The sequence below is a fragment of the Streptomyces sp. WM6372 genome, assembly GCF_001279655.1.
Classification (GTDB): domain Bacteria; phylum Actinomycetota; class Actinomycetes; order Streptomycetales; family Streptomycetaceae; genus Streptomyces.
In genome coordinates, this window is record NZ_LGDB01000025.1 from 55,375 (window position 1) to 111,883 (window position 56,509).

Sequence of the window (56,509 nt, forward strand, 5' to 3'; positions counted from 1 at the left end):
GACCTGTCCGAGGACCCGCGCTCGGCGGGGTTCCCGCCGGGCCATCCCGTCATGCACAGCTTCCTGGGCGTCCCCATCCGGGTCCACACGGAGGTCTTCGGCAACCTCTACCTCACCGAGAAGCGGGGCGGCGGCCCGTTCACGGACGAGGACCTCGCGCTGGCACGGGTCCTGGCCTCCCAGGCGGGGATAGCGATCGGCAACGCCCGGCTGTACGAGACGGCGCGCCGCCGGGAGCGCTGGATCGAGGGCGCCGCCGCGGTCACCACGACCCTGCTGGCCGGCCGCCCGGCCGCCGACGCGCTGATGTGCGTGGCCGAACGGGCCCGGCTGCTCGCGGACGCGGCGGCCGGGGTGGTCCTCCAGCCGACCCCGGAGGGCGGCATGGAGATCGTGGCGGCCTCCACGCACGGGGACCCCGGCGACCTGGTCGGGACGGCGATCGCCCCCGGCTCACCGGTCCTGGTCCAGCTCCTGGGCGGCGAACCGGTCTTCATAGAGGACTCGGCGACGGACCCCCGGATGACCACGCACGTGCGGGAACGATTCGGCCCGAGCATGATGCTGCCGCTCCAGAGCGGCGGCCAGCTGATCGGCACCCTGGCCCTGCCGCGCGCCCGCGGCGGGCGCCCGTACGACGCCGTGGACCGGCTGCTGGCCTCGCAGTTCGCCTCCCAGGCCGCGCTGGCCCTCGTACTCGCGGACGCGCAGCACGACCGCGAGCAGCTGGCGATCTACGAGGACCGCGACCGGATCGCACGGGACCTGCACGATCTGGTGGTCCAGCGGCTGTTCGCGACGGAGATGATGCTGGAGAGCACGAAGAAGCGGTCGGCGGCCGCGCCGGCCGGGGACACCGTCGGCGACGAACTCGGCCGGGCGGTGGACGAGCTCGACTCCACCATCCAGGAGGTCCGCACCGCCATCTTCGCCCTCCAGCAGCCGCCGAGCGACGCCCCGACGACGTTCCGCGGCCGGGTCCTGCGGGAGACGGGCGGGGCGGCGGTCCTGCTGGGCTTCCAGCCGTCGGTCCACTTCACGGGCGCGGTGGACGCACTGCTCCCCGAGCCGGTGGCGGGCGACCTCCTCTCCGCCCTGCGCGGAGCCCTGGCCGCGGCCCACCGCCGCTCGCAGACCACGTCGATCGAGGTCACGGTGGCCGCGACCCCGACCCGCGTCCGCCTGGCGGTCACGGACGACGGCCGCACGGAGTCGGGGACCCGGGGCACGACGCTGAACTGGGAGTCGGCGCTCTAGCCCGGCCCAGCCCCCGGCCCAGCCCTACGTCGTCGCCGGCCCGTGGGCGCCCTTGAGGGCGATCCGCGTACTGGACTGCGCCACGCCGGCCTCGCGCTTGAGCCGGCGCAGCAGCGCGTCGAGCGCGGCGGGATCGGCGGCCCGGGCCCGTACGAGGTAGTCGTACTCCCCCGTCACGTGCACGACCTCGGTGATCCCGGGAAGCGTGACGACCCGCTCCTCGAACTCCTCGTTGGTGGTGTCCTGCCGCAGGCTCAGGTCGATGAAGACCACCAGCCCGCCGCGGGTGTCGGCGGCCGGATCCACGATGACGGTGAACCCGCGGATCACCCCGTCCCGCCGCATCCGGCGCACCCGGTCGGCGGTGGCGTTGGCACTGAGCCCGACGCGGACGCCGAGGTCGCGGTACGAGATCCGCGCATCCTGCTGCAAGATGCCGAGGATTTCCCTGTCGAGGCGGTCCATGCCGCGATTCTCGCAGCCGGGTCCGATAAGCGCCGCTGCACCCGATGCCCTTGCGTCCACCCTCGTCGCCATGAACGGATTTCTCTCCCCGGCGCTGTCGGGGGCGGTCGCGGGCCTGGGCGTGGCGATGCCGATGGGTGCCATGAGCGTGCTGCTGCTCCAGGAGGCGATACGCCACCGCCGCACGGCGATGGCCGCGGCGGCGGGCATCGCGACGGTGGACCTCGCCTACGCGGCCCTGGCCACGGCCCTGGGCCCCTGGGTGGCCTCCCACGTGACCCCGATGGAGGCGTGGATCCGCCTGCTGTCGGCGACCGTGCTGCTGTCGATAGCCGCCCACGCCCTCTACCGCAGCCGCGCACTTCCGGCGCCCGAGCCGTCGCCGTCGCCGTCGCCGTTGTCGGCGTCGGCGTCGGCGGCGGCGGCGAAGCCGGGACACGGCCCCGCCGTCTCGGCTCCGCCGGCGGACCTTCCGGCCCCTCCCGCGTCCGGAGCGCGGGGGTCCGGGGGCGGAGCCGGCTCCGGGCACGCGGCAGCCGGCCCGAGCGTCGGGGACGTCCCCGCGGGCGGGGCCCGGCACCCGGCCACGGCCCGCGCGGCCTTCGGGCGGTACGTCGCCCTCACCGCCGTGAACCCCACCACCGCCCTCTACTTCGCCGCGCTCACCACCGCCCAGGCCTCCACCCTCACCACCCCCACCACCGCCGCCGCCTTCCTGGCCGGCGTCGCCGCCGCGTCCCTCCTCTGGCAGCAGACCCTCGTCGCGATCGGCGCCGCCGCCGGCCGCCGGATCTCCCCCGGCGCCCGCACCTGGACCTTCCGCCTCGGCTACGGCCTCGTCGCCGCCTACGCCCTCAAGCTCGCCTTTCCGTTGCCCTAGACGGCCCATAGGGTGATGCCGTGACGACGACCCGCCTCTCGGCCCGCGCGGCCATCGCCTCCGTGACCGACCCCGGCAGCTTCGCCGAACTCCCCGTCCCGCAGCGGGCGTCCGCCCCGGACGGGCCCCTCACCTGGGCCGGCTACGACGACTCCCGCGCCCGCGCCACCGCACGGACCGGCGAACAGGAGTCCGTCGTCACCGGAACCGCCCTCGTCGGCGGCCGCCAAGCCGCCGTGATCTCCTTCGAGTTCGGCTTCCTCGGCGGTTCCCTCGGCGAGCGCACCGGAGACCGGCTCGAAGCCGCGTACACGTACGCTCGCGAACACCGCCTCCCCCTCGTCTCGCTGATCGCCACCGGCGGCTCCCGCATGCAGGAGGGCATGCTCGCACTGACCCAGCTCCAGCGCGTGGCCCGCCAGTCCGTCCTGACCCGGGCCGCCGGGCTCCCGCAGATCGCCGTGCTCCGCGATCCCACCACCGGCGGCGGCTGGGCCACCCTCGGCGCCGGGGCGGACGTCGTGCTCGCGCTCCCGGGTGCGCAGGTCGGCTTCGCGGGCTCCCGGGTGCGGCCGGCGGACGCGGACCCGGCGGCGTACACCGCCGAGGGCCAGTACGCCGCCGGGCACGTGGACGCCGTCGTCCCGCCCGCCGAACTGCCCGCGGCCCTCGCCGACTGGCTGCGCGTCCTGGCCGCGCCCCGCTCCCCCGAACCCGTCGAGCCCCCGGCCGCACTGGGCGGCGTACCCGGCGGTCTGCCCCCGCGGACCGGCTGGGACGCCGTACGGCAGGCCCGCCACCCCGGCCGGCCGCGCGCCGAGGCGTACCTGGACGCGTACTTCGCGCTCCGCCTGCCCCTCTCCGGGGACCGGGCGGGCGGCACGGATCCCGGGATGCTGTGCGGGTTCGGGCTGCGTCAGGGAAGGGCCGTCGCGTACGCCGCCCAGTGCGGCACCGCCACCCGCCCGGCCGGATACCGTACGGCGGCCCGCGTGATCCGCCTCGCGGACCGCCTCGGGATCCCCGTGCTCACCCTGGTGGACACACCCGGCGCGGCCAACGACGCCGCCGCGGAACACGCCGGAGCGGGAGCCGCCATCGCGGACACCTTCGCGGCGGTCGCGGCGGCCGCGGTCCCGGTGACCACCCTCCTGATCGGCGAGGGGGGTTCGGGCGGAGCCCTCGCGCTGGCCGCGCCGGGCAACACCTGGGTCACCCCGGACAGCTACTTCTCGGTGATCGCCCCCGAACTGGCGGCCGCCATCCTCAAGCGCCCCGCCTCCGAGGCCCCGTCGACGGCGGACCAACTCCGCATCCGACCGCAGGACCTGGTCGCCCTGGGCGTCGCGCGGGGCGTGGTCGGCCCCGCCTGACCCGGATCCCCGGCGTTGTCACAGGCTCCGGCCAGAATGTCCGTCATGACGGACGGAATAACCTGGCTGGCGGAACCCCGGTCGATCGCCTTCGGCGGCTACAGCGTGGTCATGGCGCGCGGGCTCACCCCGGAGGAGCTCGTCGGACGGCTCACGGAGACCGTGTACGGCCCCGAGCACACGGCCGTACCGGTCGGGAACCTCACCGGAGACGAGCTCGTCGAGCTCATCACCGACTCGTTCGGGAGCCAGTACGAAGGCATCGGCCTGCGCCACGGCCGGTGCGGCGACTGGTCGTACACGGTCGCGTACGGGGGCTGGATGGGCGAGTTCGAGGACGAGTCGCCGATCTCCCGCGGCGGCGTGGACGTCTGCCGCCTGGAGTTCGAGGAGGAGAACGGCAAGCCGGTCCCGCCGCAGTTCGCGTACACCCGCGACGGGGTCCGCCTCAGTTCCTTCAACCTGCACCTGGACGGTTCCTGGGGCTATGACGGCGTCGACGGCGACCCCGAGACGGCCTCGCGCGTGCAGGCCGAGCTGACCGCCGCGGGCCTCCCGGCGGACGAGGGCGCGGACGGGGAAGCGGACGACCGGGACGTCCACCGCACCGCCCTCGGCGTGCTGGAGCGCCACTTCGGCCTCTCGCTGCCCCGGGAGGAGATCGTGGGCGGCACGCTCCCGGCGGTACTCCTGGAACCGGCGTAGAACCCGGACGGGCGGACTCCGCGCGGCGGCGGCCGGGCCGGACGCGTCGGACCGACCGGACCGGACCTACCGTCGCCGCTGCCGCAGGCGCACGTCCACCGCGTACAGCCGCGTCACCTGCCGCGCCGGCTTGGACGGCGCGCCCGGCGCCGGGCGGGCCGCCGGCCGCGGGCCACGGATCACGCCTGCGGCGACCTCGCGTCGTAGCGGGCGAACCCGCGCCAGCGCAGGGCCAGCAGGAGCAGCACCAGCACGCACCCGAGCCCGCCGCCCGTGATCGCCACGGCCGGGGAGGTCAGGTCCGCGGTGGTCCCGGCGAGGAAGTCACCGAGCCGGGGCCCGCCCGCGACGACCACGATGAACACGCCTTGCAGGCGCCCGCGCATCTCGTCCGGCGTCGCGGCCTGCATCATCGTGGAGCGGAACACCATGGAGATGGTGTCGGCGCAGCCCGCCAGGGCCAGGAAGAACAGCCCGAGCCACAGGTTCCGGGTGAGCCCGAAGACGGCGATGGCCAGCCCCCAGGCAGCCACGGAGATCAGGATCGCCAGCCCGTGCCGGCGGATCCGGCCCTGCCAGCCGGAGAACAGCCCGCCCAGCAGCGCCCCGACGGCGGGCGCGGCCACCAGCAGGCCGACGGTCTTGGCGTCTCCGCCGTACCAGAGCACGGCGATGGCCGGGAACAGCGCCTTCGGCTGGGCCAGCACCATGGCGGCCATGTCGGAGAAGAAGGTCATCCGGATGTTCGGCCGGGTGCCGAGGAAGCGCAGTCCGTCCAGTACGGAGGCCCGCCCCCGCTTGCCGCCCTCCCGCTCGGGCAGCATCGCGGGCAGCCGCCACACCGCGTAGAGCGCGGCGCAGAAGGTGACGGCGTCGATCAGGTACGCGGCCTGGTAGCCCCACCAGCCGACGATGAGCCCGCCGAGCACCGGGCCGATCATCGTCCCGGAGGTCATCGTCACCGAGTTCAGCGCGTTGGCGGCGGGCAGCTGTTCGGTGGGCAGCAGCCTCGGGATCATCGCGGAGCGGGCGGGTCCGTTGAGGGCGCCGCAGACCGCCTGGAGCGCGACGACCGTGTACAGCAGCCAGACCCGGTGGTAGTCGAGGAGTGCGGCGCCGGCCAGCGCGATCGACAGGGCGGTCAGGCCGAGGGAGCTGTACAGGCCGAGCTTGCGCCGGTCGACGGTGTCGGCGATGGCCCCGCCGTAGAGGCCGAAGACGACGAGCGGGACGAGGGAGAAGAGTCCGACGAGCCCGACCGAGAAGCTGGAGCCGGTGATGTCGTAGACCTGGAGCGAGATCGCGAGGGCGGTCATCGCCTGGCCCATCCAGGAGATGGTGCCGCCGACCCACAGCCGCCGGTAGTCCGGGGACGTGCGCAGCGGGGTCAGGTCCGCGAATATTCGCGTCGGGCGTCGGGCGGGGGTGGGCGTGGGGGTGCTCGTACCGGTCACAGCGGATGATAACCAGCGGGCGTTCGGCGGCCCCAGGCATTAACGGGCCGGAGGCCCTCGGCGTTCCGGCCCGTCCGTCTCCCGGCTCGTCCGTCTCCCGGCCCCTCCGCGTTCCGGCCCCTCGGCGTTCCGGCTCTTCCGCGTTACGGCCCCTCGGCGTCCCGGCCCGTTCCCGCACGCGCACCAGTCGCCCCACCCGGATCCGCGGCCTCAGACCGGGTCGGTCCTTGCCGGTAACCCGCCACCATCACCCGACATTTGACTGAATCGACGTGCGCTCCTCCCCTGCCGTTCAGCTCATGATGAAAAGACTCGTATGTCCAGGGAGGCGTAGTGATCGAACCTGGCAACAGCACCACGAGCACCGGCAGCGCGGACAACGGAGTCCACGCGACCCCTCTCACAGCCCCGCTGACCGTAGGTGTCGAGGAGGAGTTCCTCCTCGTCGACTCCCGTACCTTCCGGGTGGTCCCGGCCGCCCCGCTCGTCCTGGCCACCGCCGCGGGCCTGCCCCACGAAGTGCACCCCGAGGGCACCCGCTACCAGGTGGAGATCTCCACCCCCGTCGCCGATTCGGCGACCGCGCTGCGCGCGGAGCTCGCCACGCTGCGGCGCACCCTCGCCCGGGCGGCCCGCGCCCACGGCTGCCGGCTGCTGGCCGCGCCCACGCCGGTCGTGGCCGTGGAGGGGCCGCTGCACCTGACCGACGACGAGCCGCGCCAGCGCGAGCAGCACCGCCGCTTCGGCGCGCTGACCGACACCCTGGTCAGCTGCGGCCGGCACATCCACATCGGCACCCTCGACGTGGACACGGCGGTGGCCGTGTCGAACCGGGTCAGACCATGGCTGCCCACGCTGATCGCGCTGGCCGCCAACTCGCCGTTCTGGGGCGGCCGTGACACGGGTCACGCCAGCTGGCGGGCGATGGCCTGGTCGGGCTGGCCCTCGGCCGGGCTGCCCCCGCACTTCACGTCCACGGCCCACTTCCGGCGCTCGGTGCAGACCCTGCTCGGCTCGGGAGCGGCCCTGGACACGAAGATGGTCTATTGGGACCTGCGCCCGTCCGGGCACTGGCCGACGCTCGAGATCCGGGCGCCCGACATGTCCCCGGACATCGACACGGCGATCCTCCAGGCCGAGCTGGTCCGCGCCCTGGTGGCGACGGTCCTGCGGGACATCGCGGAACAGCGTCCCGAACCGGCGCTGCGGGAGGACGTACTGCACCTCTCGCGCTGGCGGGCGGCCCACGACGGACTGGAGGGCTTCGGCCTCGACCCTTACACGGGAGTGGAGATCCCGGCGGCGGACCTGGCGGAGGCGCTGCTGGACCTGGTCGCCCCGGAACTCGCGGCGTCGGGCGAACTCGACCACGCGGCCAAGACCCTGGGAGGCCTTTTGCGCGACGGTTCCGGCGCCCACCGCCAACGCGCGGCCTTCGCCCGCCGCCAGGACCTGAACGACGTACTGCGCCACTTGGCGGACGAGACGGAGAACTTCTAGCCGGCGGGCCGGCGGCGGAGGTCCCCCGCGCGGACGCCGACGCCGACGCCGACGCCGCAGGTGCAGTCGCTTGGGCGCTGCACCTGCGGCCCGCAGGAGGACCGGTGGGACGGCCGCCGGTCCGGTACGGTGCCCGCCCGGGCGCCGCCCCCATCCGGCTGACGGCGCGGCGGGTCGGCCCGGGCGGCCCACGGGCGGCTGGAAGCATGCGTCCATGTCATCCCGGGCAGGCACGGCCGAGAGTTCGGCGAAGTCGCGAACCGTCCTGGTGACGCTCGCGTCCGGTCAGTTCCTGATGGCGCTCGACAGCTCCGTCATGAACGTCTCCATCGCCACCGTCGCCGAGGACGTCGGTACGACCGTGACGGGCATCCAGGGTGCGATCACGGCCTACACCCTCGTCATGGCGATGTTCATGATCCCGGGCGGCAAGGTCGGGGCGCTGATCGGCCGCAGACGCGCGTTCATGATCGGCTGCTGCATCTACGGGGCCGGCTCCCTCACCACGGCGCTCGCACCGAACCTGCCCGTGCTGCTGCTGGGCTGGGCGTTCCTGGAGGGGATCGGGGCGTCCCTCATCCTGCCCGCGATCGTCGCGCTCGTCGCCGGCAACTTCGCCGTCGAACGCCGCCCCGCCGCCTACGGACTCGTCGTCGCGGCAGGGGCGATCGCGATCGCGGTCGGGCCGCTCATCGGCGGCATCGCGACGACGTACTTCTCCTGGCGGTGGGTCTTCGCCGGGGAGGTCGTGGTGGTGCTCGCGATCCTCCTGCTCGCGCGCCGCGTCGCGGACGCCCCGCCCGGGGAGCGCCGGAGCATCGACTTCACGGGCGCCGTCCTCTCCGCGCTCGGGCTCGGGACCTTCGTCTACGGCGTGCTCCGGTCCGACGAATGGGGCTGGTTCCGCCCGAAGCCCGACGCGCCCGCGTGGCTCGGTGTGTCCCTGACGACGTGGCTGATGCTGGCGGGCCTGGCGCTGCTCTGGCTCTTCCTCCGCTGGGAGGCCAAGGTCGTCAAGCGGGGCCGGGATCCCCTCGTCGATCCCGGCATGCTGCAGAACAAGCAGCTCACCGGCGGCCTGACGATGTTCTTCTTCCAGTACCTCGTGCAGATGGGCGTGTTCTTCGTCGTCCCGCTCTACCTGTCCGTCGCCCTGGGCCTGTCGGCGCTGGAGACCGGTGTCCGCCTCCTGCCGCTCTCGGTGAGCCTGCTGGCGGCCGCGACCCTGATCCCGCGCTTCCTCCCGGACGTCTCGCCCCGGCGGGTGGTGCGGCTCGGGATCTTCGCTCTGCTCGCGGGAGCGGTGGTGCTGATGGCCGCGCTCGACGCGGACGCCGGCGCCGAAGTCGTCACCGTCCCCCTCCTGCTGATCGGGCTCGGCATGGGAGCGCTGGCGTCCCAGCTCGGATCGGTCACCGTGTCCGCGGTGCCGCAGGCGCAGAGTGCGGAAGTCGGCGGCGTACAGAACGCCGTCACCAACCTCGGCGCCTCGATCGGTACCGCCCTCGCCGGATCGATCATGATCGCCGCGCTCACGTCGTCCTTCCTGACCAGCGTCGAGGCGAATCCGGCGGTTCCGGACAGCGTCACGAGCCAGGCGACCGTCCGGCTCCAGAGCGGCGCGCCGTTCCTGTCCGACGCCCAGCTGGGGACGGCCCTCGACGAAGCCGGCGTGAGCCCGGAGCTGTCCCAGGCGGCAATGGACGCGAACGCGGACGCCAGGCTCGACGGCCTGCGCGCGGCGCTGGCCATCCTGGCCCTGGCCGCGCTCATCGCCCTGTTCTTCACCCAGCGGATCCCGTCGGTCCAGCCGCGCTCGCCGGAGCCGTAGCCGCTGCCCGCGTGCGGGGGCGGCCGCGCGCGTGCGGGGGCCGGGCCGGGCGCGCAGCATGGAAGCACGGCCGCCGGGACCGGGGCGATCACCGGGCTCCGTGCCCGTCGGACCCCGGACCCCGGGCCCGGACCCCGGGCCCGTACGCCCGTACGCCTGGAGGCCCGTACGCCTGGAGGCCCGTATGCCCCACCGCCCGCCGCCCGGCCCGCCCCGGACCGCCTCCGTAGCCGTCGCGGCCGTCCTGGCGGCCGCCCTCGCCGCCGTGCCGAGCGGCTCCGCCCATGCCTTCACCGGTGACAACCACGAGGGCATCACCCGGGCCGCACTGCCGTGGGAGCCGATCACGCTGACGGCGATGGCCGACGCCCGCGACGGGGCGATCAACGCCAACGACCACCGCCCCTACTTCGACGTCGGCCCCCTGCACTGCGACAACGCCGACTACCTCGGCCCCCACTACGCCCCCGACTACCCCCGCACCCGGGACGAGGCCACCACCGAGCTCCTCGCTTGCATCCGCACCTCCGTCACCCGCTTCCGCAACGCGGTCCGGGCAGCGGACGGCCTCGTCGGCGCCGACGGCAAGGTGCGCGCCGACCAGAGCGACCTGTCCTCCCCCTGCGCGTGGGACGGGAAGCCCGGGCGGGCCAAATGCACCGTGCTCGAACAGCTCGGCCGCGGCTGGCACCAGATCGAGGACTTCTACGCGCACTCCAACTGGAGCGACCGGGCCGCCCCCGGCCCGATCGGCCTCGGCAACCCGCCCGGCCTGCAACGCACGGGCCCCGCTCCGTTCCTCGAGATCCGCCGCTACAGCGCCATGAAGGACGCCGCCTGGACCCAGGAGGCGCGCGAGCACGTCCCCGCGGACCTCGCCACCGGCTGCTACACCGACATCGATTCCACCGGCGTCAAACCGGCCGACTGCGCCGGCCGCGTCGCCCACAACCGGGTCCTGAACAAGGACACCGCCGCGTCCGACCGCTCCAAGACGGGCGACAACTTCGGCCACGCGACGGCGGGGGCGACCGCCGAGATCACCCGCCAGTGGAACGACTTCAAGGCCGAGCTGCTCACGGCGTACCCCGATCACGGGCGCGGCGCGCAGATGGTCTGCGCGCTCGTCCACGACGACCCGGCCGCCGCCTGCCCCGGCCCCGGCCCCGGCCCCAGCCCCAGCCCCAGCCCCTGACGGTGGAGCGGGCGTACGGCGGCCGGCGCAACCGCCGTACGCCCGCTCCGCCGCTCCCGCTTACGGCGCCAGGACCTTGGCCTTGGCCTGCTCGAACTCGGCGGCCGAGATGTCGCCCCGGTCCCTCAGCTCGGCGAGCCGGGCCAGTTCCTCCGACTGGCTCGCGCCCGCGGCGCTCTGTACGTAGGAGCGGAACTCCTCCTCGTTGCGCTGGGCCCGCCGCAGCTCGCGTTCGCCCATCCCGCGCCCGCGGGCGATCACGTACACGAACACGCCCAGGAAGGGCACGATGATGACGAAGATCATCCATCCCGTCTTCGCCCAGCCGCTCAAGTCGTCGTCGCGGAAGATGTCGCCGATGATCCGGAAGAGCAGCATGAACCAGAGCACCCAGATGAAGATCAGCATCATGGTCCAGAACATGTTCAGCAGTGGGTAGTCCACTGCCAGGTTGAACAACGACTCCTTCATGGCCGGTCTCCTATCGACTGCGGGCACAGGCGTCGGTCGTGGCGTCAGGTCGTGGCGTCAGGCCGCTTGTGGGACGAAGGGGAACATCGCGTCCGCTCCCGGCCGCACGACGCCGTAGCTGCTCTCGGGCACCTCGTTCCAGGCGCCGGGCAAGTCGCCGAGGGGTTCGGACACGATGAGGCGGGTCTCGTCGGACACCTCCTGCAAGAACTCCATGTCGGGGTGCAGTGTGCGCAGGGTGTCCACACGGCTGCTGTAGAACAACGACCGGGATTCGCTCTTGCTGGAGTAGCGGAAGGCCCAGACGCTCACGCCGTCGGTCACGGCGACCGTCATCTGGAGCGGGAACTCGACCCCGTGCTCCCGGCCGACGCGTTCCACGACCCCCGCCATCCGCGCGACGGCGCCGGGCGCGTCCTGGTCCAGGCCGAAGGTGACCGCGAGGTAGAACATCATCTCGGAGTCCGTCGTGCCTTCGATGTCGTTGAACAGCGCGGGGTCGACGAGCAGGGCGAGTTCGCGCCGTATGAGGTGGAAGTCGGCGATGGACCCGTTGTGCATCCACAGCCAGCGGCCGTGCCGGAAGGGGTGGCAGTTCGTCTGCTGCACCGCCGTTCCGGTCGACGCCCGGATATGGGCGAAGAACAGGGGGGAGCGGACGTGGTCCGCGATTTCCCGCAGGTTGCGGTTGTTCCAGGCGGGTCCCACGTCCCGGAGGACCGCGGGAGCGCCGCCGTCCTCCGTGTACCACCCGACGCCGAAGCCGTCGCCGTTCGTCGTCTCCACACCCAGTTTGGAGTGCAGGCTCTGGTCGATCAGCGAGTGCGCGGGCTTGTAGAGGATGGTGTCGAGCAGGAGAGGCGTTCCCGAGTACGCGAGCCATCGGCACATGAGTGATCACCTGTTCTCGTTCTCCAGCGCGGTCCGGGACTTGCTCGCGCGTCTGGCGGAGGCAGGTGCTCGCCTCGTCTCCTGGGCCGTTCCCCGGCAGAGCCGCGGATGACGCCGACCGGACCTACCGGCAGTCCCATGATCTGCCCTTCCCGTGGTGATCGCCACGCGTACGCGACCGGGCACTGGGCGCACCACAAGGAGACGGCCACCGGGCTGGAAGAGAAAGGGTGCGGCGCTGCCGGAACACCGGAACGAGATCGGCTCGCCTGCGGCCACGACAGGCCCCGAACACGCCAAAGCCGCAAGCGAGAACGTTTCTTCGCCTGCGGCTCGCGGTGGGGCGGGTGGGACTCGAACCCACGGCCGACGGATTATGAGTCCGCTGCTCTAACCGGCTGAGCTACCGCCCCTTCACGGCGTGGCGCGTACATGTGTGCGCGCCGTCTGCCGCAGCATAGCCGCTCATACGATCTCCTGCCTCGGATGCCTCGCATGATCGGCTTCGCCTGCTCAGGGAGACCGTTCTGAGGGCTGCCCGGTTCCAGAACCAGGGCAAAAAGAAAGAGGACCCCGCGTGAGGTCCTCTTCTTTCACGCTCCCCCGACTGGACTCGAACCAGTAACCTGCCGGTTAACAGCCGGCTGCTCTGCCAATTGAGCTACAGGGGACTGCGCTCCCCCGACTGGACTCGAACCAGTAACCTGCCGGTTAACAGCCGGCTGCTCTGCCAATTGAGCTACAGGGGATTGCTGCGGTGCACCGAACAGCCCACCTCCGGCCTTGCTGGAGGGGCGAGCGCCCGTTGCGAGTCATAGATTAGCGCAAGCAGGGGGGTGCTCCGCCAATCGGTATCGCCAGCAGGCCGGGCACCACACGACGAAGGGTGGCAGGCATGCGGTACAAGGTCACGTTCGTGGTCGGACTGGCCCTCGGATACGTCCTCGGAACCCGCGCGGGGCGCGAGCGTTACGAGCAGTTGAAGAAGTCCGCGCGCGAGCTCGCGCAGAACCCGGCGGTGCGCAACGCCGCCGAGACCGCCGGTCAGACGGGCCGGGAGTACGCCGGGAAGGCCTACGCCGCCGTGAGCCACAAGGTCGGCGACGCGATGCCGTCCTCCCTGGCCGGGCGGGTACGGGGACTGCGCGACCGGGCCGGCGGCGGCTCCGAGGATGAATGGGGCACCAGCAACACCTGAACCGCTGGAACCGGGCGGGATCCGGCGCCTCCGGGCGGCGGATCCCGCCCCGGCGTGCGGCAGAATTCTCCGCATGGGGATAGTCGCCGGGCTGGACAGCTCTTCCGCCTTCACTCGCATCGTCGTCTGTGACACCGACACGGGTGCCGTGCTGCGCCAGGGGTACGCCCCGCATCCGCAGCCGGCGGGCGATCCCGAGGGCGTCCACCCCCACGAGACCGACCCGCAGGCCTGGCTGCTCTCCCTCGGCGAGGCCGCCGGCGGCGGGCTCCTCGAAGGCGTGCAGGCCATCGGCGTCTCCGCGCAGCAGCACGGGCTGCTGCCCCTGGACCAGCAGGGCGCCCTCGTACGCCCGGCCCTGATCGGCAACGACAAGCGCGGGCAGGTGGCCGCCGCCGACCTGATCGAGGCGCTCGGCGGCCGGCAGGCCTGGGCCGAGGCCGTCGGGTCCGTCCCGCACTCCGCGCAGCCGGTGGCGAAGCTGGCCTGGCTGGCCCGCACCGAGCCGGACGCGGCCCGCCGGGTGGCCGTGCTGATGTCCGCGCACGACTGGCTGGTCTGGCAGCTGCTGGGCCGGCCGGCCCGGCGGACCACCGACCGGGGCGGCGCCTCGGGCACCGGGTACTGGTCGCCGGCCACCGGCTCGTACCGCCCCGACCTGGTCGAGCTGGCGCTCGGCCACATGGCGCTGCTGCCCGAGGTGCTCGGTCCGGCCGAGGCCGCCGGGATGACACCGGAGGGGCTGCTGATCTCCGCCGGCACCGGGGAGACCATGGCCGCCGCGCTCGGGCTGGGCCTCGGCCCCGGCGACGCGGTGGTCTCGCTGGGCGCCTCCGGCTCGGTGATGGCCGTGCACCGCGAGGCGCTGTCGGAGCCGGGCGGGCTGATCACCTCGCTGGCCGACGCGAGCGGCATGCACCTGCCGGTGGTGAACACCTCCAATGCCGTACGGGCGCTGCGCGGCACCGCCGAGCTGCTGGGCACCGATCTGGAGGGGCTGTCCGCGCTCGCGCTGAAGTCGACGCCGGGTGCGCACGGCCTCGTGCTCTTGCCGTACCTGGAGGGTGAGCGGACGCCGAACCTGCCGCACAGCGCCGGGACCCTGTCCGGGCTGCGGCGGGACTCGATGAAGCCGGAGCACCTGGCGCGGGCCGCGTTCGAGGGCATGCTGTGCGGGCTGGTCGACGCGCTCGACGTGCTGCGTTCGCGCGGGGTGGAGATCCGCCGGGTGTTCCTGCTGGGCGCGGCGGCCGAGCTGCCCGCCGTACAGGCCGCGGCTCCGGGGCTGTTCGGGACGCAGGTCGTCGTACCGGCGCCGGCCGACTACGCGGCGCTGGGCGCCGCGCGCCAGGCCGCCTGGGCGCTCGGGGTGCAGCAGGGCACGCTGGCCCCGCACACCCCGCCGGTGTGGCCGGGTCCGGCGGCGCAGGTCTTCGAGCCGGGCGAGGAGTACCCGGCGTGGCAGGCGGTGCGCCAGCAGTACATCGCGACGCGGGAGCAGATCCACCCCGGGGCGTTCCAGGGCTGAGCGGCCGGGGGTCCGGCGAGGCCGGGCGGCCGGGGTGCCCCGACGCCCCCGGCACTCCGCTCGGGCGCGGGGCGTACTGCCGCCGGAGTAGGCCCGGCGGCCGGTCTACTCCTTTTGACCTGCCTTTGCGAAAACCGGTGGGGATCGGCCGCGCGGTGGCCGAAGATGGAGTGAACCCCCTCGATCTTGCCGACCGGAGCCTGCGCGTGCTCATACGACTCTTGCGGACCCATCTGGGTCCGTACCGGAAACCGATTGCCCTCCTGGTCCTGCTGCAACTGCTGCAGACCAGTGCGAGCCTCTACCTGCCCACGCTCAACGCGGACATCATCGACAACGGTGTCGTCAGCGGGGACACCGGCTACATCCTGCGCTTCGGCGCGCTGATGCTCGGCGTCTCGCTCGTCCAGCTCGTGTGCAACTGCGGCGCCGTGTACTTCGGCGCCCGTACCGCGGCCGCCGTCGGCCGCGACATCCGCGCCTCGGTCTTCGACCGGGTGCAGAGCTTCTCCGCGCGCGAGCTCGGACAGTTCGGCGCGCCCTCGCTGATCACGCGTACGACGAACGACGTGCAGCAGATCCAGATGCTGGTCCTGATGACCTTCACGCTGATGGTCTCGGCGCCGATCATGTGCATCGGCGGCATCGCCATGGCGCTCTCGCTCGACGTGAAGCTGTCCGGCATCCTGCTGGCCGTGGTCCCCGTCCTCGGCCTGTCGGTCGGCGCGATCGTCTTCCGGACGCGGCCGCTGTTCCGGAAGATGCAGGTCCGCCTGGACACCGTGAACCGGGTGCTGCGCGAGCAGATCACCGGCAACCGCGTGATCCGCGCCTTCATCCGCGACGACTACGAGAAGGACCGCTTCCGGGAGGCCAACGCCGACCTGACCGGGGTCTCCCTCGCGGCCGGCAAGCTGCTCGCGCTGATGTTCCCGACCGTGATCGTGGTCGTGAACATCTCCAGCGTCGCCGTCATCTGGTTCGGCGCGATGCGCATCGACAGCGGCGGCATGGAGATCGGCCAGCTGACGGCCTTCCTCGCCTACCTGATGCAGATCGTCATGTCCGTGATGATGGCCACCTTCATGTTCATGATGGTGCCGCGCGCCGAGGTCTGCGCCGAGCGCGTCCAGGAGGTCCTGGACACCGAGTCCAGCGTGGTCCCGCCCGTCGACCCCGTGCGCAAGCTGCTCGCCCGCGGGCAGCTGGAGCTGCGCGCGGCCGACTTCCGCTACCCGGGCGCCGAGGCGCCGGTGCTGCGCGGGGTGGACCTGGTGGCCCGCCCCGGCGAGACCACCGCGGTCATCGGCTCCACCGGCAGCGGCAAGTCCACGCTGCTGGGCCTGGTCCCGCGGCTGTTCGACGCGACCGGCGGCGATGTGCTGGTCGACGGTGAGGACGTACGCCGCCTCGACCCGGAGCTGCTGGCCAAGACGGTCGGCATGGTCCCGCAGAAGCCGTACCTCTTCTCCGGAACCGTCGCCTCCAACCTGCGGTACGGGCGTCCCGACGCCACCGACGAGGAGCTGTGGCACGCGCTGGACGTGGCGCAGGCCAAGGGCTTCGTGTCGGAGTTGGAGGGCGGTCTGGACGCGCCCATCACCCAGGGCGGAACGAACGTCTCCGGCGGCCAGCGCCAGCGCCTGGCCATCGCGCGCACGCTGGTGCAGCGCCCGGAGATCTACCTCTTCGACGACTCCTTCTCGGCACTCGACTACGCGACGGACGCGGCGCTGCGCGCGGCGCTCGCCCGCGAGACGGAGGAGGCGACGGTGGTCATCGTCGCCCAGCGGGTCTCCACGATCCGTGACGCCGACCGGATCATCGTGCTGGACGAGGGCCAGGTCGTGGGCGAGGGACGCCACCACGAGCTGATGGCCGACAACGAGACCTACCGGGAGATCGTGCTCTCCCAGCTGACGGAGGCGGAGGCCGCATGAGCGGGCCCGGAGGACGGATGATGATGGGGCCGGCCGAGCGGTCCATGGATTTCAAGGGCTCGGGCAAGCGGCTGCTGAGCCAGATCGCGCACGACCGGGTCAAGTTGTGGGGCATGGTCGTCGCCGTCGTCGGCAGCGTCGGCTGCTCGGTCGTCGGTCCGAAGATCCTCGGCGAGGCGACCGACCTGGTGTTCGCGGGGATCGTCGGCCGGCAGATGCCGGCCGGGATCACCAAGGAGCAGGCGCTGGACGGTCTGCGCGCCAAGGGCGAGGGCGGGATGGCGGACATGCTGTCCGGCACCGACTTCACCCCCGGCGAGGGCATCGACTTCGGTGCCGTCGGGGTCGTGGCGATCTGGGCACTGGTGGTCTTCACCCTCGCCGGCCTGCTGATGCTGGTCGCGACGCGGCTGTCGAACCACATCATGAACGGCACCGTGTACCGGCTGCGCGAGGAGCTGCAGGCGAAGCTGTCGCGGCTGCCGCTGTCCTACTTCGACCGGCAGAAGCGCGGTGAGGTGCTCAGCCGGGCCACCAACGACATCGACAACATCGGGCAGACGCTCCAGCAGACGATGGGCCAGCTGCTCAACTCGCTGCTGACGATCGTCGGCGTGCTGGCGATGATGTTCTGGATCTCCCCGCTGCTGGCGCTGGTCGCGCTGGTGACCATCCCGGTGTCGGTCTTCGTCGCGGCGAAGATCGGCAAGAAGTCGCAGCCGCAGTTCGTTGCGCAGTGGAAGTCGACGGGTGCGCTGAACGCGCACGTCGAGGAGATGTACTCGGGCCACACGCTGGTGAAGGTGTTCGGCCGGCAGAAGGAGTCCGCGGCGGTCTTCGCCGAGCAGAACGAGGCGCTGTACCGGGCCTCGTTCAAGGCGCAGCTGGTCAGCGGGATCATGCAGCCGGTGATGTTCTTCATCTCGAACATCAACTACGTGCTGGTGGCGGTCGTCGGTGGTCTGCGGGTGGCCTCGGGCAGCCTGTCGATCGGTGACGTGCAGGCCTTCATCCAGTACTCGCGCCAGTTCTCGATGCCGCTGACGCAGGTCGCCTCGATGGCGAACCTGGTGCAGTCCGGTGTCGCCTCGGCGGAGCGGGTCTACGAGCTGCTCGACGCGCAGGAGCAGGAGCCGGACGCCGAGGTTCCCGAGCGTCCGGAGCGGATCCGCGGCCAGGTCACCCTCGACAAGGTGGCCTTCCGCTACGAGCCGGACAAGCCGCTGATCGAGAACCTGTCGCTGACGGTCGAGCCCGGCCACACGGTCGCGATCGTCGGCCCGACGGGCGCCGGCAAGACCACGCTGGTGAACCTGCTGATGCGGTTCTACGAGGTCACGGGCGGCGAGATCGCCCTGGACGGGGTGGACATCGCGAAGATGACCCGCGAGGAACTGCGCGGCGGCATCGGCATGGTGCTCCAGGACACCTGGCTGTTCGGCGGGACCATCGCGCAGAACATCGCCTACGGCGCCGCCCGCGAGGTCACGCGCGCCGAGATCGAGGAAGCGGCGCGCGCCGCCCACGCGGACCGGTTCATCCGCACCCTGCCCGACGGCTACGACACCGTGCTGGACGAGGAGGGCGCGGGCGTCAGCGCGGGCGAGAAGCAGCTGATCACCATCGCCCGGGCGTTCCTGTCGGACCCGGTGATCCTGGTCCTCGACGAGGCGACGAGCTCGGTCGACACCCGTACCGAGGTACTGATCCAGAAGGCGATGGCCCGCCTGGCACACGGCCGTACGTCCTTCGTGATCGCGCACCGGCTGTCCACCATCCGCGACGCGGACGTCATCCTCGTCATGGAGAACGGCTCGATCGTCGAGCAGGGCACCCACGAGGAACTGCTCGACGCGCACGGCGCCTACGCCCGCCTGTACGCGGCACAGTTCGCACAGGCCGTGGCCGAGGTCGACTAGCGTCGGCGTGCCGGCTTGCTGTGGGGGTGCCCTCCGTACGGGGGGCACCCCTTCTCCGTACCGGTCCGCGGTCTCCGGTCTCCGGTCTGCGATCTCCGGTCTGCGGTCTCCGGTCTCCCGGCTCAGTCCAGGTAGCCGCGGAGCTGGTCGGCGAAGGCGTGGTCGCGCAGCTTGTTGAGCGTCTTGGACTCGATCTGCCGGATCCGTTCGCGGGTCACGCCGAAGATCCGCCCGATCTCCTCCAGGGTGCGGGGCCTGCCGTCGGCCAGGCCGTAGCGCAGCTGCACGACCTTGCGCTCGCGCTCGCCGAGCGTGGACAGCACCGCTTCCAGGTGCTCGCGGAGCAGGAAGAACGCGGCGGACTCCATGGGCGAGGCGGCGTCCCCGTCCTCGATCAGGTCGCCGAGGGCGACGTCGTCCTCCTCGCCGACCGGTGCGTGGAGCGAGACGGGCTCCTGGGCGAGGCGCAGCACCTCCAGTACCCGCTCGGGGGTCAGCTCCAGGTGGACGGCGACCTCTTCGGCGGTGGGCTCGTACCCGCGCTCTTGCAGCATGCGGCGCTGGACGCGCACGACGCGGTTGATCAGCTCGACGACGTGGACGGGCACGCGGATGGTGCGGGCCTGGTCGGCGAGGGCCCGCGACATCGCCTGCCGGATCCACCAGGTGGCGTAGGTGGAGAACTTGTAGCCGCGGGCGTAGTCGAACTTCTCGACGGCCCGGATGAGTCCGAGGTTCCCCTCCTGCACGAGGTCGAGCATGGTGAGCCCGCGGCCCACGTAGCGCTTCGCGACGGAGACGACGAGCCGGAGGTTCGACTCGATGAGGCGCCTCTTGGCCATCCGGCCCATGACGACGAGCTTGTCGAGGTCGAGGGCGAGCCGCAGGTCGAGGTCGGGGGTGTTGCCCAGCTTCTCCTCGGCGAACAGGCCGGCTTCGACCCGGCGCGCGAGCTCGACCTCCTCGGCGGCGGACAGCAGCGGGATCCTGCCTATCTCGCGCAGGTACTGGCGGAACAAGTCGGCGGAAGGGCCCGCTCCGCCGGTGTCGGCGCGCCGGCGCGGCTCGGGCACCTGCTCGGCGAGCTCCAGTACCTCGGGCTCTTCGGGCTCCTCGTCCACGGCGTCGACCTCGGGTTCTTCACCCACGGTGGCCTCGGTGTCTTGGACGGGCGGGCTCACGTTGACGGTCAGGATCTGGGTCTGCACGGGGGCGACCTCCAGGGCTCCGAGGACGGGGGCACCGCACTTCAGTGTGGGGTACGACACATCGCTGCCACGAGGGGCGTGCGAGCACTTTCTGAGCCGGTGCGTGACCGGATGGTTACCCCCCGCCGGGAATCCCGATGCGGATCGGACGCATGTCCGAGAAGATCGACGCCATGTCCGCGTACGAAACCCAGGTCACGGTGCGCCGCATCCGCGGACGCCGCTGCGCGGAGCGGCTGTTGGCCGCGCCGGCATCGGCCTTCGGCCGGCGGAACTGACCGTCGCCGCGCTCAGGCGGGCTCGACGCGGACCGCGCAGACCTTGAACTCCGGCATGCGGGAGACCGGGTCGAGGGCCGGGTTGGTCAGGGTGTTGGCACGGCCCTCGCCCGGCCAGTGGAACGGCATGAAGACCGTGTCCGCGCGGATGGTGTCCGTGATGCGTGCCGGGGCCACGGCACGGCCGCGGCGGGAGACGACCGCGAGCGGGGCTCCCTCGACCGCGCCGATACGGGTCGCGAGGCGCGGGTGGAGTTCCACGAAGGGGCCGGGGGCGGCGGCGTTGAGCTCGTCCACGCGGCGGGTCTGGGCACCCGACTGGTACTGGGCGACCACGCGGCCGGTGGTGAGCAGGACCGGGTACTCGGCGTCCGGGACCTCGGCCGCGTCGCGGTGGGAGACGGGGGCGAAGCGGGCCCGGCCGTCGTCGGTGGCGAAGCGGTCCAGGAAGAGGCGCGGGGTGCCGGCGTGGGATTCGTCCGGGCAGGGCCAGAAGACGCCCTGCTCGGCTTCGATGCGGGCGTAGGAGATGCCCGAGTAGTCCGCCGGGCCGCCGGCCGAGGCGCGGCGGAGCTCCTCGAAGACCTCCTGGGGGTCGGTCGGGAAGCCCTTCTCGATGCCGAGGCGGGTGGCGAGGCCGTGCAGGACGTCCAGGTCGGTGCGCACCCCCGGCGGCGGGGGCAGGGCCCGGCGGCGCAGCAGGACCCTGCCCTCCAGGTTGGTGGTGGTCCCGGTCTCCTCCGCCCACTGGGCGACGGGGAGGACCACGTCCGCGAGGGCTGCCGTCTCGGAGAGGACCACGTCCGCCACCGCCAGGAAGTCCAGGGAGCGGATGCGGTCTTCGACGTGGGCGGCGCGGGGGGCCGAGACCACCGGGTTGGAGCCCATGAGGAGGAGGGCCTTCACCTCCGTGCCGAGGGCGTCGAGGAGTTCGTACGCGCTGCGGCCGGGCCCGGGCAGGCTGTCGGGGTCGACGCCCCAGACACCGGCGACGTGCGCCCGCGCGGCCGGGTCGGTGAGTTTGCGGTAGCCGGGGAGCTGGTCGGCCTTCTGGCCGTGCTCGCGGCCGCCCTGGCCGTTGCCCTGGCCGGTGAGGCAGCCGTACCCGGAGAGCGGGCGGCCGGCGCGGCCGGTGGCGAGGCAGAGGTTGATCCACGCGCCGACGGTGTCGGTGCCCTTGGACTGCTGCTCGGGCCCGCGGGCGGTGAGGACCATCGCGGAAGGCTGTGCGCAGAACAGGGCGACGGCCTCGCGGAGTTTGGGTACGGGCACGCCGGTGATCCGTTCCACCAGCTCCGGCCAGTGCGCCATGGCCGCGGCCCGGGCCCGTGCCCAGCCGGTGGTGCGCTCGGCGATGAACTCCTCGTCGGTGCGTCCCTCGGCGACGACCAGGTGCAGCAGGCCGAGGGCCAGGGCGAGGTCCGTCCCGGGGCGCGGTGCCAGGTGCAGGTCGGCCTGCTCGGCGGTGCGGGTCCGGCGCGGGTCGACGACGATCAGCGTGCCGCCGTTCGCCTTGAGTCCGGTGAGGTAGCGCAGGGCGGGCGGCATGGTCTCGGCCGGGTTCGAGCCGACGAGGATGACGCAGCCGGTCCGCGGGATGTCCTCCAGGGGGAAGGGGAGTCCGCGGTCCAGCCCGAAGGCCCGCTGGTGGGCGGCGGCGGCCGAGGACATGCAGAAGCGGCCGTTGTAGTCGATCTGCGAGGTCCGCAGGGCGACGCGGGCGAACTTGCCGAGCGCGTAGGCCTTCTCGTTGGTCAGCCCGCCGCCCCCGAACACCCCGACCGCGTCGGGTCCGTGCGTACGGCCCGTGCGGGCGAGGCCCGCGGCGACGGCGTCGAGGGCCTCCTCCCAGGTGGCCGGCTCCAGCGCTCCGGTGGCGTGGGTGCGGACGAGCGGTCCGGTCAGGCGCACCCGGGAGGAGAGCACGGCGGGGGCGGTCCGCCCCTTGCCGCACAGCGCGCCCCGGTTCACGGGGAAGTCGGCCCGCTCCTCCACCGCCACGCTCGCGCCGCCCGGCTCAGGGCGGAGGTTCATCCCGCACTGCAGCGCGCAGTACGGGCAGTGCGTGGCGGTGGCGGAATCCGGGGTGCGCATACGGCCCAGCCTGCGCGGTCGGTGTTACGCCGGCCGCAGCCCCCGGTTACGCCTCTCGTACGGCCACCTCAGCGCGACCGTCGGGGTCCGGTGAGGGCAGGCGGAACTCGGGCCGGTACAGGACCTCCCCGTACACGATGCGGCTCCCTACGACGTCGAGGACGAGGTACCCGTCGTCGGCCGGCAGCGGCACGCAGCGGTGGCCGGGCCCGTACGGGGTTCCGCGCGGGTGCGGCGCGGTCCGGATGCTCGGGCAGAAGTCGTCCCCGCAGCCGCAATCGGCCCGTACGGGGCGCGCGAATTTCAGCGCCGGCTGCGGACAGGCCGACGGGCCGAGCCCCATGGTCCGTCCGGCCGGGCGCGGGTCAGGGGGTCGTCGGGGGCTTCGGCGGGCCGGCCGTCCAGCCGCCGTCCACCGCCAGTTCGGCGCCGGTCATGTACGCGGCGGCGTCGGAGAGGAGGAAGGCGACCGCCGCGGCTGTCTCCTCGGGGGCGCCGACGCGGCCCATCGGGGCTCCGGGGAAGCGGCCCTCGCCGGGCTGGATGCCGATCGGCGCCGTCATCGGGGTCAGCGTCATGCCCGGGTGCACGGAGTTGACGCGGATCCCCGCCTCCGCGAGCTCGACCGCGCCGATCTTCGACAGACCGCGCACACCCCACTTGGAGGCCCCGTACCCGGCGGTGAGCGCCAGGCCGGTGAGCCCGGCTGCGGAGGAGATGTTGACGATGGAGCCGCCGCCGTTCGCCCGCAGCAGCGGTATCGCGGCCTTGATGCCGATGAAGGTGCCGACCAGGTTGATCTCGACGACCTGCCGGAAGTGCTCGACGCTCTCGTGCTCCAGGAGCCGGCCGGTGGCTATGCCCGCGTTGTTGACGAGCCCGTCGATCCGGCCGAACTCGGCCACCGCGTGGTCGAGGGCGGCCTGCCAGTCGGCCTCGCTCGTGACGTCGTGCCGCAGGAACCGGGCCGCGCCGCCGAGCTCCGCCGCCGTCCGCGCACCCTCCGCCTCCAGCACATCGGTGATCAGTACGCTGCCGCCCCCGTCCACGACGGCCCGCGCGGCCGCCGCGCCCAGCCCGCGCGCTCCCCCGGTGATGACGACGGCCTTGCCGGTCAGATCCACAACAGCCACGTTCCGCACCCCTCACGAAGCCATATGACTAATCGGCATACCCGGCCGACGGTGCGTCAGTCTGCCAGAGCCCCCAGGACCCGCGTCACCCCCTGCTCCTTCGGCCCCAGGAACCGCGGCTCCGGCTTGAAGGCCGCGTCCAGTGCCGCCTTGCCCGCCGCGAAGACCTCGCGCGTGCCGCCGTAGTACCAGGTCGCATCGTGCTCGTCGTCCACACCGACCCCGTACGAGTCCAGGCCCGCCGCATCGCACAGCGCCACGGCCCGGCGTATGTGGAAGCCCTGGCTGATCAGCACCGCCCGCTTCACCCCGAAGATCTCCTTGGCCCGGACACAGGAGTCCCACGTGTCGAACCCGGCGAAGTCGCTGACCACGCGGTCACCCGGCACCCCGTGGGCCGTCAGGTACGTCCGCATCGCGTCGGGCTCGTCGTACTCGGTGCGGCTGTTGTCCCCGGTGACGAGCACGACCTTGACCTTGCCCGTGCGGTACAGCTCCACCGCCGCGTCGAGCCGTCTGGCCAGATACGGGGTCGGCTTCCCGTTCCACAGCCCCGCCCCGAACACCACCGCGACCTCGGCGGACGGCGCGTCGGCCGTGCTCCGCAGCCGGTCCGCGGCCGCCGCGTGCGTCCACGCCGAGGGCAGCAGGAACAGCACGCACCCGGCCACCACCGCCTGGACGGCCCGCCGCCGCCCCGCCACCGTCCTCATCCAGCCCGGCATCAGCTTCGGCTTCCGCTTCATGGTCGATCCCCCCGTTGCGCCACACGTCGTTCGCACACATTGACGATCTACGCCCGCACCCCAGTTCCCCGCCCCCCGCCTTTCACTCGTACGAATGAGCGGGTGAGCTCCCGGTAAACACCCGTCACCCCTGCGCAACGCCACCGACATCTGCACCCCGCAGGATCGGTTCATGACGGAGCTGGTGCACCCTCCCGAGTCCCTGTCCCTCCCCTTTCCCTCCGCCACCGCCACGGAGCTGCTGACCCGGATATCCACCCAACTCGGCACGCAGCTCAGCGGATTGCGCCCGTGGCGCCCGGCGGGGGGCCGGTCCGACGGAGCCCCCGCATGCAGCCCACCCTCGTCGCCGTCGCCCACGGCAGCCGCGACCCCCGCGCCCTCCCCGCCGCCTCGGCCCTCCTCGACCGGATCCGCGAGCTCCGCCCCCGCCTCGACGTCCGGCTCGGCCACATCGAGCTGAACCGGCCCCTGCTCGGCGAGACCCTCCGCGGCGCCACCGGCGCGGCCGTGCTCGTCCCGCTGCTCCTGGGCCGCGGCCACCACGTCAAGCGGGACCTCCCCGCGGCCGCCGCCCGCGCCGCCCACCTCGACACCCGCGTCGCCGCCCCGCTCGGCCCGCATCCGCTGCTGGTCGAGGCCCTGTACGAGCGGCTCCTGGAGGCCGGCTGGACCCCCGGCGCGGGCACGGCCGTCGTCCTCGCCGCCGCAGGCTCCCGCGACCCCGACTCGGCGGCCGACACCCGCCGCACCGCCGCCCTGCTCTCCGAACGCCTCGACGGCGCGGCCGTCGTACCGGCCTACGCCTCCGCGGCCGCCCCGACCGTCCCCGACGCCGTCCGCGCCCTCACCGCCCGCGGCCACCACCGGATCGCGGTGGCCTCGTACTTCACCGCCCCCGGCCGCTTCGCCACGCAGTGCGCCGCCGCCGCGCCGGGGCCTGCCGCCGCCCCGCTCGGCGACCACCCGGCCCTGGCCCGCCTCGTGCTCCAGCGCTACGACGAGGCCCTGGCACGGCAGCTCACCCCCCTGCCCGCCCCGGCCCCCCTGAAACTGGCCACCGCATAAAGACCGCGTTGGCGCCTATTGCTCAGATTGGTCGCATTGTCGGTGTTCCCGGTTACCGTCTGAGCATGGAAGGCATGGAACGCACCGGCACCACACCCGTCCCGCACCCCGGCCCGGACGCCCCCGGCGCCCCGTACGACGCGTCCGACACCGAGCGCTGGGCTGCCGAGCCCGACAAACGCCCGGGCCGGACCGCCTTCCAGCGCGACCGGGCCCGCGTCCTGCACTCCGCCGCGCTGCGCCGCCTCGCCGGGAAGACCCAGGTGGTCACCCCCGGCAGCCGCTCGTACGACTGGGACGCCAGCCCCCGCACCCGCCTGACGCACTCCCTGGAGTGCGCCCAGGTCGGCCGCGAGCTCGGCGCGGCCCTCGGCTGCGATCCCGACCTGGTCGAGGCCGCCTGCCTCTCGCACGACATGGGCCACCCGCCCTTCGGGCACAACGGCGAGGAGGTGCTGAACGAGTTCGCCAAGGACTGCGGCGGCTTCGAGGGCAACGCCCAGTCGCTGCGCCTGCTGACCCGCCTGGAGCCGAAGCGGTTCGTGCCCGACCCGGCCACCGGCGAGCTCGCGAGCGTCGGCCTCAACCTCACCCGCGCCTGCCTGGACGCCGCCACCAAGTACCCCTGGGCCCGCGGCGGCCACCCCACCGATCCCGACTCGGTCAAGTTCGGCGCGTACGAGGACGACCTGCCGGTCTTCGAGTGGCTGCGGCGCGGCGCGCCCGCCGACCGCAAGTGCTTCGAGGCCCAGGTGATGGACTGGTCGGACGACGTCGCGTACTCCGTCCACGACTTCGAGGACGGGCTGCACGCCGGGCACCTCGACCCCAACCTCCTCTTCGCCGAGCCCGAGCGCACCGCCATCTGGCAGGTCGCGATCGGCCGGTACGTGCCGGCCGACACGGAGCCGGAGGAGCTGCGCGAGGCGCTCGACCGGCTGATGGAACAGGAGTGGTGGCCGCACGGGTACGACGGGTCAGCCGTCGCCCAGGCCCGCCTCAAGGACGCCACCAGCCAGCTGATCGGCCGCTTCTGCCTGGCCGCCGAGGGCGCCACCCGCGAGGCGTACGGCTCCGGCCGGCTGACCCGGTACGCGGCCGAGCTGGTCGTCCCGCGCGAGGCGCGCAACGAGTGCGCGGTCCTCAAGGCAGTGGCCGACCTGTACGTGATGCAGCGCGACGAGCAGGAGCGGCTCCGCGCCGACCAGCGCATCGTCCTGGCCGAACTCGCCGAGGCCCTGAGCGCCCGCGCCCCCGAGGGGCTGGACCCGCAGTTCCGGGCGATCTTCGACGCCGCGCCCGACGACAGGGCGCGCAAACGGGCGGTCATCGACCAGATCGCGGCGCTCACGGACGCCTCCGCGCGCTCCCTGCACGCCCGGCTCACACGGCGCGCGCGCCGTGCGGTCGGGTGAGCCGATCGGGCCATTCCCCCTTCACGCGGCAGGCTCAGTGCGGGACGCTCGCATGTGGTCGCATGTGGCGGAGAGGTTATGAGGAGGCATCAGGTGGTCGACGCACACCGGACATTCGTCATCGTCGGCGCGGGGCTCGCCGGGGCCAAGGCGGCGGAGACGCTGAGGTCCGAGGGGTTCACGGGGCGGGTGATCCTGGTCGGCGACGAGCGCGACCACCCCTACGAACGGCCCCCGCTGTCCAAGGGGTACCTCCAGGGCAAGGAGGAGCGCGACAGCGTCTTCGTGCACGAGCCGTCCTGGTACGCGAAGGCCGACATCGAGCTGCACCTCGGCCAGCCCGCGGTCCAGCTGGACCGGGAGGCCCGCAAGGTGGTCCTCGGTGACGGAACGGCGCTGCACTACGACAAGCTGCTGCTCGCCACCGGGGCCGAACCGCGCCGCCTCGACATCCCGGGCACGGGCCTGGCCGGGGTGCACCACCTGCGCCGGCTCGCCCATGCCGAGCGGCTGAAGGGCGTACTGGCCACCCTCGGCCGGGACAACGGGCACCTGCTGATCGCGGGCGCCGGGTGGATCGGCCTGGAGGTCGCCGCCGCGGCCCGCGGGTACGGGGCCGAGGTCACCGTGGTCGAGCCGCTGTCGACCCCGCTGCACGCGGTGCTCGGTCCGGAGATCGGCCGGCTCTTCGGAGACCTGCACGCGGATCACGGGGTCCGCTTCCACTTCGGCGCGCGGCTCACCGAGATCGTCGGGCACGACGGCATGGTGCTCGCGGCCCGGACCGACGACGGGGAGGAGCACCCGGCGCACGCCGTGCTCTCGGCGATCGGGGCGGCGCCGCGGACCGCGCTCGCCGAGACCTCCGGGCTGGCCCTGGTCGACCGGCAGCACGGCGGCGGCATCGCCGTGGACGCCTCGCTGCGGACCAGCGACCCGGACGTGTTCGCCGTCGGGGACGTGGCCGCCGCGCACCACCCGCTGCTCGGCACCCGGCTGCGGGTCGAGCACTGGGCGAACGCGCTCAACGGCGGCCCGGCCGCGGCGCGGGCGATGCTGGGCCAGGAGGTCTCGTACGACCGGGTGCCGTACTTCTTCTCCGACCAGTACGACGTGGGCCTGGAGTACTCCGGGTACGCCCCGGCCGGCGGCTACGACCAGGTGCTGATCCGCGGCGACGTGGCCAAGCGGGAGTTCATCGCCTTCTGGCTGGCGGACGGGCGGGTGCTGGCCGGGATGAACGTGAATGTGTGGGATGTCACCGAGCACATCCAGGCCCTGATCCGGTCCAAGGCGCCGGTCAACCGCGAGGCCCTGTCGGACCCGTCGGTTCCGCTTGACTCCCTGGTGGAGGCGCAGGGGGCCTGACGGCTGCGGCAGGGGGCCTGACGGGTTCGTGGGCGCCCGGCCGTAGACTTCACGGGTGGCAGGACGGATCAACGACGACGATGTGAAGGCGGTACGGGACGCGGTCCCGATCGACGCCGTGGTCTCCGACTACCTCCAGCTCCGCAACGCGGGCGGCGGCAACCTCAAGGGCCTCTGCCCCTTCCACGACGAGAAGTCCCCGTCCTTCCAGGTCAGCCCCAGCAAGGGTCTCTACCACTGCTTCGGCTGCCAGGCGGGCGGGGACACCCTCGACTTCATCATGAAGATCGACCACCTGTCGTTCTCGGAGGCCGTCGAGCGCCTCGCCGGACAGGCCGGCATCACGCTCCGGTACGAGGAGGGCGGGTACAACGCCGGCACCAGCGGCCGCGGCGAGCGCATCCGGCTCGTCGAGGCCCACAAGGCGGCCGCCCAGTTCTACGTCGAGCAGCTGGACAGCGCCGAGGCGGAGATCGGCCGCAGGTTCCTCGCCGAGCGCGGCTTCGACCAGGCCGCGGCCGAGCACTTCAGCGTCGGGTACAGCCCGGCCGGCTGGGACCACCTGACCCGCTTCCTGCGCGGCAAGGGCTTCAGCGACAAGGAGCTGATCACCTCCGGCCTGGCCCAGGACAGCCGCAGCGGCAAGCCCATCGACCGCTTCCGCGGCCGCCTGATGTGGCCGATCCGCGACATCAGCGGCGAGGTGGTCGGTTTCGGCGCGCGCAAACTGCGCGACGACGACAACGGGCCGAAGTACCTGAACACGCCCGAGACGGCGATCTACAAGAAGTCCCAGGTGCTGTACGGCATCGACCTGGCGAAGAAGGAGATCGCGAAGACCTCGCGGGCCGTGGTGGTCGAGGGCTACACGGACGTGATGGCCTGCCACATGGCCGGGGTCACGACCGCGATCGCGACGTGCGGCACCGCCTTCGGCGGCGACCACATCAAGATCCTGCGCCGCCTGCTGATGGACAACGCGACCGCCGAAGTGATCTTCACCTTCGACGGCGACGCGGCCGGCCAGAAGGCCGCGCTCCGCGCCTTCGAGGACGACCAGAAGTTCGCCGCCGAAACCTCCATCACCATCGCCCCCGGCGGCATGGACCCGTGCGATCTGCGCCTGGCGCAGGGGGACGCGGCGGTGTCCGGGCTGGTGGAGGCCCGTACCCCGCTGTTCGAGTTCGCGCTGCGGCACATCGTGGCCCGGCACAACCTGGAGAACCCGGCGGGCCGGGCGGCCGCGCTGGACGAGGCGGCGCCGGTCGTCGCCAACATCAAGAACATCGCGATCCAGCACGAGTCGGCGGTCCAGCTGGCCGGGATGCTCGGCATCCGGGACGAGCAGTTCGTCGTCAAGCGGGTCGCGCAGCTGGCGCGCTGGGCGCGGGAGCGCGGCAACCAGCCCGGCGGGCAGCAGCAGGGCCGCGGCCGGTCGTCGCAGGCGTCCTCGTACGAGGGGGTCCCGGCGCCGAGCGCCGCCGTGGGCGGCGGGCCGGCGCTCAACCTGCGCAGCCCCGCGCACCGCACCGAGCGCGAGCTGCTCAAGCTGGCGCTCCAGCGGCCGGCCCTGGTCTCGCCGGCCTTCGACGCGTACGGGGTCGACGAGTTCACCGCCCCGCCGTACGCGGCGGTCCGCGAGGCCATCCAGGCCGCCGGCGGCGCGTCCCTGGGCACCGACGACTACCTGGCCCGGGTCCGTGACGCCGCGCCGAACGACACGGTCCGCGCGCTCGTCACCGAGCTGGCGGTCGAGGCCATCCACGCCAAGACGGTGGACGAGGTCTACGCCGGAGTCCAGCTGGTCCAGGTCCGGCTGCGCGCGGTCGACCGCCGGGTCCACGAGATCCAGGGCACGATGTCGCGCCTGGGCACCCAGGCCCCGCCGGAGCAGCTGGCGGCGGTCCAGGAGGAACTCTGGGTCCTCCAGCAGTACGGGCAGCGCCTGCGCAACCGCGGCGCCGAAGGCCTGTAGTCCCCCGCAGGACTACCTCCGCCTGAACCAGTCGCCGCTCGGTATCTCGGTGCCCGACTCGCGCAGCGTGCGGGCCAGCAGCGGGGCCGCCAGGTAGACCCAGGCGGGGGTTCGGGTGCCGTCCGGGCGGACCGCGTCCCGGCGGACCCGGTCGTAGACGTTCAGCGGCCGGTCGGGGCCGTGGTACTCCTCCAGCCGGTCCAGTTCGGCCAGCAGCCCCCCGTACGCGCCGGGCGCCGCGGTGACCAGCTCGCCGACGATCTCCGATCCCGGGTGCGGGACGGCGTACGGGTAGCCGGGGCCGTCGTACAGGAGCGCGTCCGGGAGCCGGGCGGGCTCCTCGGCGGCCGTGCGGCCCCGCAGGAACAGGTCGTGGTTGACCTCCCCCGGGCGCAGGGTCCCGTACACGAAGAAGGGGAGCGGCGGCTGCGCGGACGGTGGCGGCTGCGGCCGATCGGCTGATGTCACGGGGGCCCTCCCTCGGGTACGGCGGACAGCGCGCGGTCCGGGACTTTGGTCCCGAGTCTGCCTGCCTCCCACCACCGTACGCACCGCTGTTACACAACCTCCCGGTGCCCGTGATCGTCGCCGTCTACCGTCGGTTCGTCCCGCCTCAGACCCCTTTGGCTCCTCATGACGCGACCCATTCGCCAGCTCACCGCCGCCCTCCTGTGCGCCGCCACGTGCGCGCTCGCCGTCGGCGGCTGCTCCGCGCCCGGAGGGCTCGGCGCCGGCGAGCCCGCGCCGCCCGTGTCGGCCCAGCCGCGGCCCGAGTCGCTCTGGCCGCTGTGGACCGACCACTCCGTCTCGGGGCCGGGCAAACCGGTCGGCACCCGCGAGCCCCCGCCACAGCCGCTGAAGAACGCGCCCGAGGTGGGGGCCGGCGGACTGCCCGCGGTGAACGTGCAGGAGGTCGTGCGCGCCGACAAGCAGATGAAGGCGTTCGCGGCGAAGGGCTGGATCGACGCGCCCGGCAAGGTCGGCATGCGCCCGCCCGTCTTCCGCGACCTCACGGGCGACGGGAAGCAGGAGCTGATCGTCGCCGCCGACGCGGAGACGGGGCGCACCGCACTGACCGTGTACACCGCCGACGGGACCCGGATCGTCCCCATCCTGTTCACCGTCGGCCGGCGGTTGGCCGTCGAGACCATCGGCGGTGACCTGCTGCTGCGCACCGCCGCCGACGACGGCTCCGAACAGGCCGTCCGCTACCACTGGGACGGCGAGCGGATGAAGGTCGTCAGCGACGAACGGCGGTACAGCAAGTCCCTGCCGGGCTGCGACAGCGAGCAGACCCCGCAGCCGAAGCGCACCGACCGGTACGGCCAGGTGTGCGAGTGAGGCCCGTCCTGATCCGCTGCCGCCACCTCCTCCAGGCCCTCGGCCTGCGCTGGAAGATCTCGATCCTGCTCGCCGCCGGCTGTTCGCTGGTCGCGGTGACCATCGGCGTACTGATCCACGAGGCGCGGGCCGACCAGGTGGGCGACGCCGCCCGGGAGAGCGCGCTCGCGCAGCTGATCCGGGTGCGCCAGGTGTACGAGCTCACCGGCCGGCTGGACGAGGACAAGGTCGGCGAGGCCGACGCGTGGATCGACTGCCCGGGGCTGCCGGGGCCGCTGCGCCGGGCGGCCCTGGCGGGGCAGCGCACCACCTACCTCGACCTTTCCGGGCCGGATCCGGCGGTGTGGGCGGCGCGCCCGGTCGGCGGCGACCACGTGCTGTCCGTACGGCGTTCGCTGGTCGGCGAACAGGCCGAACTGGTCGAACTGGACCAGCAGCTGGTGGCCTACGGGGCCGGGGTCGTGACGCTCGCGGCGATCGCCGGGGCGCTGCTGGCGAGCCGGCTGAGCAAGGACCTGCGCACGGCGGCCGAGACGGCCCGCCGGATCAGCGAGGGCGAACTGGACGCGCGGATCGGGGCGTCGGGCGTTCCCGGGACCCGGAACGAGGTCGCCGAGCTGTCCTCGGCGGTGGACACCATGGCGGCCAGTCTCCAGCAGCGGCTGGAGGCTGAGCAGCGGTTCACGGCCGATGTGGCGCACGAGCTGCGGACCCCGCTGACGGGGCTGCACACCGCGGCCGAGCTGCTGCCGGCGGGGCGGCCCACCGAGCTGGTCCGGGACCGGGTCGCGGCGTTGCGGACGCTGACCGAGGACCTGTTGGAAGTGGCGCGGCTGGACGCGCGCCGGGAGGAGGCGCAGCCGGCGGCGCACGCGCTGGGTCCGCTCGTCGCGGCGATCGTGCGCCGGTCGGGGGTGACGGCGGAGGTGCTCGGCGCGGACTGCCCGGCGGTGGTCCGTACGGATGCCCGGCGCCTGGAGCGGATCCTGACGAACCTGCTGGTCAACGCCCGTCGGCACGGCGGGGAGCCGGTCACGGTGACGGTCTCCCGGAACACGGTGACGGTACGGGACCGCGGTCCCGGCTTCCCGGCGAAGCTGCTGCGGGAGGGGCCGCAGCGGTTCCTGACGGGTGCGGCCGAGCGGGGCCAGGGGACGGGGCTGGGCCTGACCATCGCGTTCGGCCAGGCGCGGGTGATCGGGGCGCGGGTGACCCTGTCGAACCCGGCTCCGGCGGGCGCGGCGGCGACGGTGACGCTGCCCGCGGGGTGAGCCGGGGCGGGGCGGCGCCGGGCGGGGCCGGGCGGGGCGGCGCCGGACCCCCGGCCGGGGACCGGCCCGGGGTCCGGCTCACCCGGACGGCGCGGCGCCCCCAATGGCCGAAGGTGGGGCCGTGACCTGCGACAACGGCAGCCGCCGGAGCTTATCTGACGGAACATCAGCAGGCGCTCCCCGGCCGGGCCGGGTTTCCTCGGGAACACGACCCCGTGTCTCCAGGAGCCCCCATGCGCCGACGCACCGCCCACGTGCTCACCGCCACCGCGCTGACCGCCGCCGCGTTCACGGGCCCGGTCGCCGGGGCGGTCGCCGCCGCGGAGCTCGGCACGGCGGGCTTCGCGCCCGGCGACTTCGCGAAGCTGGAGATTTGGCCGAAAACAGCTGCTCCCGGGGCCAGTATCACCGTGAACACCACCGCCTGCGGCGCGGGCAGCCACGCCGACGGCGATGCCACCACGGTCGGCGGCGGCCGCTTCAAGCTGGTCCCCGGCACCCACAAAGAGGTGGTCATCGGGCAGTTCCAGATCGCCCGGGACCTCCGCCCGGGCACCTACAACATCGGCGCGACCTGCGCCGACGGCAAGTTCGCCACCGGCGACCTGGTCGTCACCGAACGCGGCCCCAAGGGCCACGTCCGCACCGGGGTGGGTGGCGGGACGACCACCACCGTCGACCCCACCAAGATCACGGCGGGAGCGGTCGTGCTGGCCGCGGCCGCCGTGGGCGGTACCTGGCTCCTGCGTCGCCGGGCGAGCGGCACGCGGAGCTGACGGGCGCCCACCGCGGCTTCGGCCGCGGTCCGACCGGTACCGTCCCCCGTCGCCCGCCCCGCGAGGTCCCCCCCCCGTTCGCGGGGCCGGGCGACGGCCTGCCACACGGAACACGGCCCCGGACCGTGCCCCGGACCGGACTCGGACCAGGACCCGGACCGGGACCTCGGACCAGGACCCGGACTCGGACTCGGAACACACCGCCAGGGGGCACCCATGGGCAGAGGCCAGGCCGGCCGCGGCGGGCTCGTCGCGCTCGCCGCCTGCGTCGGCATCTGGCTCGTCGGCAGCGGCTCCGGCCAGTCCGTCGGCCCCCCGCTGCCCTCCCCCGCGGACGCACTGGGCACGCAGGCGCACTACCCCGGCAGCATCGACCCGCTCCCCGGATCCCCGCCGGCCCGCATCCGGATCCCGTCCATCCGGGTCGACGCCCCGCTGACCGGGCTGGGCCTCGGTCCCGACGGCAGCATCGAGGTACCGCCGCCCGCCCGCCGCGACCTGGCGGGCTGGTACCGCGACGGCACCACCCCCGGCGCGGTCGGCACCGCCGTCGTCGTCGGCCACGTCGACCACGCCACCGGCCCGGCGGTCTTCTACCACCTCGGCGCGCTGCACCGCGGAGCCGCGATCGAGGTGCCGCGCGCGGACGGACGTACGGCCGTGTTCACCGTCCACGCGGTCGAGGTCTACGAGGCCGACCGCTTCCCCGACTCCCGCGTGTACGGGCCCTCGCCACGCGCCGAGCTCCGCGTGATCACCTGCGGCGGGGGCTTCTCGCCGCGCACCGGCTACCAGGGCAACGTGGTCGTCTTCGCCCACCTCACCGGCACGTACTAGGGGTGTCCGGTGCCGTCAGCCCCACTGCTCCAGACCGAGCTTGACCACCAGCGCGGCGACCACCGTCAGCAGCACGCCGCGTACGAACCCGCTGCCCTTCTTCAGCGCCATCCGGGCTCCGACCATGCCCCCGGCCAGGTTGAAGGCCGCCATCAGCGCGGCCAGCTGCCACAGCACCATGCCCTGGTAGGCGAACATCGCGAGCGCCCCGGCGTTCGTGCAGCAGTTGACGATCTTGGCGGTCGCGGAGGCCGTGACCAGGTCGAGGTGGAGCAGCGCGGTCAGGGCGAGCACCAGGAAGGTGCCGGTGCCGGGCCCGATGAGCCCGTCGTAGAAGCCGATGCCCAGGCCGGCGAGCCCGATGGCGAGCAGCACCCGCTGCCGGCTGACGGGCGCGGTCGAGGGGGCGGTGCCGAAGCCCGGCTTGAAGATCACGACGGCCGCGACGACCACGAGCACGCCCATGATGAGCGGGCGCATGGTGTCCTTGCTGATCCCGCCCGCCAGCGCGGCGCCGCCCATGGAGCCGGCGAGCGCGGCGAGGCCGATGCGGACGGCGAGCTTCACGTCCACCGGCGCCTTGCGCGCGTACGTCACCGCCGCACCCGCGGTGCCGACGATGGCCACGGCCTTGTTGGTACCGAGGACGGCGGCGGGGTGGGCGTTCGGCAGGCCGAGCAGCAGGGCGGGCAGGAGCAGCAGTCCGCCGCCGCCCACCACCGCGTCGATCCAGCCGGCCGCGGCGGCGGCCACGCACAGCACGATGATCATGGTCGTTGATATGTCAGGCACGGCCACGACCCTATGGAGCCGATGGGTGCAGCAACCATCAATCGCCGGAAACTTGCGCAAAGGTTGAGCTTTGCCGGGCCGGCTCCCGGTCCGGGGCCACCGGGGCGGCCGGGTTCACGGTCGCCGTCAGCGCCGTCGCGGCCAGCACACTGGCCAGCCCGAGCCCGGCCGCGAGCCGCCGCGCGGGCGGTACGGCGGCCAGCGCGGCCACGCCCGCCCGCAGGGCGGAGGGCCGGCGCGGCTTGCGGTGCCGGGCCGCTGGGGTGGGGGCGGGGGCGGCCCCCACCGGTACGGACAGGGGGACGTGCAGCGGGTGGCGCATGGCGCGGCGGCCTCTCGGAATCACGTACGGGTCGGGGGTCGGGGGTCGGGGCCGGGCGTCGGCAAGGCGGGGCGTCGGCAAGGCGGGGCGTCGGCCGGGGCGGGTCAGAAGGTGAAGCACTCGGAGTGGATGCGTCCCGCCGGCACCCCGGCCCGCAGCAGCGCGCTCCGCGTCGCCTCGGCCATCCCCGGCGGCCCGCACAGGTAGACGTCGTGCTCGCTCAGGTCCGGCACCAGCGCGAGCAGCGCCTGCGGAGCCAGCGGATCGTAGGCGGCGTCGGAGGACCCGAGCAGGTAGTGCAGCCCGGCCCGCCGCTCGGCGGCGATGGCCTCCAGCTCGGACCGCAGCACCAGTTGCTCCGCGGCCCCGGCCCGGTAGAGCAGCGTGATCTCCCCCGGCCCGCCGGGCAGCGTCTCGAACAGCGCCCGCATCGGCGTGATGCCGACCCCGCCCGCGATGAGCAGCACCTTGGGCCGGGTCCGCCGGGCGGCGGTGAGCGCCCCGAACGGCCCGGTGGCGATGACCCTGGTCCCGGGGCGCAGCCGGCGGATCCGGCGGGAGTGCCCGCCGAGCGCCTTCACGGTGATCCGCAGGGCGTGGCCCTGGACCGGCGCGGACAGCGAGAACGGCAGGGCGGTGTGCCACAGCCGCCGCTACAAGAACCGCCAGCGCAGGAACTGGCCTGGCTCCGCGCGCAGTTCCGCCAGGTGCTGCCCGTACACGACGACGGAGACCACGCCGGGTCCCTCGACCCGCACCTCGGCCACCCGCAGGGCGTGCCGCAGGGCCTGCCGTACGGGGACCACGGCCCGGTACCAGACCAGCAGGACGGTGACGGTGGCGTGGGCGAGGGCCCAGAACCAGCCGGTCAGGACGAGATCGGGCCCGGCGAGCTGGTGGCAGAAGGCCAGGGAGGCGGCGAGATGGACGAGGAGGTGGACCCCGCGCCAGGTTTCGTGGCTGACCCGGCGGCGTACGGCCCGGGCGGAGCTCACCCCGACGGCGGCCAGCAGGGCCGTCCCGGCGAAGGCGGCGGCCACCGCCGGGTAGCCGAACAGCTCCCGGACGGCGGAGACCACGTCGACGCCCTCGTGGACGGCGTATCCGCACAGGGCGAAGAGGGCGTGCCCGAAGCAGAGCAGCAGCACGTGCCGGCCGCCCCGCGCGTGCCAGCGGGCGAGCCGGTCGGCGCCGACCCCGTGCTCGACGGAGGGCACCCGGGCCATCAGGAAGAGCAGTACGAGCACCCCGTACCCGGCGAGCAGCCCGGTGAGGTGGGCGGCGGTCGCGAAGAGGGCGTCGAGCCGCGCGGAAGGCCGCACCTGGGCCGCCCACAGCAGCGCCACCAGCCCCGCACCACCGAGCATCCCGCCCTTGACCCGCATCGCCGCATCTCGCACACGGAGCACGCTAAGGGCCCTCCGAACGCCGCCGACCTGCCCGAACGGATCCTTAAGCCGCCCTTGAGGGACGCCTCACCGACCCTTAACCCGGGCGCTGAGGTGCGCGTTCCGTCCGGGTAACAGCGGCGATGCGGCGGGGAAACAGCGGGCACGCACGCTCGTGCCATGACCTCGGAACAGCAGCGTGTGGTGGTGATCGGCGGCGGCCTCGCGGGCCTGCGGCTCGCCGCGCGGCTGGGCGCGAAGGACGGTGCGCGTACGGCGGTGACGGTCCTCGGCGAGGAGTCGCACGTTCCGTACAACCGGGTCCTGCTGGCGGAGGTCCTGGCGGGCCGGTACGCACCCGAGGTGACCGCCCTCCCGGACCCCGGTCCGGCGCTGCGCCGGGGCGTCCGAGCGGTCCGCGTCGACCGCGCCGACCGGACGGTCCACTGCGACGACGGCAGCACCGAGCGGTACGACACGCTGGTCCTGGCCACGGGCTCCAACGCGGTACTCCCGCCGCTGCGCGGGCTGTTCGAGCCGCGGGGGCGAGAACTCCCCGACGGGGTCCACGCGTTCCGCACCATGGACGACTGCCTCGCCCTGACGGCCGCGGTGTCCGGACGGCCCGGGGCCGGCTCCGGCGTCGGGTCCGGGGCCGGGTCCGAGGTGCGGTCCGGGGCCGGGTCCGAGGTGCGCGCGGTGGTGATCGGCGGCGGCCTCCTCGGCGTCTCCGCGGCCCGCGCCCTGGCCGAGCGCGGCGCCCAGGTGGTCCTGGCCCAGCAGGGCGAACGCCTGATGGAGCGCCAGCTGGACGCGGACGCCTCGGCGCTGCTGCACGCCCATCTGACCACCCTCGGCATCGAGATCCACACCCGGTGCCGGGTCCGCGGCCTGACGGCGACCCCGGCTCCGAGCCCTCGCCCCCGGCAGGACGCGGGCGGCCGGCGGGTCACCGGCGTCGAGTTCGCCGACGGCTACCGGCTCGATGCCGATGTCGTCGTGCTCGCCTGCGGAGTGCGGCCCCGGACCGGGCTCGCGCTCGCCGCCGGGCTCGACGTGCGCACCGGGATCGTCGTGGACGACCGGCTCCGGACCAGCGACCCCAGCATCCACGCCATCGGTGACTGCGCCGAGCACGCCGGCCGGGTGTACGGCCTCGCGGGACCCGCGCTGGAACAGGCCGACGCCCTCGCGGACCACCTCACGGGCCTCACCGCCCCCACCGCCACTCTCGGCACCACTGCCACCACCGCCCCCGGATACACCGGAACCCGCGCCCTCACCCGCCTCACCCTCGGCCCCGCCGCAGGCGCGGGCAGCGCTCCCGGCGGCCCCGGCCCGCTCGACCTCGCCGCCTTCGGCGAGACCACCCCGCTCCCCGGCGACGACGTGGTCCGCCTCGCCGACGCCACCCGCCGGACCTACCGGAAGGTCGTCGTCCGCGGCGACCGCCTCGTCGGCGGGGTCCTCCTCGGCGAACTCTCCACCGTGGGCGCCCTCGCCCGCAGCTGGGAGGACGCCGAGGCCCTCACCGACCTGTTCCACCTGCTCACCGACGACGGAGGCTCCTGATCATGGCCGCAGCCACGCCCACGCCCACCCCCGCCATCGTGCTCATCGGCCACGGCATGGTCGGCCAGCGCTACCTGGAGGCCCTCGCCGAGCGTGGGGCCACCGCCACGCACCGGATCACCGTGCTCTGCGAGGAGCCCCGGCCCGCCTACGACCGCGTACACCTCACCTCGTACTTCTCCGGCAGCACCCCCGAGGACCTCTCCCTCACCCCCGCCGGCTTCATGGAGCGGCACGGGATCGAACTGCACCTCGGCGACCCCGCCGAGAGCATCGACCGCGAGGCCCGCACCGTCACCTCCCGTTCGGGGCGGGTGGTCCCGTACGACGTGCTCGTCCTCGCGACCGGCAGCTACCCCTTCGTGCCGCCGGTCCCCGGCAAGGACGCCCCCGGCTGCTTCGTCTACCGCACCATCGAGGACCTGCTCGCGATCGAGGAGTACGCGAAGACCCTCACCAGCGGCGCGGTCGTCGGCGGCGGGCTCCTCGGGCTGGAGGCGGCCGGCGCCCTCCAGGGCCTTGGCCTCGCCACCCGCATCGTGGAGTTCGCTCCGCGCCTGATGCCCGTCCAGGTCGACGACGGCGGCGGCGCGGCCCTGCTGCGCACCATCGAGTCGATGGGGCTGACGGTCCACACCGGCGTCGGCACTCAGGAGGTACTCACCGGAGCGGACGGTTCCGTCACCGGCATGCGGCTCTCCGACGGCTCCACCGTCGACACCGACCTCGTCGTCTTCTCCGCCGGGGTCCGCCCCCGCGACCAGCTCGCCCGCGCCTCGGGCCTGACCGTCGGCGAGCGCGGCGGCATCGGCGTCGACGCCCGCTGCCGCACCTCGGACCCGCGCGTCTACGCCATCGGCGAGTGCGCGCTGGCCGCCGACGGCCGGGTGTACGGGCTGGTCGGCCCCGGGTACGAGATGGCCGAGACGGCCGCCGAGGACCTCCTGGGCCGGGACAGGGAGTTCACCGGAGCCGACCTCTCCACCAAGCTCAAGCTGCTCGGCGTGGACGTGGCCTCCTTCGGCGACGCCCACGGCGCGGCCCCCGGCAGCCTCGACGTCGTCTACTCCGACTCCCGCTCCGGCGTCTACAAGAAGCTGGTCGTCTCCCCGGACGGGGTCCTGCTCGGCGGGGTCCTCGTCGGCGACGCGGACTCGTACGGCTTGCTGCGCCCGCTCACCGGCAGCGTCCCGCCGGTCAGCCCCGACCAGCTGGTCCTGCCCGCCGGTCTCGGCGCGCCGGTCGCCCTCGGCCCGTCGGCGCTGCCCGACTCCGCGGTGATCTGCTCCTGCCACAACGTCACCAAGAAGGCGATCACCGCCTGCGCGACCCTCCCCGAGGTCAAGCAGTGCACCAAGGCGGGCACCGGCTGCGGCAGCTGCCTCAAGGTGATCGGCCAGCTGCTGCCCGCGGCCGCCGACAAGGGGCTGTGCGACTGCTTCCCCTTCACCCGTGCCGAGCTCTACGAGATCGTCCGGACCCGCCGGCTGACCTCGTACGAGCAGCTCCTCGACGGCCACGGCCGGGAGGCGGCCCGCGGCGGCGACGGCTGCGAGGTCTGCAAGCCGACCGTCGGCTCGATCATCGCCTCGCTCGCCCCCACCCTCGGGGCCAGCGGCTACGTCCTCGACGGGGAGCAGGCCGCCCTCCAGGACACCAACGACCACTTCCTGGCGAACCTCCAGCGCAACGGCTCGTACTCGGTCGTCCCGCGCATTCCCGGCGGCGAGATCACCCCCGACAAGCTCATCGTGATCGGCGAGGTGGCCCGCGACTTCGGGCTCTACACGAAGATCACCGGCGGTCAGCGCATCGACCTCTTCGGTGCCAGCGTGGACCAGCTCCCGCGGATCTGGGCCCGGCTCGTGGAGGCCGGATTCGAGTCCGGGCACGCGTACGGGAAGGCCCTGCGCACGGTGAAGTCCTGCGTGGGCCAGACCTGGTGCCGGTACGGGGTCCAGGACTCCGTCCGCATGGCCATCGACCTGGAGCTGCGCTACCGGGGTCTGCGGGCTCCGCACAAGCTCAAGTCGGCGGTGTCCGGCTGCGCGCGCGAGTGCGCGGAGGCGCAGAGCAAGGACTTCGGGGTGATCGCGACGGCGAACGGCTGGAACCTCTACGTCGGCGGGAACGGCGGGGCCACCCCGCGCCACGCGGACCTGCTGGCCCAGGACCTGTCGGACGCCGAACTGGTCCGGCTCATCGACCGGTTCCTGATGTTCTACATCCGCACGGCGGACCGGCTGGAGCGCACCTCCACCTGGCTGGACCGGCTGGAGGGCGGCCTGGACCACCTGAGGGACGTGGTCGTGCACGACTCGCTCGGGCTGTGCGCGGAGCTGGAGTCCCTGATGGCCGACCACGTGGCGCACTACCGCGACGAATGGGCCGAGACGCTTCAGGACCCGGAGCGGCTGCGCCGGTTCGTGTCCTTCGTGAACGCGCCCGGCGCCCCCGACCCGACCGTGAAGTTCGTCCCCGAACGCGACCAGGTCAAGCCCGACCTGACCGTTCTCGACATCCGGCCTCTGGAGGCCGTGGGAGGCACCCGATGACCGTGGAACTGCACGTGGCCGAAGGCTGGCTGACGGTGTGCGAGCTGTCCGACCTGACCCCCGGGCGCGGGGTGGCGGTCCTGCTGCCCGACGGGAGCCAGGCCGCGGTGTTCATCGACCGGTCGGGGCGTACGTACGCCATCGACAACCGGGATCCGTTCACCGGGGCGGCCGTGCTCTCGCGGGGGCTGGTCGGGCGTGCGGAGGGCGGGCCCTTCGTGGCCTCGCCGCTGCTGAAGCAGCGCTTCGACCTCGGATCGGGGCGCTGCCTGGACGACGGGGCGGCGGCGGTCCGGACCTACCCGGTGCGGACCGCCGTGACCTCGGCGGCGGTGGCGGTGGCGTAGCGGGGCATCAGCCCTGGACGGCCGCCGGGTCCATCCAGACGTACTCCCAGACGTGGCCCTCCAGGTCCTCGAAGGCGCGGCCGTACATGAAACCGAGGTCCTGGGCGGGGCGGGGTTCGGTGGCGCCCGCCGCGAGGGCGGCGCCGACCACCTCGTCGACCTGTTCCCGGCTCTCGGCGCTCAGGGCGAGCATCACCTCGGTGGTCTTGGTGGCGTCCGCGACCTCCTTGGTCGCGAAGTCCTTGAAGCGGGCCTCGGTCATCAGCATCGCGAAGATCGTGTCGCTGATGACGAGGCAGCCCGTGTTCTCGTCGCTGAACTGGGGGTTGAAGGAGTAGCCGAGCTTGCCCCAGAACGCCTTGGCGGCATCGATGTCCTTGACCGGCAGGTTGACGAAGATCATGGTGGGCATCTCGGTGCCTCTTCTCTCGTGTGTGCGTCGCGTGCGTGCTTTCGAGAGATAGACCGGGGGCCCCGGGAAAACTCATCGCTCCCGCGGAAACTTTTCCGAGGGTTGCTCCCAAGACCGCGCTGCGAGCCCCCGGAGGGGCGCATCTGCGCAGGTCAGGCCGGGGAACGGAGCTCCAGGGCGGCCAGCGGGACGAAGCCGCGGGCGTCGTCCTTCCGGTGGAGCAGCGCGGGATCCGGCCCGGCCAGCCGCTTGTGCAGGGCCAGGGCGATCCGCTCGCCCGTCGCCTTCGCCCGCTCCGCGTTCGGCCCCCGGTGCAGGCCGTCGACGGCGGCGTTCCACAGCTGTACCCAGCGCCCGAAGTCCTCGGCGGTCATCGCGCGCGCCGCGTGCAGGGCGGCGTGCGGGCCGAAGGCGTCGCGCCCGTAGTCGGCCGTGCGGAACAGGGCCCGCTCCCAGAAGTCCGCGATCCGCGGCAGGTGGACCTCCAGGTCCGTGCCGGCTATCTCGGTGAAGAACGGTCCTATCCGCCGGTCGGCGAAAGCGGCGGCGTAGAAGCGGCGCAGCACGACGGTGAGGTCGGCGCGGCCGGAGATGTCGTTGTCCGCGGCGAGCTGGTTCATGGCTCCACCATCCTGGCGCACGCACGGGTGTCCCAGGGCGGAAAGTCCCGCCGTTCGTCACTTCGTGCGGATCGCGGGCGAACCGGTCGCCCGCGCGGGCCCCCGATCGTATGACCGGTCCGGGGGCCCTCGTCGACTGCATCGGCCGGCCCGCCGGCTGGCCGGCTGGCCGGCTGGCCGGCCGATGCCGCCGGGTCAGGAGGCCACCGCTCCGCCCTTCAGCAGCGCGGCCCCGAGCGGGGTCACCGTGTGCAGGACGGCGTTGCCCCGGCGCAGGGTGGTCACCAGGCCCGCCTCGCGCATCACGCAGGCGTGCTGGCTGGCGGAGGCCAGCGAGACCCCGGCCCGGCGGGCCAGCTCGCTGGTGGTCGCGCCGTCGCCGATGGCCCGCAGCACCACCGAGCGGGTGTGCCCGACGAGCTTGCCCAGCGTGCGCTGGCGCTGCTCCTCCAGGGGCCGAATCGATTCGCCCGCCGCGGACGCCGAGGCCAGCTGCGCGGCCGCCGGATAGACCAGCACCGGGGGCAGCTCCGGGTCGTGCAGGGTCACGGCGGTGCGCCGGCAGAAGAACGACGGCTGGAGCAGCAGCCCGCGCCCCCGCAGCCGGACGTCGCGGTCCACGGGGTAGTCGCACTCCAGGACCGGCGCCCGCCAGCGCAGCATCGGCGGCAGCGAGGCCAGCAGCTCGTCCGCGCCCCCGTCCAGCAGGGCCCGGCCGCGCGCGGCCCGCTCGGCCTCGATCTGGGCCTGGATGTGGGTCCAGTACGGCTCCACGGCCGCGCGGTGGTAACCGCGCAGCTCGCCCAGCAGCCTGGGCAGGTGCTTGGTACCGCCCTCCATGAAGTCCCGCAGCCGCCGCGGGACGGGCGCGTCGGCGCCTCCGCTGACGGCCGAGGGCATGCCGAACGCCGCCCCGACGCCGGTGCCCGCGCCCAGCAGCGCGAGCTCGCGCCGCATCCGCTCGGGGCGGATCCCGCGCAGCGCGTCCAGACCCACGTCCCACCCGTACTGCCCCTCCACAGGGGTCAGGAAATCGGGAAAATAACCACGACTCGGTATGAGCGCACCGAGCAAGCGTGTTTCACTATTCAACCTGCTCCGGGTTTCCGTACGCCATTCACCGAAGAGCCGCGCATCACGCCGGTCTCTTAAGCGGTGAAAACTCAGAATCGTTTCCCACAACGCATCGGGACGCCCTGCCATCCGTACGCGTGCCAGGTCCACTCCAGTGAAATGGATACGCAGCACCGAACCCCCACCTGTGCAACCGCAATCCCCCCGCCTCATGAGTATGCACGCCGTCACACGACGTCACCACGCCCTTTCAGCCACAGTTGAAACCCCTTTCGGCGGGGGCGTGACAACCGAAATCCTGTACTCCGCCAGGCACACTCCGGTGCGACCGAAACGCTCCGTGAAGGCCGTGGGGGGCTTTGCGGGGCCTGGCGGTCGGTCGCACCGGGAAGCGCCGACGTGTCTGGCAGATTGACAGCAGGCGGTGGACGGGTGGGGATCCGTCCACCGCCTGCTGGCGTAAAGATTTCTTGAACAACAAAAAAGAGGCGCGTCCGCCCTCGGGGGTCAGGGAACCCGGGGGCGGACGCGCAGTCAGCGGGCCGTGTCAGGCCTGGAGGGACTCAGCGGCTGTCGCTGCCCTTCGCCTCGGCGGCGGCACGGCCGGCCTCCAGGCGTGCCACCGGAATCCGGAACGGCGAGCAGGAGACGTAGTCGAGGCCGACCTCGTGGAAGAAGTGGACGGACTCGGGGTCACCGCCGTGCTCGCCGCAGACGCCGAGCTTCAGGTCGGGCCGGGTCGCCCGGCCGGCCTGGACCGCGCTGCGGACCAGCGCGCCGACGCCGTCCTTGTCGATGGTCTCGAACGGCGAGACCCCGAAGATGCCCTTCTCCAGGTACGCGGTGAAGAAGCTGGCCTCGACGTCGTCGCGGGAGAAGCCCCACACCGTCTGGGTCAGGTCGTTCGTACCGAAGGAGAAGAACTGCGCGGCCTCGGCGATCTGCCCGGCCGTGAGGGCGGCGCGGGGCAGCTCGATCATCGTGCCGATGGTCAGCTTGAGGCTGGTGCCGGTGGCGGCCTCGACCTCGGCGATGACCGCGTCGGCCTCCTCGCGGACGATCTCCAGCTCCTGGACGGTGCCCACGAGCGGGACCATGATCTCGGCGCGCGGGTCGCCCTTGGCGTTCTTGCGCTCGGCCGCGGCCTCGGCGATCGCCCGGACCTGCATGGCGAACAGACCGGGGATGACCAGGCCGAGGCGGACACCGCGCAGACCCAGCATCGGGTTCTGCTCGTGCAGCTTGTGCACGGCCTGGAGCAGGCGCAGGTCGTTCTCGTTGGCGTCCTTGCGGGCCTCGGCGAGGGCGACGCGCACCGACAGCTCGGTGATGTCGGGCAGGAACTCGTGCAGCGGCGGGTCGAGGAGGCGGACGGTGACGGGCAGTCCGTCCATCGCCTCGAACAGCTCGACGAAGTCCTTCTTCTGGAGCGGCAGGAGGGCACTCAGTGCCGCCTCGCGCTCCTTGTCGGTGTCCGCGAGGATCAGGTGCTCGACCAGCTCGCGGCGCTCGCCGAGGAACATGTGCTCGGTGCGGCACAGGCCGATGCCCTGGGCACCGAAGCGGCGGGCGCGCAGCGCGTCCTCGGCGTTGTCGGCGTTGGCGCGCACCCGCAGCCGGCGGACGCGGTCCGCGTAGGCCATGATCCGGTGGACGGCCTGGACCAGCTCGTCGGCGTCGTCGGCGCCGGCGTGCATGCGGCCCTCGAAGTACTCGACGACCGGGGACGGTACGACGGGTACCTCGCCGAGGTAGACCTTGCCGGTGGAGCCGTCGATGGAGACGACGTCGCCCTCCTCGATCACCGTGCCGCCGACCGTCATGCGGCGGCGCTTGGTGTCGACTTCGAGGTCCTCGGCGCCGCAGACGCAGGTCTTGCCCATGCCGCGGGCCACGACGGCGGCGTGCGAGGTCTTGCCGCCGCGCGAGGTCAGGATGCCCTCGGCGGCGATCATGCCGTCCAGGTCGTCCGGGTTGGTCTCGCGGCGGATCAGGATGACCTTCTCGCCGGAGCGCGACCACTTGACGGCCGTGTACGAGTCGAAGACGGCCTTGCCGACGGCCGCGCCCGGGGAGGCGGCGATACCGCGGCCGAGCAGCTCGGTGGCGGCGCCCTCGTCGAAGCGCGGGAACATCAGCTGCGCCAGCTGGGCGCCGTTGACGCGCTGGAGCGCCTCGGCCTCGTCGATCAGGCCCTGGTCCACGAGCTGGGTGGCGATGCGGAAGGCGGCGCCGGCGGTGCGCTTGCCGACGCGGGTCTGAAGCATCCACAGCTGGCCGCGCTCGATGGTGAACTCGATGTCGCAGAGATCCTTGTAGTGGGTCTCCAGCGTCGTCATGATCGTCATGAGCTGGTCGTAGGAGGCCTTGTCGATCGACTCCAGGTCCGCCAGCGGGACGGTGTTGCGGATGCCCGCGACGACGTCCTCGCCCTGGGCGTTCTGCAGGTAGTCGCCGTAGACGCCCGCGTGGCCGCTGGCCGGGTCGCGGGTGAAGGCGACGCCGGTGCCGGAGTCGGGGCCGAGGTTGCCGAACACCATGGAGCAGATGTTGACCGCGGTGCCCAGGTCGCTCGGGATGCGCTCCTGGCGGCGGTAGAGCTTGGCGCGGTCGGTGTTCCAGGAGTTGAAGACCGCCTCGACGGCGAGGTCGAGCTGCTCGCGGGCGTCCTGCGGGAACTCGCGGCCGGCCTGCTTGGCGACGATCTTCTTGAAGCGCGTGACCAGCTTCTTGAGGTCGGCGGCGTCGAGGTCGGTGTCGACGGCGACCTTCTTGGCGGCCTTGGCCTCGTCGAGGGCTTCCTCGAAGAGCTCGCCCTCGACGCCGAGGACGGTCTTGCCGAACATCTGGATGAGGCGGCGGTACGAGTCCCACGCGAAGCGCTCGTTGCCGGCCTGGGAGGCAAGGCCGGCGACGGACTCGTCGGAGAGGCCGATGTTGAGGACCGTGTCCATCATGCCCGGCATGGAGAACTTGGCACCGGAGCGCACGGAGACCAGCAGCGGGTCGTCCGACTGGCCGAGCTTCTTGCCCATCTTCGCCTCGAGGGCGGCCAGGTGGGCGCTGACCTCGTCGCGCAGCGCGGCCGGAGCCTCACCGCTGTCGAGGTAGACCTTGCAGGCCTCGGTGGTGATGGTGAAGCCGGGAGGGACCGGCAGACCCAGGTTGGTCATCTCGGCGAGGTTGGCACCCTTGCCGCCGAGAAGGTCCTTGAGGTCGCGGTTTCCCTCGGTGAAGTCGTAGACGAACTTCTGATCTTTGTTTTCCGACACGGGTCTCGACTCCTCGAGGACTCGGTGGCTGCCCTGACGGCCAGGAACATACCCAGATCGAAGGCTTCTGGGTACGTCCACTTGGCCGTCATGTGGCTGTAACCACTCGTGCGCCACCAGATCGAAAGTAACCAATGAGTAGCCAGAACCTACGAAGAGCGTTCACCTCCCGAAGGCGGAAGGCCTTCCCGAGGCCTGTTCCCGCTCGGATGAGCGATCATCGATACATTTGCGTTCAATTCTTGAACGAACAAAGGGTGGCACCCAGTGCCACCCTTTGGAAGTCATACCCGTGATTTTCGCGCTCATGTGAGCGCAACCCCACCCATGCGTGGCGTATGTCACGCCGCCGACGGCACAGTTTGTCAGCTGATCCTCAGCCCCCGGACGTGTCCAGTTCGGCATCTTCGCTCACGCCCGCGCAGTCGTACGGATCCTTCAGCCAGCCATCCGGGAGGACAACCCGGTTGTTTCCGGACGTCCGGCCGCGCGGACCGTCCGCGCTCTCGGGCCACGGCTGGTCCAGGTCGAGCTCGCTCAGATGAGCGTTCAACTCGGCCAGAGACGAGGTGACCGCGAGCTTCTTCCGCATCTCGGAACCCACCGAGAAGCCCTTGAGGTACCAGGCCACGTGCTTACGGAAGTCGATCACCCCGCGCGCCTCGTCACCGATCCACTCCCCCAGCAGCTGGGCGTGCCGGTGCATGGTGGCGGCGACCTCGCGCAGCGTGGGCTTGTGGAAGTCCTCGGGGCGCCCCTCGAAGGCCGCGACCAGGTCGTTGAACAGCCACGGACGGCCGAGGCAGCCGCGCCCCACGACCACGCCGTCACAGCCGGTCTCGCGGACCATGCGCAGCGCGTCCTCGGCGCACCAGATGTCCCCGTTGCCGAGCACGGGGATCTCCGGCACGTGCTCCTTGAGCCGCGCGATGGCGTCCCAGTCGGCGGTGCCGCCGTAGTGCTGGGCGGTGGTGCGCCCGTGCAGGGCGATGGCGGTGACGCCCTCCTCGACGGCGATGCGGCCGGCGTCCAGGTAGGTGAGGTGGTCGTCGTTGATGCCCTTGCGCATCTTCATGGTGACCGGCAGGTCGCCGGCGCCCGCGACGGCCTCGCGCAGGATGGCGCGCAGCAGGTTCCGCTTGTACGGGAGGGCGGAGCCGCCGCCCTTGCGGGTCACCTTGGGCACCGGGCAGCCGAAGTTGAGGTCGATGTGGTCGGCGCGGTCCTCTTCGACGATCATGCGGACCGCCTTGCCGACCGTCGCCGGGTCGACTCCGTACAGCTGGATCGAGCGGGGCTTCTCGGTCTCGTCGAAGTGGATCAGCTGCATGGTCTTCTCGTTGCGCTCGACCAGGGCGCGGGTCGTGATCATCTCGCTCACGAAGAGCCCCTTGCCGCCGCTGAACTCCCGGCAGAGGGTGCGGAACGGGGCATTGGTGATGCCGGCCATGGGGGCGAGCACCACGGGGGGCTGCACGGTGTGCGGGCCGATCGCGAGCGGCGGAGGGAGCGTGGTCATCCCCCCATTGTCGCCCAGACGAACCGGAGCACGCATCTCTTTAGTTAGGCGTACTATCGGAACCATGCCGGAGTTGAGCCGCCGACGGAGGATGCTGGTCCTGGCGATCTGCTGCATGAGCCTGCTCATCGTCAGCCTCGATGTGACCGTCCTGAACGTCGCCCTGCCCTCGATGCGCCGTGAGCTGCACGCCTCGGTCTCCGGGATGCAGTGGACGCTCGACGCGTACACGCTGGTCCTGGCCTCGCTGCTGATGCTGGCGGGCTCCACGGCGGACCGGATCGGGCGCCGCAAGGTCTTCACGGCGGGCCTCGTGGTCTTCACGTCGGGCTCGCTGCTCTGTTCGCTGGCGCCGACGCTGGAGTGGCTGATCGCGTTCCGGATGGTCCAGGCCGTGGGCGGCTCGATGCTCAACCCGGTCGCCATGTCGATCATCACCAACACCTTCACGCATCCGCGCGAGCGGGCCCGCGCCATCGGCGCCTGGGGCGCGGTGGTCGGCATCTCCATGGCCATCGGCCCGCTGATCGGCGGACTGCTGGTGGAATCCGTCGGCTGGCGGTCCATCTTCTGGATCAACCTCCCGGTCGGACTGCTGGCCCTGGTACTGGCCCTGCGGTTCGTCCCGGAGTCGCGGGCCGCGCACCCGCGCCGCCCCGACCCGGTGGGACAGCTGCTGGTCATGGCGCTGCTGACCTCCGTGACGTACGGGATCATCGAGGCCCCGAGCGCGGGGTGGACCGCTCCGGTCATCCTCGGCTGCGCGGCGCTGGCCGTGGCCTCGCTGGCGGGGCTGCTGTTCTACGAGCCGCGGCGGGCGGAGCCGCTGATCGATCCGCGGTTCTTCCGGAGCGCTCCGTTCAGCGGCGCCACGGTGATTGCGATCAGTGCCTTCGCCGCGCTGTCCGGGTTCCTGTTCCTGAACACCCTGTACCTACAGGAGGTACGGGGACTCAGCGCGCTCGACGCCGGGCTCTACATGCTGCCGATGGCGCTGCTCACCTTCGTCTGCGCCCCGCTGTCGGGCCGCCTGGTCGGCAACCGGGGGCCGCGGCCGTCGCTGCTGATCGCGGGGACGGCGATGGCGGCGAGCGGAGTGCTGTTCGCCGCCTTCTCGGCGGAGACCTCGACTCCGCTGCTGTTCACCGCGTACGTGCTGTTCGGGCTGGGCTTCGGCATGGTGAACGCGCCCATCACCAACACGGCGGTCTCCGGGATGCCCCGGGCCCAGGCGGGGGTGGCGGCCGCCGTCGCCTCGACCAGCAGGCAGACCGGCGGCACGCTGGGCGTGGCCGTGATCGGCGCGGTCCTGGCGTCGGGGACGGCGGCCGGCGCCGGTTTCGTCGAGGCGGCGCGGCCGGCCTGGTGGATCATCACGGGCTGCGGACTGCTCGCGCTCGTGGTGGGAGCCGCGACCAGCGGCCGGTGGGCCATGGCGACGGCGGCGCGGACGGCCCGCACGCTGGAGCGGGCGGCGGCGGGGCCGTCGCGGGCCACGGCTCCGCCGCGCGGCTGAGACCGGGCGGGCCGGGGTCCGGAGGGCTGAGGTCCGGGGCGGGGTCCGCGGGGCGGAGGCACGGAGGGGCGCCGAGGCGCAGGCGGCGGAGGTCCGGAGGGCGGGGTTCGGCGAGCGGGGCCCGGCGAGCGGGGTCCGGCGGGTGTCGTCCTCTACTCGCCGCAGTTGAAGTGTTCGGGGTTCGAGTCGATCCGGCCCAGCAGTCCGCGCAGCGCGTCCTGATCCTGCTGCGAGAACGCGGAGAACAGCGAGAGCTCCACCTCGTCGAGCGCCGCGTTCGTCTTGGCGAGGGCGGCCGATCCCGCCTCGGTGATGGCCACGTTGTGGCGGCGGCGGTCGGCCGGGTCCCGGCGGCGCACGGCCAGGCCCTCGCCCTCCAGGTCGTTGAGGATGCCGACCAGCACGCTCGGATCCACCTCCAGCCGCTCGGCGAGTACCCGCTGGCCGATGGGGCCGTCCTCCAGGTGCATCAGCGTCATCGCGTGCCGCGGGGTGAGCCCGGCCGTGCTGAGCGCTTTCTTCATGAGGGTCTCGGTGATCGAGCCGTGCCAGGCCAGCAGCAGGCCCAGCCGCTGCGGGGGGTGCGGGGGTTCCTGAGCTGCCGTCATATCGGACATCGTAACAATCGGGGAATGGTTGCCGCGTTTCGATCGTTGATGAGATTCAATGATTCGACAGTACCGATCATTGGAGTTCACCATGTTCATTGCGTACGCCGTCGTCGCCGGCCTCCTCGCACTCGTCCTCGCCGCGTCCGCCACCTTCACGCTCCAGCGGAACGAGGCGGTCATGGCGAGCATGCGGAAGGTCGAGGTCCCGGACGCCTGGCTGCCCCGACTGGCCACCCTGAAGGCGGCCGGCGCGATAGGCCTGGTCGCAGGCCTGTGGGTGACTCCCCTGGGCGTGGCCGCCGCCGTCGGCGTGACCCTCTACTTCATCGGCGCGGTCATCAGCCACCTGCGCGTCAAGGACTTCGAACTGGCCCCGGCGGCCGTCCTCGCCCTGGCCGCGGCGGCGGCACTGGTCCTGCGGGTGGCGGCATAGCCACCCTGACGGGTGACAGATATTGAAATCTGTCACCCGTCATGCCATGGTTGTTCCATGACCACGAACGAGAACACCCGCACCCTCGGCTCGACCGGCCCCTCCGTCTTCCCGCTGGGGCTGGGCTGCATGGGCATGTCCGCCCTGTACGGGGAGGCCGACCGCACCGAGTCCATCGCCACCCTCCACGCCTATCTGGACGCCGTCCCCGACGGCACGGGCGCGCTGCTCGACACCGGCGACTTCTACGGCATGGGGCACAACGAGATGCTCATCGGCGAAGCCCTGCGCACCGCGCCGGCCGCGGCCCGCGAGCAGGCGCTGATCAGCGTGAAGTTCGGCGCCCTGCGCACCGTCGAAGGGGGCTTCACCGGCTATGACGGCCGCCCCGAGGCGGTCAAGAACTTCCTTGCCTACTCGCTCCAGCGTCTGGGCCGGGACCACATCGACGTCTACCGGATCGCCCGCGTCGACCCGTCCGTCCCGATCGAGGAGACCGTCGGCGCCATCGCCGAGGCCGTCCAGGCCGGGCATGTACGGCACATCGGCCTCTCCGAGGTCGGCGCGGACACCCTGCGCCGGGCCGCGGCGGTGGCGCCGATCGCGGACCTCCAGATCGAGTACTCGCTCATCTCCCGCGGCATCGAGGCGGAGATCCTGCCGACCGCCCGCGAGCTGGGCATCGGGGTCACGGCGTACGGGGTGCTGAGCCGCGGCCTGATCAGCGGGCACTTCAACCGGGACCGGGAGCTGGCTCCGGGCGACTTCCGCGGGATGAGCCCCCGCTTCCAGGGCGATAACCTCCAGCGCAACCTCGACCTGGTCGACGCCCTGCGCAAGGTCGCGGAGGACAAGGGGGTCAGCGTCGCGCAGACCGCCATCGCCTGGGTGCTCTCGCGCGGCGAGGACATCGTGCCGCTGGTGGGCGCCCGCCGCCGGGACAGACTGACCGAGGCACTGGGTGCCATGGCCGTGGAGCTGAGCGCCGCGGATCTGGCGGCCATCGAGGAGGCGGTCCCGGCGGGAGCCGCGGCCGGCAAGCGGTACCCGGAAGCGCAGATGGCCCACCTCGACAGCGAGCACTGAGCGGGCGGTACGGTCGTACTCATGCCCCCCGCTGCTGCCGAGCCCCTGACACCCGAGCGCATCCTCGAGACCACCGAGGAGGTGCTGCGCCGCTACGGCCCCACGAAGGCGACCGTGGTGGACGTGGCCCGCGCCCTGGGCGTCAGCCACGGCAGCGTGTACCGGCACTTCCCGTCGAAGGCGGCGCTGCGCGAGGCCGTCACGGACCGCTGGCTCACCAAGAACGTGGTGCGGCTGGAGGAGATCGCCTCGGCCCCCGCCGGCAGCGCGCCCTCCAAGCTGGAGGCGTGGCTGGAGGCACTCTTCGAAGCCAAGCGCCACAAGGCGGGTGACGACCCGGAGCTGTTCGCGACGTACACGGTGCTGCTCGCCGAGAACAGCGATGTGGTGGACCAGCACCTGACCCAGCTGATCGACCAGTTGGGCCGGATCATCGCCGAGGGCGTCGAGGCGGGCTCGCTCAGCGCGCCCGACGTACCGGCCGCGGCGCGGGCGGTGTTCGATGCCACCGGCCGTTTCCACGACCCGCAGTACGCGGCGGAATGGCTGAGGCCCACGATCATCACGGAGTTCGAGGCGGTCACCGCGCTGGTGGTCCGGGGCCTGCGCGCCTGACCGGGGCCGCAACGTCCGGAACGAGCCACTCCGCACAGCTTGATGATCATTTTGGGCGTGGCTTACTTGTCCGTACCCCGTCAAACTCCATACGGTCCCCCTACCGCACGTCATCAGGCACGTTCCAGGGGGAACCTTGTCCGCTCAACCAACTCAGGCAGCGCAGCCCGCACCTCCGGCCCGCTCCGGCGGTGCCGCTGCGATCGGCTGGATTCTGACCATCGGCCTCAACGTGGTCGCGCCGATCCTCACGTACAACCAGCTGCACGACCACGGCTGGAGCGAGTTCAGCGCCCTGCTGGTCAGCAGCGCCTGGCCGGTGCTCGACAGCGTGATCAGCCTGGCCTGGCGCCGCAAGCTCGACGAATTCGCCGTCGTCACCCTGGTGTTCCTGGTGATCACGGCCGTCGTCTCGCTCGTCGGCGCCCACTCGGCCCGCGCGCTGCTGATCAAGGACTCCGGTGTGACCGGGCTGTTCGGGCTGCTCTGCCTCGCCACCCTGCTCGCACCGCGGCCGCTGATGTTCTACTTCGGCCGCAAGTTCGCCACCGACGGCACCCCAGAGAGCACCGCCTGGTGGAACGGCCTGTGGCAGTTCGACGGCTTCCGCCGCACGATGACCGTGATGACCGCGGTGTGGGGCGTGGCCTACCTCACCGAGGCGGCGGTCCGGGTCGTCCTGGCGTACGTCCTGCCCACCGACACCATGGTGGTCATCAGCCCGATCATGATCTACGGGGTGCTCGGCCTGCTGGCCGCGTGGACCACGTTCTACGGCAAGCGCTCGAAGGCCGAGGGCGAGCGGCGCGCCGCCGCGGCGGCCGCCGAAGCCCAGGTGGCGAGCGCCTGAGCGGAGCCGGAAAACGACGGTGGCCCGGTGCGCGTGACGCGCACCGGGCCACCGGCCGTCTCACCCCGGTCGGGGCAGGGACCTAGCAGCCGAGCAGGCGGCTGCCGAGGTAGCTCTGGATCTGGTCCAGGGAGACGCGCTCCTGCTTCATGGTGTCGCGCTCGCGCACGGTCACCGCGTTGTCGTCCAGGGTGTCGAAGTCGACGGTGACGCAGAACGGCGTGCCGATCTCGTCCTGGCGGCGGTAACGGCGGCCGATGGCGCCCGCGTCGTCGAACTCGATGTTCCAGTTCTTGCGCAGATCGGCGGCGAGGCCCTTGGCCTTCGGCGACAGCTGCGGGTTGCGGGACAGCGGCAGGACGGCGACCTTGATCGGGGCCAGGCGCGGGTCGAAGCGCATCACGGTGCGCTTCTCCATGGCGCCCTTGGCGTTCGGGGCCTCGTCCTCGATGTACGCGTCGAGCATGAAGGCGAGCATGGCGCGGTTCACGCCGGCCGCAGGCTCGATGACGTACGGGGTGTAGCGCTCACCGGCTTCCTGGTCGAAGTAGGTGAGGTCCTGGCCGGAGGCCGCGGAGTGCGCCTTCAGGTCGAAGTCGGTGCGGTTGGCGACGCCCTCCAGCTCGGAGAACTCGCTGCCGCCGAAGTTGAAGCGGTACTCGATGTCGGCGGTGCGCTTCGAGTAGTGGGACAGCTTCTCCTTCGGGTGGTCGTACCAGCGGATGTTCTCCTCGCGGATGCCGAGGCCGCGGTACCAGTTCCACCGCTCCTGCATCCAGTACTCCTGCCACTGCTCGTCCTCGCCCGGCTTGACGAAGAACTCCATCTCCATCTGCTCGAACTCGCGCGTGCGGAAGATGAAGTTGCCCGGAGTGATCTCGTTGCGGAAGGACTTGCCCATCTGCGCGATGCCGAACGGGGGCTTCTTGCGCGAGGTGGTCTGCACGTGGGCGAAGTTGGTGAAGATGCCCTGGGCGGTCTCGGGGCGCAGGTACGCCTTCGAGCCGGTGTCCTGGGTCGGGCCGAGGTGGGTCTCCAGCATGCCGGAGAACTGCTTGGGCTCGGTGAACTGGCCCTTCACACCGCAGTGCGGGCAGTTGATGTCGGCGAGGCCGTTCTCGGGCGGACGGCCGTGCTTGGCCTCGTACGCCTCTTCCAGGTGGTCAGCGCGGTGGCGCTTGTGGCAGGAGGTGCACTCGGTCAGCGGGTCCGAGAAGGTCGCGACGTGGCCGGAGGCCACCCAGACCTCGGGGGCCAGGATCACGGAAGAGTCGAGGCCGACGATGTCCTCGCGCCCGGTGACCATGGCCTTCCACCACTGGCGCTTGATGTTCTCCTTGAGCTCGACACCCAGCGGACCGTAGTCCCAGGCGGCCTTGGAGCCGCCGTAGATGTCACTGCACGGGAAAACGAAGCCACGGCGCTTGCTCAGGCTGACGATGGTTTCGATCTTGTCGGCGGCCACGGTGCTCTCTTCATTACGAGGACGAACGGCGAAGGCTTTAGGTTACCGGCGCCCGCACCCCCCCTTTCAAATCGGTTCCCCGTTCACGGCGCGGTCCCCGGGCCCCTCACCTGGGTTTTTGACAATCGTTTCCATCTTTGATGAAAATGGATGTCATGAACGTACGACGCCTCATACCCGCCGCCGCCCTCGCCGGAGCCGTAGCCCTCGGCGCCACGGCCCTCACCGCCTGCTCCGGAGCCGGAGCGGGAACCGGCGAGGACGGCAAGCTCGACGTCATGTCGTCGTTCTACCCGATGCAGTTCCTCGCCGAACAGATCGGCAAGGACCACGTGAAGGTCGACACCCTGACCAAGCCGGGCGTCGAACCGCACGACCTGGAGATCACCCCGAAGCAGACCGGGCAGCTGGGCGAATCCGATGTCGTCCTCTACCTCAAGGGCCTGCAGCCCGCCGTCGACAAGGCCGTCGCCCAGTCCGGCGTGAAGCACGTCGTCGACGCCGCCAAGCTCACCAAGCTGGAAGTCCACGGCTCCTCCGGCCACGACCACGCCCACGAGGGCGAGGAGGGCCACACCGCGGGCGAGGAGGGCCACGCCCACGGCGAGGCCGGCGAGGACCCGCACGTCTGGCTGGACCCGGTGAAGTACGCCGAGGTCGCCAAGGGCGTCGGCGCGGCCCTGGAGAAGGCCGACCCGGACCACGCGGCGGACTACCGCAAGAACACGGACGAGCTGCTCGGCAAGCTGACCGCGCTCGACACGGAGTTCAAGGACGGCCTGAAGGACACCGCCTCCAAGACCTTCATCACCACGCACTCCGCCTTCGGTTACCTCGCCGAGCGCTACGGCCTCGACCAGGAGGGCGTCTCCGGCGTCGACCCCGAGTCCGAGCCGAGCCCGGCCCGGATGAAGGAGCTCCAGGCCGTCGCGAAGAAGGACAATGTCTCGACCGTGTTCTTCGAGACCCTGGCCAGCGACAAGACGGCCAAGACGCTCGCCACCGACACGGGCCTGAAGACCGACGTCCTCGATCCGCTCGAGGGAATCACCGACAAGTCCCAGGGCGCTGACTACTTCGAGGTCATGCGGTCCAACCTGAAGAACCTGCAGAAGGCGCTCGGTAGCAAGTAATGGCAGTAACGGAGGCGCGTGCCATGGAGTCCCAGCCCGCGGAGGCAGCGGACCAGCCCGTCATATCCCTGCGCGGGGCCACGGCCTCGCTCGGCTCGCGCCCCGTGCTGCGCGGGGTCGACCTCACCGTCCGGCGCGGCGAGGTCGTCGCCCTGCTCGGCGCCAACGGCTCCGGCAAGTCCACGGCCGTGCGCGCGGTCGTCGGACAGGTCCCGCTGTCCGACGGCGAGCTGGCGCTGTTCGGCACGGACTTCAAGCGCTTCCGCGCCTGGTCGCGCATCGGGTACGTCCCGCAGCGCACCACCGCCGCCAGCGGCGTCCCGGCCACCGTCCGCGAGGTGGTCTCCTCCGGCCGGCTCGCCCGCTCCCGCTTCGGCATCCTGCGCAAGGGCGACAAGGCGGCCGTCGAGCGGGCCCTGGCCCTCGTCGACATGAGCCAGTACGCCGACGCCTCCGTCAACGCCCTCTCCGGCGGCCAGCACCAGCGCGTGCTCATCGCGCGGGCGCTCGCCGTGGAGCCCGAACTCCTGATCATGGACGAGCCGATGGCCGGCGTGGACCTCGCCAACCAGGAGGTCCTCGCGAACGCCCTGCGCGAGCAGGTTGCCGCCGGCGCGACCGTCCTGCTCGTCCTGCACGAGCTGGGCCCGCTGGAGCCTCTGATCGACCGCGCCGTCGTCCTGCGCGACGGCTGCGTCGTCCACGACGGGCCGCCCCCCGAGGCCGTGGGACAGCACGCCCTGCCCGGCCACGACCACGTACACCCCCACGCGGCGCACGACGCCGAGCCGCTCCGGACGGGACTGCTGA

Annotated in this window: 51 protein-coding genes and 3 tRNA genes (2 of these 54 running past the window's edge); 30 read left to right on the forward strand and 24 right to left on the reverse strand. The window is 72.5% G+C overall.

The genetic code is table 11. The features are described from left to right. Nucleotides 1-1,257, forward strand: partial view of a GAF domain-containing protein gene (locus ADK52_RS04350; protein WP_053688445.1) — the 3' portion only. 315 nt of this gene lie to the left of the window's left edge; the window shows 1,257 of its 1,572 coding nt (coding positions 316-1,572); the start codon falls outside the window, past its left edge; the stop codon is at nt 1,255-1,257. Nucleotides 1,258-1,281: 24 nt separating this feature from the next. On the opposite strand, the gene ADK52_RS04355 is transcribed toward ADK52_RS04350, so the two are convergent. Beyond that, entirely contained in the window at nt 1,282-1,722 is a 441-nt protein-coding gene (locus ADK52_RS04355; RefSeq protein WP_053688446.1) for an Lrp/AsnC family transcriptional regulator, read from the reverse strand. Nucleotides 1,723-1,792: 70 nt separating this feature from the next. On the opposite strand from ADK52_RS04355, the gene ADK52_RS04360 reads away from it, so the two are divergent. Genes ADK52_RS04360 through ADK52_RS04370 form a run of 3 tightly spaced genes read left to right on the forward strand, consistent with a single transcriptional unit; the run spans nt 1,793 to nt 4,680 of the window. Beyond that, nucleotides 1,793-2,602, forward strand: a complete 810-nt coding sequence (locus ADK52_RS04360; protein ID WP_053688447.1) for a LysE family transporter — start codon at nt 1,793-1,795, stop codon at nt 2,600-2,602. A 20-nt stretch (nt 2,603-2,622) separates the two neighbouring features. Continuing rightward, a complete protein-coding gene (locus ADK52_RS04365) occupies nt 2,623-3,975 on the forward strand; it encodes a carboxyl transferase domain-containing protein (protein WP_053688448.1) in 1,353 nt (450 codons plus the stop codon). Nucleotides 3,976-4,020: 45 nt separating this feature from the next. Next, nucleotides 4,021-4,680, forward strand: coding sequence for a DUF6461 domain-containing protein (locus ADK52_RS04370; protein WP_147420053.1), 660 nt, complete (start codon nt 4,021-4,023; stop codon nt 4,678-4,680). 179 nt (nt 4,681-4,859) lie between these two features. On the opposite strand, the gene ADK52_RS04375 is transcribed toward ADK52_RS04370, so the two are convergent. Next, nucleotides 4,860-6,134 carry an MFS transporter gene (locus ADK52_RS04375; RefSeq protein ID WP_053688450.1) on the reverse strand — a complete coding sequence of 425 codons (1,275 nt, stop codon included), beginning with the start codon at nt 6,132-6,134 and terminating at the stop codon, nt 4,860-4,862. 333 nt (nt 6,135-6,467) lie between these two features. On the opposite strand from ADK52_RS04375, the gene ADK52_RS04380 reads away from it, so the two are divergent. The 3 genes from ADK52_RS04380 (at nt 6,468) to ADK52_RS42150 (ending at nt 10,660) form a co-directional block, all read left to right on the forward strand. Then, nucleotides 6,468-7,634: a carboxylate-amine ligase gene (locus ADK52_RS04380; protein WP_053688451.1), complete on the forward strand. Its 1,167-nt coding sequence runs from the start codon at nt 6,468-6,470 to the stop codon at nt 7,632-7,634. A gap of 214 nt (nt 7,635-7,848) precedes the next feature. Next, nucleotides 7,849-9,465 (forward strand): MFS transporter, encoded by a 1,617-nt coding sequence (locus ADK52_RS04385; RefSeq protein ID WP_053688452.1) that lies wholly within the window; start codon nt 7,849-7,851, stop codon nt 9,463-9,465. 184 nt (nt 9,466-9,649) lie between these two features. Next, on the forward strand, nt 9,650-10,660 hold the full coding sequence (locus ADK52_RS42150; RefSeq protein WP_053688453.1) for a hypothetical protein: 1,011 nt from the start codon (nt 9,650-9,652) through the stop codon (nt 10,658-10,660). Between the two features lie 60 nt (nt 10,661-10,720). Here the strand turns inward: ADK52_RS42150 and ADK52_RS41110 are convergent, their stop codons facing one another. The 5 genes from ADK52_RS41110 to ADK52_RS04415 all read right to left on the reverse strand — a co-directional run bounded on the left by ADK52_RS41110 (nt 10,721) and on the right by ADK52_RS04415 (nt 12,771). Then, nucleotides 10,721-11,131: an SHOCT domain-containing protein gene (locus tag ADK52_RS41110; RefSeq protein WP_053688454.1), complete on the reverse strand. Its 411-nt coding sequence runs from the start codon at nt 11,129-11,131 to the stop codon at nt 10,721-10,723. Nucleotides 11,132-11,188: 57 nt separating this feature from the next. Next, entirely contained in the window at nt 11,189-12,022 is an 834-nt protein-coding gene (locus ADK52_RS04400; RefSeq protein ID WP_053688455.1) for a class II glutamine amidotransferase, read from the reverse strand. A 339-nt stretch (nt 12,023-12,361) separates the two neighbouring features. Next, nucleotides 12,362-12,435 (reverse strand) — tRNA-Ile (locus tag ADK52_RS04405). A 185-nt stretch (nt 12,436-12,620) separates the two neighbouring features. After that, a tRNA-Asn gene (locus ADK52_RS04410) sits at nt 12,621-12,693 on the reverse strand. 5 nt (nt 12,694-12,698) lie between these two features. Then, nucleotides 12,699-12,771, reverse strand: a tRNA-Asn gene (locus ADK52_RS04415). Between the two features lie 146 nt (nt 12,772-12,917). Between ADK52_RS04415 and ADK52_RS04420 the strand changes: the two genes are divergently transcribed. From ADK52_RS04420 to ADK52_RS04435, 4 genes are all read left to right on the forward strand, one after another. Beyond that, nucleotides 12,918-13,220 carry a hypothetical protein gene (locus ADK52_RS04420; RefSeq protein WP_053688456.1) on the forward strand — a complete coding sequence of 101 codons (303 nt, stop codon included), beginning with the start codon at nt 12,918-12,920 and terminating at the stop codon, nt 13,218-13,220. 73 nt (nt 13,221-13,293) lie between these two features. Continuing rightward, nucleotides 13,294-14,748, forward strand: coding sequence for an FGGY family carbohydrate kinase (locus ADK52_RS04425; protein WP_053688457.1), 1,455 nt, complete (start codon nt 13,294-13,296; stop codon nt 14,746-14,748). A gap of 206 nt (nt 14,749-14,954) precedes the next feature. Further along, the gene (locus ADK52_RS04430; protein WP_053688500.1) at nt 14,955-16,688 is read left to right on the forward strand and encodes an ABC transporter ATP-binding protein; all 1,734 of its coding nucleotides are present in this window, start codon (nt 14,955-14,957) and stop codon (nt 16,686-16,688) included. Further along, entirely contained in the window at nt 16,685-18,607 is a 1,923-nt protein-coding gene (locus ADK52_RS04435) for an ABC transporter ATP-binding protein (RefSeq protein ID WP_053688458.1), read from the forward strand. The genes ADK52_RS04430 and ADK52_RS04435 overlap by 4 nt, the downstream gene beginning before the upstream one ends. 122 nt (nt 18,608-18,729) lie before the next feature. Here ADK52_RS04435 and ADK52_RS04440 read toward each other — a convergent pair whose 3' ends face one another. Continuing rightward, the gene (locus ADK52_RS04440) at nt 18,730-19,875 is read right to left on the reverse strand and encodes an RNA polymerase sigma factor (protein ID WP_234343371.1); all 1,146 of its coding nucleotides are present in this window, start codon (nt 19,873-19,875) and stop codon (nt 18,730-18,732) included. 92 nt (nt 19,876-19,967) lie between these two features. Between ADK52_RS04440 and ADK52_RS44355 the strand changes: the two genes are divergently transcribed. Next, nucleotides 19,968-20,093, forward strand: a complete 126-nt coding sequence (locus tag ADK52_RS44355; protein ID WP_267887235.1) for a hypothetical protein — start codon at nt 19,968-19,970, stop codon at nt 20,091-20,093. A 12-nt stretch (nt 20,094-20,105) separates the two neighbouring features. Here ADK52_RS44355 and ADK52_RS04445 read toward each other — a convergent pair whose 3' ends face one another. Genes ADK52_RS04445 through ADK52_RS04460 form a run of 4 tightly spaced genes read right to left on the reverse strand, consistent with a single transcriptional unit; the run spans nt 20,106 to nt 24,066 of the window. After that, nucleotides 20,106-22,187 carry a molybdopterin oxidoreductase family protein gene (locus ADK52_RS04445; RefSeq protein ID WP_053688459.1) on the reverse strand — a complete coding sequence of 694 codons (2,082 nt, stop codon included), beginning with the start codon at nt 22,185-22,187 and terminating at the stop codon, nt 20,106-20,108. Between the two features lie 46 nt (nt 22,188-22,233). After that, a complete protein-coding gene (locus tag ADK52_RS04450) occupies nt 22,234-22,530 on the reverse strand; it encodes a hypothetical protein (protein ID WP_053688460.1) in 297 nt (98 codons plus the stop codon). 22 nt (nt 22,531-22,552) lie between these two features. Continuing rightward, complete coding sequence (locus ADK52_RS04455) at nt 22,553-23,320, reverse strand: glucose 1-dehydrogenase (protein WP_053688461.1); 768 nt, start codon at nt 23,318-23,320, stop codon at nt 22,553-22,555. A 56-nt stretch (nt 23,321-23,376) separates the two neighbouring features. Beyond that, the gene (locus ADK52_RS04460) at nt 23,377-24,066 is read right to left on the reverse strand and encodes a SanA/YdcF family protein (protein WP_234343384.1); all 690 of its coding nucleotides are present in this window, start codon (nt 24,064-24,066) and stop codon (nt 23,377-23,379) included. Nucleotides 24,067-24,396: 330 nt separating this feature from the next. Here ADK52_RS04460 and ADK52_RS04465 point away from each other — a divergent pair, with 330 nt between their 5' ends. The 4 genes from ADK52_RS04465 (at nt 24,397) to dnaG (ending at nt 29,892) form a co-directional block, all read left to right on the forward strand. Continuing rightward, entirely contained in the window at nt 24,397-25,134 is a 738-nt protein-coding gene (locus ADK52_RS04465) for a sirohydrochlorin chelatase (protein WP_053688462.1), read from the forward strand. Nucleotides 25,135-25,208: 74 nt separating this feature from the next. After that, complete coding sequence (locus ADK52_RS04470; protein WP_107089968.1) at nt 25,209-26,549, forward strand: deoxyguanosinetriphosphate triphosphohydrolase; 1,341 nt, start codon at nt 25,209-25,211, stop codon at nt 26,547-26,549. 93 nt (nt 26,550-26,642) lie between these two features. Then, nucleotides 26,643-27,917, forward strand: coding sequence for an NAD(P)/FAD-dependent oxidoreductase (locus ADK52_RS04475; protein WP_053688464.1), 1,275 nt, complete (start codon nt 26,643-26,645; stop codon nt 27,915-27,917). A 55-nt stretch (nt 27,918-27,972) separates the two neighbouring features. Further along, complete coding sequence (dnaG, locus tag ADK52_RS04480; RefSeq protein ID WP_053688465.1) at nt 27,973-29,892, forward strand: DNA primase; 1,920 nt, start codon at nt 27,973-27,975, stop codon at nt 29,890-29,892. Between the two features lie 12 nt (nt 29,893-29,904). Here dnaG and ADK52_RS04485 read toward each other — a convergent pair whose 3' ends face one another. After that, entirely contained in the window at nt 29,905-30,360 is a 456-nt protein-coding gene (locus ADK52_RS04485; protein WP_053688466.1) for a gamma-glutamylcyclotransferase family protein, read from the reverse strand. A 165-nt stretch (nt 30,361-30,525) separates the two neighbouring features. Between ADK52_RS04485 and ADK52_RS04490 the strand changes: the two genes are divergently transcribed. The 4 genes from ADK52_RS04490 to ADK52_RS04505 all read left to right on the forward strand — a co-directional run bounded on the left by ADK52_RS04490 (nt 30,526) and on the right by ADK52_RS04505 (nt 34,117). Further along, on the forward strand, nt 30,526-31,233 hold the full coding sequence (locus ADK52_RS04490; protein WP_063783768.1) for a hypothetical protein: 708 nt from the start codon (nt 30,526-30,528) through the stop codon (nt 31,231-31,233). After that, entirely contained in the window at nt 31,230-32,504 is a 1,275-nt protein-coding gene (locus ADK52_RS04495) for a sensor histidine kinase (RefSeq protein WP_234343387.1), read from the forward strand. The genes ADK52_RS04490 and ADK52_RS04495 overlap by 4 nt, the downstream gene beginning before the upstream one ends. 233 nt (nt 32,505-32,737) lie before the next feature. Beyond that, nucleotides 32,738-33,280 carry a hypothetical protein gene (locus tag ADK52_RS04500; RefSeq protein WP_063783769.1) on the forward strand — a complete coding sequence of 181 codons (543 nt, stop codon included), beginning with the start codon at nt 32,738-32,740 and terminating at the stop codon, nt 33,278-33,280. Between the two features lie 216 nt (nt 33,281-33,496). Further along, nucleotides 33,497-34,117, forward strand: a complete 621-nt coding sequence (locus ADK52_RS04505; protein WP_053688467.1) for a class F sortase — start codon at nt 33,497-33,499, stop codon at nt 34,115-34,117. Nucleotides 34,118-34,132: 15 nt separating this feature from the next. Here the strand turns inward: ADK52_RS04505 and ADK52_RS04510 are convergent, their stop codons facing one another. From ADK52_RS04510 to ADK52_RS43325, 4 genes are all read right to left on the reverse strand, one after another. Further along, a complete protein-coding gene (locus ADK52_RS04510; protein ID WP_053688505.1) occupies nt 34,133-34,909 on the reverse strand; it encodes a sulfite exporter TauE/SafE family protein in 777 nt (258 codons plus the stop codon). Nucleotides 34,910-34,946: 37 nt separating this feature from the next. After that, nucleotides 34,947-35,231, reverse strand: a complete 285-nt coding sequence (locus tag ADK52_RS04515) for a hypothetical protein (protein WP_053688468.1) — start codon at nt 35,229-35,231, stop codon at nt 34,947-34,949. Nucleotides 35,232-35,335: 104 nt separating this feature from the next. Further along, nucleotides 35,336-35,812 carry a hypothetical protein gene (locus tag ADK52_RS43320; protein ID WP_234343394.1) on the reverse strand — a complete coding sequence of 159 codons (477 nt, stop codon included), beginning with the start codon at nt 35,810-35,812 and terminating at the stop codon, nt 35,336-35,338. A gap of 72 nt (nt 35,813-35,884) precedes the next feature. Further along, entirely contained in the window at nt 35,885-36,631 is a 747-nt protein-coding gene (locus tag ADK52_RS43325; RefSeq protein WP_234343399.1) for a ferric reductase-like transmembrane domain-containing protein, read from the reverse strand. A gap of 168 nt (nt 36,632-36,799) precedes the next feature. On the opposite strand from ADK52_RS43325, the gene ADK52_RS04525 reads away from it, so the two are divergent. From ADK52_RS04525 to nirD, 3 genes are read left to right on the forward strand one after another with little or no spacing between them, the layout of a single operon-like run. Beyond that, a complete protein-coding gene (locus ADK52_RS04525) occupies nt 36,800-38,191 on the forward strand; it encodes an NAD(P)/FAD-dependent oxidoreductase (protein WP_199828445.1) in 1,392 nt (463 codons plus the stop codon). A gap of 2 nt (nt 38,192-38,193) precedes the next feature. Continuing rightward, on the forward strand, nt 38,194-40,746 hold the full coding sequence (gene nirB / locus ADK52_RS04530; protein ID WP_053688469.1) for a nitrite reductase large subunit NirB: 2,553 nt from the start codon (nt 38,194-38,196) through the stop codon (nt 40,744-40,746). Further along, a complete protein-coding gene (nirD, locus tag ADK52_RS04535) occupies nt 40,743-41,093 on the forward strand; it encodes a nitrite reductase small subunit NirD (protein ID WP_053688470.1) in 351 nt (116 codons plus the stop codon). The genes nirB and nirD overlap by 4 nt, the downstream gene beginning before the upstream one ends. A 7-nt stretch (nt 41,094-41,100) precedes the next feature. Here nirD and ADK52_RS04540 read toward each other — a convergent pair whose 3' ends face one another. The 5 genes from ADK52_RS04540 to dusB form a co-directional block, all read right to left on the reverse strand. Further along, nucleotides 41,101-41,505, reverse strand: a complete 405-nt coding sequence (locus ADK52_RS04540) for a VOC family protein (RefSeq protein WP_053688471.1) — start codon at nt 41,503-41,505, stop codon at nt 41,101-41,103. Between the two features lie 152 nt (nt 41,506-41,657). Next, nucleotides 41,658-42,125, reverse strand: a complete 468-nt coding sequence (locus tag ADK52_RS04545) for a group III truncated hemoglobin (protein ID WP_053688472.1) — start codon at nt 42,123-42,125, stop codon at nt 41,658-41,660. Between the two features lie 195 nt (nt 42,126-42,320). Next, entirely contained in the window at nt 42,321-43,373 is a 1,053-nt protein-coding gene (locus tag ADK52_RS04550; protein ID WP_053688473.1) for an ArsR/SmtB family transcription factor, read from the reverse strand. A gap of 389 nt (nt 43,374-43,762) precedes the next feature. Beyond that, on the reverse strand, nt 43,763-46,471 hold the full coding sequence (gene ppdK / locus ADK52_RS04555) for a pyruvate, phosphate dikinase (RefSeq protein ID WP_053688474.1): 2,709 nt from the start codon (nt 46,469-46,471) through the stop codon (nt 43,763-43,765). A gap of 376 nt (nt 46,472-46,847) precedes the next feature. Beyond that, nucleotides 46,848-47,990: a tRNA dihydrouridine synthase DusB gene (gene dusB, locus ADK52_RS04560; RefSeq protein ID WP_030162758.1), complete on the reverse strand. Its 1,143-nt coding sequence runs from the start codon at nt 47,988-47,990 to the stop codon at nt 46,848-46,850. Nucleotides 47,991-48,054: 64 nt separating this feature from the next. Between dusB and ADK52_RS04565 the strand changes: the two genes are divergently transcribed. Then, nucleotides 48,055-49,506 (forward strand): MFS transporter, encoded by a 1,452-nt coding sequence (locus ADK52_RS04565; protein WP_078987952.1) that lies wholly within the window; start codon nt 48,055-48,057, stop codon nt 49,504-49,506. A gap of 152 nt (nt 49,507-49,658) precedes the next feature. Here ADK52_RS04565 and ADK52_RS04570 read toward each other — a convergent pair whose 3' ends face one another. Continuing rightward, on the reverse strand, nt 49,659-50,114 hold the full coding sequence (locus ADK52_RS04570; protein WP_234343406.1) for a MarR family winged helix-turn-helix transcriptional regulator: 456 nt from the start codon (nt 50,112-50,114) through the stop codon (nt 49,659-49,661). Nucleotides 50,115-50,205: 91 nt separating this feature from the next. Between ADK52_RS04570 and ADK52_RS04575 the strand changes: the two genes are divergently transcribed. The 4 genes from ADK52_RS04575 (at nt 50,206) to ADK52_RS04590 (ending at nt 53,101) form a co-directional block, all read left to right on the forward strand. Further along, a complete protein-coding gene (locus tag ADK52_RS04575) occupies nt 50,206-50,550 on the forward strand; it encodes a DoxX family protein (protein ID WP_053688507.1) in 345 nt (114 codons plus the stop codon). 57 nt (nt 50,551-50,607) lie between these two features. After that, a complete protein-coding gene (locus ADK52_RS04580) occupies nt 50,608-51,636 on the forward strand; it encodes an aldo/keto reductase (RefSeq protein WP_053688477.1) in 1,029 nt (342 codons plus the stop codon). 21 nt (nt 51,637-51,657) lie between these two features. Beyond that, nucleotides 51,658-52,251 carry a TetR family transcriptional regulator gene (locus tag ADK52_RS04585; protein WP_053688478.1) on the forward strand — a complete coding sequence of 198 codons (594 nt, stop codon included), beginning with the start codon at nt 51,658-51,660 and terminating at the stop codon, nt 52,249-52,251. A gap of 136 nt (nt 52,252-52,387) precedes the next feature. Continuing rightward, entirely contained in the window at nt 52,388-53,101 is a 714-nt protein-coding gene (locus ADK52_RS04590; RefSeq protein WP_053688479.1) for a VC0807 family protein, read from the forward strand. Between the two features lie 82 nt (nt 53,102-53,183). Here the strand turns inward: ADK52_RS04590 and ADK52_RS04595 are convergent, their stop codons facing one another. Continuing rightward, nucleotides 53,184-54,566: a glycine--tRNA ligase gene (locus ADK52_RS04595; protein ID WP_053688480.1), complete on the reverse strand. Its 1,383-nt coding sequence runs from the start codon at nt 54,564-54,566 to the stop codon at nt 53,184-53,186. A 155-nt stretch (nt 54,567-54,721) separates the two neighbouring features. Between ADK52_RS04595 and ADK52_RS04600 the strand changes: the two genes are divergently transcribed. Together ADK52_RS04600 and ADK52_RS04605 are read left to right on the forward strand one after the other, a co-directional pair. Continuing rightward, nucleotides 54,722-55,699: a metal ABC transporter substrate-binding protein gene (locus ADK52_RS04600; protein WP_053688481.1), complete on the forward strand. Its 978-nt coding sequence runs from the start codon at nt 54,722-54,724 to the stop codon at nt 55,697-55,699. A 23-nt stretch (nt 55,700-55,722) separates the two neighbouring features. Next, nucleotides 55,723-56,509, forward strand: the 5' portion of a protein-coding gene (locus tag ADK52_RS04605; RefSeq protein ID WP_053688482.1) for a metal ABC transporter ATP-binding protein. Its footprint extends 5 nt past the window's final position; 787 of the gene's 792 nt are visible here — the first part of the coding sequence; the start codon lies at nt 55,723-55,725; the stop codon falls past the right edge of the window.

What these genes read in the sequence shown, in the direction of transcription:
- ADK52_RS04575 (WP_053688507.1), top strand. Translation starts at nt 50,206, where the DNA reads ATGTTCATTGCGTACGCCGTCGTCGCCGGCCTCCTCGCACTCGTCCTC.
- ADK52_RS04445 (WP_053688459.1), bottom strand. Translation starts at nt 22,187, where the DNA reads ATGCGCACCCCGGATTCCGCCACCGCCACGCACTGCCCGTACTGCGCG.
- ADK52_RS04515 (WP_053688468.1), bottom strand. Translation starts at nt 35,231, where the DNA reads ATGCGCCACCCGCTGCACGTCCCCCTGTCCGTACCGGTGGGGGCCGCC.
- ADK52_RS04585 (WP_053688478.1), top strand. Translation starts at nt 51,658, where the DNA reads ATGCCCCCCGCTGCTGCCGAGCCCCTGACACCCGAGCGCATCCTCGAG.
- ADK52_RS04435 (WP_053688458.1), top strand. Translation starts at nt 16,685, where the DNA reads ATGAGCGGGCCCGGAGGACGGATGATGATGGGGCCGGCCGAGCGGTCC.
- ADK52_RS04600 (WP_053688481.1), top strand. Translation starts at nt 54,722, where the DNA reads ATGAACGTACGACGCCTCATACCCGCCGCCGCCCTCGCCGGAGCCGTA.
- nirB (WP_053688469.1), top strand. Translation starts at nt 38,194, where the DNA reads ATGGCCGCAGCCACGCCCACGCCCACCCCCGCCATCGTGCTCATCGGC.
- ADK52_RS04470 (WP_107089968.1), top strand. Translation starts at nt 25,209, where the DNA reads ATGGAACGCACCGGCACCACACCCGTCCCGCACCCCGGCCCGGACGCC.
- ADK52_RS04565 (WP_078987952.1), top strand. Translation starts at nt 48,055, where the DNA reads ATGCCGGAGTTGAGCCGCCGACGGAGGATGCTGGTCCTGGCGATCTGC.
- ADK52_RS04425 (WP_053688457.1), top strand. Translation starts at nt 13,294, where the DNA reads ATGGGGATAGTCGCCGGGCTGGACAGCTCTTCCGCCTTCACTCGCATC.
- ADK52_RS04450 (WP_053688460.1), bottom strand. Translation starts at nt 22,530, where the DNA reads ATGGGGCTCGGCCCGTCGGCCTGTCCGCAGCCGGCGCTGAAATTCGCG.
- nirD (WP_053688470.1), top strand. Translation starts at nt 40,743, where the DNA reads ATGACCGTGGAACTGCACGTGGCCGAAGGCTGGCTGACGGTGTGCGAG.
- ADK52_RS04400 (WP_053688455.1), bottom strand. Translation starts at nt 12,022, where the DNA reads ATGTGCCGATGGCTCGCGTACTCGGGAACGCCTCTCCTGCTCGACACC.
- ADK52_RS04540 (WP_053688471.1), bottom strand. Translation starts at nt 41,505, where the DNA reads ATGCCCACCATGATCTTCGTCAACCTGCCGGTCAAGGACATCGATGCC.
- ADK52_RS04500 (WP_063783769.1), top strand. Translation starts at nt 32,738, where the DNA reads ATGCGCCGACGCACCGCCCACGTGCTCACCGCCACCGCGCTGACCGCC.
- ADK52_RS42150 (WP_053688453.1), top strand. Translation starts at nt 9,650, where the DNA reads ATGCCCCACCGCCCGCCGCCCGGCCCGCCCCGGACCGCCTCCGTAGCC.
- ADK52_RS04465 (WP_053688462.1), top strand. Translation starts at nt 24,397, where the DNA reads ATGCAGCCCACCCTCGTCGCCGTCGCCCACGGCAGCCGCGACCCCCGC.
- ADK52_RS04420 (WP_053688456.1), top strand. Translation starts at nt 12,918, where the DNA reads ATGCGGTACAAGGTCACGTTCGTGGTCGGACTGGCCCTCGGATACGTC.
- ADK52_RS04545 (WP_053688472.1), bottom strand. Translation starts at nt 42,125, where the DNA reads ATGAACCAGCTCGCCGCGGACAACGACATCTCCGGCCGCGCCGACCTC.
- ADK52_RS04490 (WP_063783768.1), top strand. Translation starts at nt 30,526, where the DNA reads ATGACGCGACCCATTCGCCAGCTCACCGCCGCCCTCCTGTGCGCCGCC.
- ADK52_RS44355 (WP_267887235.1), top strand. Translation starts at nt 19,968, where the DNA reads ATGTCCGAGAAGATCGACGCCATGTCCGCGTACGAAACCCAGGTCACG.
- ADK52_RS04505 (WP_053688467.1), top strand. Translation starts at nt 33,497, where the DNA reads ATGGGCAGAGGCCAGGCCGGCCGCGGCGGGCTCGTCGCGCTCGCCGCC.
- ADK52_RS41110 (WP_053688454.1), bottom strand. Translation starts at nt 11,131, where the DNA reads ATGAAGGAGTCGTTGTTCAACCTGGCAGTGGACTACCCACTGCTGAAC.
- ADK52_RS04355 (WP_053688446.1), bottom strand. Translation starts at nt 1,722, where the DNA reads ATGGACCGCCTCGACAGGGAAATCCTCGGCATCTTGCAGCAGGATGCG.
- ADK52_RS04460 (WP_234343384.1), bottom strand. Translation starts at nt 24,066, where the DNA reads ATGAAGCGGAAGCCGAAGCTGATGCCGGGCTGGATGAGGACGGTGGCG.
- ADK52_RS04570 (WP_234343406.1), bottom strand. Translation starts at nt 50,114, where the DNA reads ATGACGGCAGCTCAGGAACCCCCGCACCCCCCGCAGCGGCTGGGCCTG.
- ADK52_RS04385 (WP_053688452.1), top strand. Translation starts at nt 7,849, where the DNA reads ATGTCATCCCGGGCAGGCACGGCCGAGAGTTCGGCGAAGTCGCGAACC.
- ADK52_RS04360 (WP_053688447.1), top strand. Translation starts at nt 1,793, where the DNA reads ATGAACGGATTTCTCTCCCCGGCGCTGTCGGGGGCGGTCGCGGGCCTG.
- dusB (WP_030162758.1), bottom strand. Translation starts at nt 47,990, where the DNA reads ATGACCACGCTCCCTCCGCCGCTCGCGATCGGCCCGCACACCGTGCAG.
- ADK52_RS04525 (WP_199828445.1), top strand. Translation starts at nt 36,800, where the DNA reads ATGACCTCGGAACAGCAGCGTGTGGTGGTGATCGGCGGCGGCCTCGCG.
- ADK52_RS04370 (WP_147420053.1), top strand. Translation starts at nt 4,021, where the DNA reads ATGACGGACGGAATAACCTGGCTGGCGGAACCCCGGTCGATCGCCTTC.
- ADK52_RS04580 (WP_053688477.1), top strand. Translation starts at nt 50,608, where the DNA reads ATGACCACGAACGAGAACACCCGCACCCTCGGCTCGACCGGCCCCTCC.